Source organism: Roseibium album, assembly GCF_965233825.1.
In the GTDB taxonomy this organism is placed as follows: Bacteria; Pseudomonadota; Alphaproteobacteria; order Rhizobiales; family Stappiaceae; genus Roseibium; species Roseibium album.
Genome location: NZ_OZ247583.1, coordinates 5,263,684 through 5,321,354, shown reverse-complemented (window position 1 = coordinate 5,321,354; position 57,671 = coordinate 5,263,684). Strand labels below are relative to the sequence as shown.

Sequence of the window (57,671 nt, the reverse complement as noted above, 5' to 3'; positions counted from 1 at the left end):
CAACAGCCTTTCTCCGGTGACAGTCATGTGTTTGCCAATGTCGGCGACGGAACGTATTTCCATTCCGGAATCCTGGCGATCCGACAGGCACTCGCGTCCAATGTGCCGATAACCTACAAGATCCTTTACAATGATGCCGTTGCGATGACCGGCGGACAGAAAGTCGACGGTCAGTTGAGCGTTCCGCAGATCACCCGGCAGCTGGAAGCCGAAGGCGTTGAACGGATCGCAGTGGTTTCCGAGAACCCGGAGGCATTCGGCACCTGGACACCCGTTGCACCTGGAACGAAAATCCACCACCGGGACGAACTGATGGATGTCCAGCAGGATTTTCAGTCGTTCAAAGGTGTGTCGGTCATCGTCTACGACCAGACCTGCGCTGCGGAGAAGCGTCGCCGGCGCAAGCGCGGCCAGTTTCCGGATCCCGATAAACGGCTTTTCATAAACGACCGGGTTTGCGAAGGGTGCGGAGACTGTTCGGTTCAGTCGAATTGTCTGTCTGTTGAACCACTGCCGACGCCTTTCGGCGAAAAGCGGGTGATCAACCAGTCAAGCTGCAACAAGGACTTTTCCTGCATCAAGGGGTTCTGTCCGTCCTTTGTGGAAATCGATGGCGCAGCCCTTAGAAAGCCAAAGAAGGCCGATATCGATATCGATGTTCTGGCCGCTGAGTTGCCTCAGCCGGTGCTTGCCTCTCTGAAGGAAACCCGGAATGCGCTGGTTGCGGGTATCGGCGGGATGGGCGTGACCACGATCAGTGCGGTTCTGGCCATGGCTGCTCACGTTGATGGCAAGCAGGCGTCGACGCTGGATATGACCGGGCTTGCACAAAAGGGCGGGCCGGTAACATCACATGTCCGCTTTGCCGCCAGCGACAAATCAATCGAGGGCCCCCGCGTGCCGACGGCAAGCCTGGATCTTCTGATTGCCAGCGATATGGTGGTTGCCACCAACGCGGATCAACTGGCTCTGGCGCGCCGGGGCCACACACTGACAGTTGCCAACACCAAAGTGGCACCGACCGCAGAGTTCGTTCTCAAGCAAACGCTATCCTTCGACGAAAAGCGCATGGACACGGCTCTGCGTGAAGCCTCTGGCAGTTATCTGGCGATGAATGCGGCGGAAATCGCCGAAAAGCTTTTGGGCGATGCGATCTACGCCAATATGCTGCTCGTCGGCATGGCTTACCAGAGCGGTGCGTTACCGATTTCCGGTCATGCAATTGAAACTGCTCTTGAGCTGAACGGCGCGGCTGTTGCCAACAACATCAAGGCTTTCCGGGCCGGACGAGTGCTTGCGGCGGCGCCGGATAAACTGCTGAATGCACTGCCATCGGAGGCTAAACAGCAGGCTCTCACTTTGAGCGAGAAAATCGCGCTGAATGAAAGGGAACTCGTATCCTACCAGGACGCGGCGTATGCAGACGGTTATCGTGATCTTGTTGAGAAAGTGAAGGCCGCCGACGAAGAACACGGATCTGGAACCTTGCGGTTGACGCAAACCGTTGCCGACATGCTCTACAAGGTTCTTGCCTACAAGGATGAGTATGAAGTCGCCCGGCTTTATTCCGATCCGTCCTTCAAGCAGAAGGTCGCACAGCGTTTCGAGGATCCGAGAAAGATCAGGGTTCATCTTGCACCGCCCATGCTGGCGCACCGCAAGGATCCGAAAACCGGCCGCCCGGAGAAGATTGCCTTTGGTCCCTGGATTCTCACAGCCTTCGGTCTACTTGCGAAATTCAAGACAGCGCGGGGCAAGTGGTATGACCCCTTTGGCCGGACGGCCGAGCGCAAGGCTGAACGTGACCTGATTTCTCAATACAGGTCCGATATCGCGGAAATCCTGAACCGACTGCCGGATGGAAACTACGGTCTGCTGGTCGAGCTGGCACGTGTTCCGGACCTTGTCCGGGGATTCGGGCCTGTGAAGGAAGCCAATCTCAAGAAGGCCGCTGAGAAGCGGCGCGTTCTACTGGATCAGCTGAATTCGAGCGGAAGCGGTGGCGGCGATCGCAGTGAAGCTGGGAACGAGTTTCTGGAAGCGGCTGAGTAACTGACGCGACCGGATCGCGTATCCGAACCGGCGCTTCGGCGCCGGTTTCTTGCGGTGTCAAATCGATTGCTTATCCAGGGTCAAGCCGGTGACTGTTTCAAAACCAGGTTCGGGTTTCACTGCGTGCCGGCACGCGGCGAATTTTTTCCCGCTCTCTGGCGTCTTCGTCCGCAACGATGTCGTCCAGCAACTCTTCCGGGATGAGGCGCAGGGATCTGCGGTGCCGGCGGAACGCGAACCATGCAAACAACATTTCGAATACAGAGGTCACGGGCCTGTTTGCGTGAATGGATTTGCCACGATGTGACGTTGAAAAGGGAACTACCTTGGGCATTGTCTCCTCCATAAAAAAACAGTTCTCTTATTTTATTGGGGAGTATGCGCTGATTTTCAATAAAGAAAGAAAAATATTTTTAAATTAAGTTGTCATTCTTGAAATCCGTCGATTCGATCATTGGGAAAATGAAGGTGCGAGCACGACAAGGCGTGTCGAGGGATTCAAAGGCTAAAATACCGCGGAATGCAGAAATTACGCAAAATGCAAATCCAAAAGGGTTTACGAAGTCATGAAAAAGCTTTCTGGATTCGGGGCAAATTCGCAGATGCAACAAACTTTTTTCGAACGAATTTACAATTTTTTTCCTTTGTATGCATCGCTGCGGCTATGGGAGTTTCGCGCTAAATTCTTTATATTTTTCAGATTCTTAATATCACTGGCAGCCAACAAATTATAATTTTCAGTAAATTTTTCACAAAGACAATTACATTTCAGACAAAGGTTTTGGGGGCTTCTTTAATTCTCCTCGCCATTTTCGATACCGACGCCCAAGGACAAATTTGAGAATTGGTATCAAAGCATGAGTGAAGCGTTGAAAACAGAACTGGTGAACTTTTCGGAGCTTACCGGGGAAGCTGGAAACGCCCGCAAGGCGGAACTGGCCCGGCATGTTGCAGCCCTTTTTGCGTTGACGTCAGAGCGTTGCTCCGATGAACAGGTCGGAATTTATGACTCGGTCCTGTTTCGCCTCGTGGACATGGTGGAGGCGGAGGTTCGGCGATATGTTGCCGACCAGATGTCCGGTCTCAGACGCGGACCCCTGGATACCATTCGCAGGCTTGCCGATGACGATATCGAGGTCGCCGAGCCGATCCTGGTCCGCTCGACCATTTTGAGCGACGAAGACCTGATCAAGATCGCCGAAAAGCGCGGGAACTCTCACTGCTACGCGATTGCGCAACGCGAGGCTCTCTCGGAAAATGTGACCGATGTCCTGGTGCAACAGGGAGACCTGAATGTGAAGCGCAAGGTCGCCAGCAACGATGGTGCAAACCTTTCGGACAATTCCATTCACTGTCTGATCAGCGATGCCGCTTCAGACGCCACACTTCAAAACTTTCTGAGCGACCGCGGCGACCTTGCAGAAGCGCACATAGCAAGTTTGGTCACGATCGCCAGCGAAGAAGTCCGCAGAAAACTGCACCAATCCGGTCGCACCGAAGAAGCCGAACTTGTTGATGAGGCTGCCGACATAGCAGCGCAGCACATGTCCAACAACTACTGGCTTGGCCGGTATGATTTTGAAGCTGCCAAGTCCCGGGTTTTGTTGCTTGCAAAACGTGGAATGGTCAACGAGGCGGCATTGCGCCGCTTTGCGTCCGAAGATCGTTTTGCCGAGGCCGTCGCCACAATCGCGCTGATGGTGCGTGGTGATGTGGAGGAAATCAGCCATTGCATGGTGAGCCCCAATCCCGAGCCGTTCATTGTTCTTGCCAAGGCTTGCGGTTTCTCCGCAATATCTGTTGGCGCACTCCTTGCCATCGGGCCATGGCGCCACCGCCTTACGCCTGAAGTCCGCAGTGCTGCAGTGGCGCAATTCGGCCGACTGACGGTCGCGGAGGCAAAACGCAAGATGGCGCACTGGAACCAGAACGTCCTGAGCTGATCTTTATTCTTTCCCCATGAGGACGAAACAAAGGCCCGGTTTGCCACCGGGCCTTTGTTTCGTCTGCCCGATCGATGCAGATGACCAGCTTTCTTTTAAATTCTCCGGAACCGTGCTTAACAGGGGCAAGGCAAAAAACGCGACTCGCATGGGGCTGAAATGCAAGCACAACTTAACCATTCCCGACACTGGCTGTTTCGGCTTTCCGTGGGGCGCCTTTGCGTCAGCGCAGCGATGGTGCTGTTTCTCCTGGTGTCGGGGGCAGGTTTCGGTCAGCCCACGGTGCAGGCACAGGGATTGACCAGCGTCATCACCGGCATGGCTGCGGGCGACGATGCGGATAAATCCGATGCGGACGGGTCAAAGACAGCCTCGGAAGAGACGCCGGCTGAGCAAAGCGCCTTGGCGGACGAGGGTGAAGGTGCTGGGTTCGTTCAGGACGTCGACGTGTTTGTCGACCAGGCCATTTCAGCGCGTGACGTCTTCAAGGACATCCTGAAGGAAATTCCCGTCATTCACGAAACGATGCTCACGACGCTCAAGGCAGAAGGGGAAGACAGGGGCCTGGGGTGGATTCCGGTTGCCCTTATCGACATTGCGGCAGGGGTCATCTTCGGTGTTCTTGCCATGACACTTCTTGCGCGCTGGGGTCGCCGTCAGTTTGCCAGCATGTACAAGGCCGATGTCTACAGTCGATCCGACAAGATCACCTATCTGCTGTTGCGCGCGCTGTTGATGATCGTTGGTGTCGTGCTGTTTTTTGCAGTCGCCGTCGTCGTTTACCTGACGGTTGGAACAGGCCTGCAGGCGGCCAACCAGACCGCCCTTGTGATATTCAGCGTGATTGCAGCGTTCCTGGTTTTTCGGATAATTTTTCTGAATTTGCTTGCCCCGGATGCTGACAGTCACCGTTTGATCAACCTGTCCAGCGAAGAAGCCGGCAGCTTGTACCGGGCTCTTCTGGCAGGCAGTGCCGTTTCACTGTTTTCCGTCGGGTTCTGCCTGTGGATGGAACGGCTTGGGCTGTCGCTGGATGCGCACAAGATTGCGCTTATCGGCGCATCGGCCCTGTCCATGATTATTCTGATCGGAATTTCGGTCGCCTACAGAAAGACGATCGCCGGTCTCATCCGCGGCGAGGCGGAAAGTGACCCACCAATCTGGCGCAAGGTCCTGGCAAATGTCTGGCACTTCATCGCCATCATCTACTTCGCGATTGCCTGGGGCATTTCCGCGGTCCGCATACTTCTGGATCTGCCGGATGCAACCGGGCTTGTCGGCGCTCCGCTCCAGGTCATGCTGCTTGCGGCGATCGTCTACGGAATTCTGATCCTGATCATCGACAAGGTGCTGCTGCCGCGCCTGGATACTGCCGATGCGCAGTCAAAGATCGCGGAAGACATCAAGCGTTCGGAAGAAAGCGAAGGCGGTAAGGAAGATCCCGAAAGCGCGATGGCCCAGGCACGCGCGGAGGCAGCCGACAGGGAAGCGCTCAGATCTCCGTTCCGGGACCTTTTCGACCGCGGCGCCGCGATTATCGTGCTTTTCGGATCGTTGGATCTGCTGGCGTCGATGTGGGGTGTTCCCCTTGCGGGCAGCAGTTCACTCATCGGGTCGTTCGTGGAAGTTCTGCTGGTCATGTTCCTTGGTTACATGGCTTACGAGGCGGTCAAGATCGTTATCGACCGCCAGATTGCCAAGGAGGCACCTGCCGATCAGGACGAAGAGGTTGAGGTCGGTGGAACCGGGGAAAGCCGAATTGCAACGCTTCTGCCGATCTTCCGGAATTTCCTGCTGATAACGATCGTGGTGATTGCAGCGATGGTGGTACTGTCAGAACTCGGCGTGAATATTGCGCCGCTCTTCGCAGGTGCCGGTGTCGTCGGTCTTGCGATCGGTTTTGGAGCCCAGACGCTCATCCGCGATATTTTCTCCGGCGCATTCTATCTGCTGGACGACGCTTTCAGGAAGGGGGAATACATCGACATCGGCAGCGCCAAAGGTGTTGTGGAGAAGATTTCGATCCGGTCGATGCAATTGCGCCACCATCGTGGCGCCTTGACGACGATCCCTTTCGGGGAAATCCAGCAAGTCGAGAACTTCTCGCGGGACTGGGCTGTCATGAAGCTGGCGTTCCGGGTCACCTACGACACGGACGTCGAGAAGATGCGCAAAATCATCAAGAATTTCGGCAAAGAGCTGCTGGATGACGAGTACTACGGGCCGATGTTCCTGGCTCCCCTGAAATCTCAAGGGATCATGTCCATGGAAGACTCGGCCATGATCGCGCGCGTGAAATTCACGACTAAGCCGGGCAAGCAGTTCGAACTTCGCAAGATCGTCTACGCGGGTCTGCAGGATCTTTTTGAAAAGAACGGCATCAAATTCGCGCACCGCCAGGTGACCGTGCGCGTTGCGGGTCAGGATGAAGGGGCAGACAGCCAGGGAGCGCCGTCGGCATCACAATCCGCCCTCCAGGCCACGGCTCGTGCTGCGGCAGCCGGCGGTGCGGCCGGCATATTCGATCCCGACGATGCGAACGGAGACGCAAACACCGATCAACTCTAGATCTGCAAGTCGAAAAAGGCGCATATTCTGGTGCGCTTTGTTCAGCCGGATGCAAATCCATGGACCTTGCGGCTGAAATCCGATATCGGTCCGGCCAAAGATTACAAGCAGGACCGGAATGCGGATCGGATTTCAGGCAGGAGCCATAAACGAGCGCGGGATGAGCGTTGCGCTCTTTGACTATGCCCTCGGTGTTCAGGAGATATTAGGTCATGAGGCCATCGTTTTTTACAGCGATAGCCACAGCGATCCGGCGGTCGTCGAAAAATTCCGCAAATCATTGCAACTGGTGCCGGTCCCGCTGGAACAGGATGGGCGTAAAGTCAGCGACCCATTCAAGCTGGATTTTTGCTACTTCATTCGTGACGGGCGCAACCGGCCCCTGAATATCAGCGCCGACCGGATCGGTGTCCACGCGGTTTTCCGGCATTTCGAACCTCATGGCGATGTCTATGCCTATGTCTCAGACTGGCTTTCGAACTGGATGACAGCCGGTCGAGCTCCGGCCGTGCCTCATATCGTGGACTTGCCGGCGGCGAACGCGGACTTGCGCTCCGAACTCGGAATTCCGGACGATGCATTTGTTGTTGGACGTTATGGCGGGTATGACCAGTTCAATATTCCATTTGTTCACGAGGCCGTCGCCGAGGCGCTCGACCGCAGGTCAAATCTGCACTTCCTTTTCGTCAACACGGAAAAATTTCTTGATCATCCACGCGCCCTGTTTCTGCCACCGGTTGTCAATCCGATGGAAAAGTCCCGGTTCATCAACAGCTGTGACGTTGGCCTGAACGCAAAGAAAATTGGCGAGAGCTTTGGGCTGGCGATCGCCGAATTTCTGAACTTCGGCAAACCTGTCTTCAGCTGGGCAGGGGGGATGGACCAGAACCATGTCTTTCTCACTCCCGAGCATGATTGGAATTACCACACGCGCAGGGACCTTCTTCACCTTTTGACAGACTATGCCCCCAACCCGATGGATAGCGATCTTGCCAGCCGGTCAGTCGATCCCTACAGGCCGGAAGCAGTGATGAAGCGATTTGACAGCGCCTTTCTGTCCGGAACCTATTCGGCGGAAGACTTGCGGCTGCCGGCGAGTTTCAAGGCGAAACGATATCTGCAGGAAAAGATCCTGCGGGCAAAATTCAGGCTCTGGAAAAGCATGTAACGGGCGGAACTGGAACTTTAAAGATGATGCTTTATGACTGTTTTGTCTTTCACAACGAGTTTGATCTCCTGGAAATCCGCTTGCGCGAAATGGGCGACAGTGTTGACCGGTTTGTTCTCGTTGAGGCCGATCAGACACAGCGCGGATCACCGAAGCCGTTCTATTTTGATGAAAACAGAGACCGTTTCGCGCCGTGGGCCGACAAGATCATCGATCTGCAGGTTCGGTTCCCTGACCAGCTTCCACCTGCGCTCGGTGTCTACAAGAACCGCCGGAAAAAGGACTGGGAACGCGAGAACTACCAGCGAAACTGCATTTCACGTGCGCTGGAAAGCTGTGATCCCGACGATCTTGTCTTATTGTCGGATGTCGACGAAATCGTTCGTGCCCCGATCCTTGCGAAGGTCATGGCGGAGCGACTTTTCAGGGGCAGATTGCTGGTGTTCGAGCAAAGTCTGCACAAGCATCATCTTGATCGCATCGTTCCCGGCAAGACCTGGCTGCTTGGGTCGCGCATGATCGAGAAGAAGTATCTGACGACGCCTCAGCAATTGCGTCGAACAAAGGCACGGATGACCAAGAAGCCGTATGTTCCGGATTTCGCAACACAGCCATTTCTAAGAATACGGAACAACAATCTGTCGGGTATTGGCAGACCGGTGAAAATCATTCCCGATGCAGGATGGCATTTTTCCTCCATGGGCGGTCTTGAGGCCTTCAGGACCAAGCTGGCCTCGGTCGTCCACGGACAGACGGTCGATACCAGCGATATTCAAAAGCTTTACGAGCGTGAGCTCGTCGGGACGCAAATCATTCCTCATGCCAAGCTTCCTGCCTGCATTCAGGACGGTAATTTTGATCACATGCTTGCGCGGAGTTAGCGCGGCAGGGTTTGTTCCACTTGCTTCCGCCCGTGCCCGCTCACGACATGGTGTTTGCGAACTGCTCCGGTCGCCGTCTAACAACGTTCACATAGTATGAGACGGCGGTCAAAATGCGCAGGAACGCCTTTCCCAGATCTTCCTTCCAGGTCTCCGGAAGGCGGCTTCCCGTCGTGTCCTGAGCGGATTTTTCGGGGAAACGGAAGCCAAGCAGTCTGTCGACTTCAAGAATGTCGGCCTGCAGCTTCTGAAATTCCCAAGTCGGAAGATTGCTCGCCATTCCGCTGTGGACGTGTGAGAACTTCTCGGAAAGCTCGGTGAGTTCGCCGTTTTCGGGTGGCGGATCAAGGGGCAGATCGAGGATTTCAATGCGCAAAGAACGCAAGTTCGCGATTGCCCTGGCAAAATCCTCCCGGATCAGGTCCTCGGAGCTTTCCAGTGAAGAGGCTCCGATTTCAAGGTAGTCCGCCAGTGTCTCCGTCTTCACGAGGGGATTTCCGAGATTGGGTGCGCGAAGGTATTCTTCCAGGAGAGGTGGAAGTGCGGAAAAGGCAGGATCATAGCCCCTCAGTGCTTCACGCGCATCATTGGCGTCCGACAGGTAGTGATCCAGCGCGAGCCTGAACATGTCTCGACTGCCCCGGAAGGCGTCATAAACGAATTGCCACTCCGGTATCGTGGCCAGGGTCTGGAGTGTCAGAAAAACATTGCTGTCGAATGCCTTGGCAGGGTCGCGCGTCTTTGACGCCATTGTAAAATTGTTGATGTAGCGTTTCACGTCTCGCGGGTTGATCCCGCCGCCTTCCGAAACGAGATAGCGCAGATGAGGGAGAATATCGTCGATGAGGACGTCTTTTTGTGTTTGCGGCAGCCTCGCCTCAAGGGCCATGGAATTCACGAGATCTTCAACATTGTCGCTGCTGACCGGTCGCAATTCGAAAGGGACCTGGAAAATCTTCTTTATGTAGTCGGCACCTTCTATGGGACGGGCGAGCGGAGCGTCCGTGTCACCTTCACGGGCCGCGGTCTTGTAGATGCTGTCGATGCTCCAGGCGATAACGTCCTTGTCGAGTCCGACAATAAAAACGAAACCGTCGAGATCGAAAAACAGTTTCATGGATTCCAGGACAGAGAGCGCGCCTTTCGGCAGGCAGCGGTCCAGATCGTCTATGAACACAACGATCCGCCGTGCAGGGTCGTCCTTCGCGAAGGTTTCAAATGCCAGACTCAAGGCGCGAAAACTGGCGAAATATGACGATTTCGGAACGCTTGCCTTTTCTTCCTCTTCCTTGATGTTCTTTGCCGACATCAACATCTTGTTGGCATCGACGGAAACTGAAAGAGCATCTCCCAGCCCAGCCTTGAAGGAAAGGCCGGCCGTGATTGAGTAGGCGACCTGGCCGATCGTTTTGATCAGAGATTCGATCTTTTCATCATTTCCCCCCTGATCTTCGAGCCATTTGTCGAGAGCGGCCTGAATTGAATCGAGCAAGGGAATGATCAGGTGGTCTTCCTTTTCATAGCGCCACGCGCTGAAGTCCACCTTGACGATATTCTTGTTCGGTTTCAGCTTGTGTCGTATGCGCTCCATCAGGGTGGTCTTTCCAGACCCCCATCCACCGAAAATGCCGATTGCAAACCGGGGTGGACTGTTGTGCACGATGTCGGCAAATGCGTTTGCGTACCGGTCAAAACCAAGCTGAGGAGACTTCGCAGGCTGGTCGAGGATGATCTGCCAATCACTGTGGTCCATTGGTCTGCTTTCATTCGAGGATGCCGCGTGCAGGCGGCCGGTCTTGCTTGCAGTGAATTGTAAGTCTGGCATCACAAGGCGGATCGAACTCGCGGTAAAAACCCGGGCGGCCTGCAAGCACGCAATTCCGATCAAACGACACGCTGAATGGCGCTCGCCAGAGGGCCTGCAGCCTTGTGGCGTTGCCGGTTTCAAGCGCATTTAAAAGCCATGATTGACCGCATCACGGACTTAAGTCAAAGGGTTGAGAGACGTCGCGGACGTCATCGGGTGCCGTAATGTCACCAATTCGCGTCGTATTTGTTTCTGCAGCTTGCATCTGCTTTCAAGTTCATATAAAGATATCTTTATATCGACATTGATGCTGACAAGGCATAAGCTACTACGCATGACCGACGAACCAACGCTTTCCGTGGAAGACACGCTTGCCGCCCTCAGGGCCGTCGGCGAAGCCACACGTTTGCGTCTTATCGCATTGCTGGCCGAAAGCGAGCTGACCGTGAAAGATGCGACAGCGATCCTCGGACAGAGCCAGCCGCGCATCTCACGCCATTTGAAACTTCTTGCCGAAGCGGATCTGATACAGCGATTTCCTGAAGGGTCGTGGGTGTACTATCGCCTGGCTGATGGCCCTGAAGGTGAACTGGCGAGGGGACTGGTTGAACGTATTTCCAGGGAAGATCCCGTTCTTGCTGCTGATCAGGAACGTTTCCGGGCCATTCGAAAGGCCAAGGCGGAGGAGGCTGCTTCCTACTTCGCCGCACGTGCGCTCACCTGGGACAGGGAACGTTCCCTGCACGTTTCGGAAGATGACGTGGAAACAGCCATGCAATCGGCGCTTGGGGATAAGCCGTTCCAGTCGTTTCTGGATCTGGGAACGGGTACTGGCCGGCTGCTGGAAGTCTTTTCGGAGCAGTATTCCTCGGCACTTGGCATTGATGCGTCGCACGACATGCTGGCGGTGGCCCGCGCAAATCTGGCAAAATCAAAACTTGGCAACGCACAGGTACGCCATGGTGACGTCTATGCCCTGAATGTACCACCGCGGTCTTTCGACGTTGTCGCGATCCATCAGGTTCTGCACTTTCTCGATGAACCGGCGCGGGCACTTGCCGAAGCTGCACGTGCCCTGCGGCCCGGCGGCCGCCTCATGATCATCGACTTCGCACCGCATGAACTGGAGTTTCTGCGCGACAACCATGCCCACCGCCGGCTCGGCTTTGCCCATGACCAGATGGAGCGCTGGCTGGAGGCTCTTGAACTCGATCTGGAACAGGTCACCGACCTGGTTCCGGGAGACGACACAGAAAACAACCTAACCGTTACGCTTTGGCTTGCCCGGGATCGACGCATCGTCACCGATTGGCCCGCGCGCGACACGTCCCGAGAGGTCGCCTGACATGTCTGAATTTTCCAACCGCCGCTCACACCAGGCCGCTCTATCGCCAATTACGGCGTCCTTTGAGTTCTTTCCTCCGAAGTCCGACAAGATGGCTGAAACGCTCTGGGGCACGGTCAAGCGGCTGGAAGCGCTCAGCCCGTCCTTTGTTTCCGTAACCTACGGCGCAGGTGGTTCGACGCGGGAGCGGACCCACAAGACAGTCGAGCGCATCCTGGGGGAAACTGACCTCAGCCCTGCTGCCCATCTCACCTGCGTCGGCGCGTCTCGCAAAGAAGTCGATGCCATCATCGAAGACTACTGGAAACTGGGTGTGCGCAATCTGGTTGCACTGCGCGGGGATCCGCTGGAAGGCATCGGCAGTCGCTATGTGCCACGGGAGGATGGCTATGCCTATGCTTCCGATCTTGTGGCCGGGATCAAGAAAATTGCCGATTTCGATATTTCCGTTTCCGGATATCCTGAAAAACACCCTGAAAGCGGCAGCTGGCAGAGTGAAATAGACAACTTGAAACGCAAGGTTGATGCGGGTGCGGACCGGATCATTACCCAGTATTTCTTCGACAATGACATGTTCGATGATTATCTGGATCGGATCGCAGCGGCCGGGATCAACGTCCCGGTGATTCCCGGCATTCTGCCGATCCACAATTTCGAACAGACCATGGTGTTCTCGGCCAAATGCGGAACCAGCATTCCGTCATGGCTCGCCCGCAGGTTTGCCGGCCTTCACAACGACCCGGAAACACGGAAACTCGTTGGCGTGGCGATTGCCTGTGAACAGGTCATGGATCTGGTCGACCGAGGTATCAACGACTTCCATTTCTACACCATGAACAGGGCTGATCTGACCTACGCGATCTGCCACATGCTCGGCATGGGACAGCAGGCACCGGAGAACATGGCAGCCTGACGATCCAGAAAGACCCTCAACCTGACCCTCGACAACAAGGGGCTCGGCTTCCGAACACGGCAACTCTGACAGACAGGCGTTGCACGGGAACCGGGGGCAACTGGCCAAGGCCGTGAAAATCTCCCTTCTGCTTGTGGGGAAGGGGCCCGCGTAGGGCACTCGGTCAAACCGAATACTGCAAGAAAAGCTGTTCCTGAAACAGGAAGGGACAGCTCGCCCGGCAATTCAAGAGGCACTTTCACGTTGAGTGCCGATCCAAAATCAACTCGACTGTCCGGAAGGAAATACCCGTGATCAAGTCCGACGCCCTAGTGCGACTTCGCGACCTCGCCAAGACCCGTATCCTCGTGCTTGACGGTGCAATGGGAACCGAAATCCAGGACCTGAAACTGGACGAGGCCGGTTATCGCGGCCAACGCTTTGCCGACTGGCCGAGTGACGTCAAAGGCAATAACGACCTTTTGAGCCTGACCCAGCCCGATGCGATCCGGAAGATCCATGTCGACTATCTGGAGGCCGGGGCGGACATCATCGAAACCAACACGTTCTCCTCCACGACGATTGCCCAGGCCGATTACGGCATGGAGGAACTTGCCTACGAACTTAACCTGGAGAGCGCCAGACTTGCGCGCGAAGCCTGCGATATCGTCACGAAGAAGGACCCTGCGCGTCCCCGTTTTGTTGCTGGAGCGCTGGGGCCGACCAATCGGACGGCATCGATCTCGCCGGATGTCAATGATCCCGGATATCGGGCTGTTTCCTTCGACGATCTCAGGATTTCCTATGCGGAGGCAGCGCGTGGCCTGATCGCCGGAGGCGCGGATATTCTTCTGGTCGAGACCATTTTCGACACGCTCAACGCCAAAGCCGCCCTGTTTGCCATCGACGAGGTTTTTGAGGAAATCGGCAGGATCCTGCCGGTGATGATCTCAGGCACGATAACCGATCTGTCCGGCCGCACGCTCTCCGGGCAAACGCCGGAAGCCTTCTGGAACTCGGTCCGCCATGCGGAGCCGTTCACCGTCGGTCTCAACTGCGCTCTTGGAGCGAAGGAAATGCGCGCCCATGTCGACGAGCTCGGCCGGGTTGCCGATACGCTTGTCTGTGCCTACCCGAATGCGGGATTGCCGAACGAATTCGGCGAGTATGACGAGAGTCCCGAACATATGGCCGGGTTGCTTGAGGAATTCGCGTCAGCTGGCCTCGTCAACGTTGTTGGCGGGTGTTGCGGCACGACGCCGGCCCATGTCAGGGCAATTGCCGATGCCGTTGCCGACAAGACACCGCGTCCGATTCCGGAAGTCGCACGGCATATGCGCTTGTCCGGCCTCGAACCGTTTGTGCTGACCAAGGAAACCAATTTCGTCAATATCGGTGAACGGACCAACGTCACGGGTTCGGCCCGTTTCCGGCGCCTCATCAAGGAAGGCGATTATGCGACGGCACTCGATGTGGCCCGGCAACAGGTCGAAAATGGCGCCCAGATCATCGATGTGAATATGGATGAGGGGCTTCTGGATTCAGAAGATGCCATGGTCACGTTTCTCAACCTTGTTGCCGCCGAGCCGGATATTGCTCGGGTGCCGGTCATGATCGACAGTTCCAAGTGGAGCGTCATCGAAGCAGGGCTGAAATGCATCCAGGGCAAGGGTGTCGTCAATTCGATCTCCATGAAAGAGGGCGAAGACGCGTTCATCGAACAGGCCCGTTTGATCCGCCGGTATGGCGCCGCCGTTGTCGTCATGGCTTTTGACGAGAAGGGGCAGGCGGATACCTTCGAAAGAAAGACCGAAATCTGTGCCCGTTCTTATGAACTTTTGACCGATGTCGTCGGGTTCCCACCGGAAGACATTATCTTCGATCCCAATATTTTCGCCGTTGCAACAGGGATCGAGGAGCACAACAACTACGGTGTCGATTTCATCGAGGCGACCGGCTGGATACGCGAAAATCTGCCCCATGCCCATGTTTCGGGCGGTGTATCGAACCTGTCGTTCTCATTTCGCGGCAATGAGGCGGTGCGCGAAGCAATGCACTCCGTATTCCTGTACCACGCCATTCAGCGTGGCATGGATATGGCAATCGTCAACGCAGGCCAGCTTGCAGTCTACAATGACCTCAGTGCCGATCTTCGCGACCATTGCGAAGACGTCGTGCTGAACCGCCGTGACGATGCGACGGACAGGATGCTTGATGCGGCCGAACGCTGGAAAGGCGAAGGCGGCAAGAAAAGGGAAGCCGATCTCACTTGGCGCACCTGGGGTGTTGCCAAGCGCCTGGAGCACGCTCTTGTTCATGGCATTGATGACTACGTTGTCGAGGACACGGAGGAAGCCCGCCAGGCATTCGATCGTCCATTGCATGTGATCGAAGGTCCGCTGATGGATGGAATGAACGTGGTCGGCGACCTGTTCGGCTCCGGCCAGATGTTCCTGCCACAGGTGGTGAAGTCCGCGCGCGTGATGAAAAAGGCCGTCGCGTATCTGATGCCTTTCATGGAAAAGGAGAAGGCGGAACTTGGTCTGACCGGACATTCGTCTGCAGGCAAGATCCTGATGGCGACCGTGAAAGGTGATGTACATGACATCGGCAAGAACATCGTCGGCGTCGTGCTCCAGTGCAACAATTTCGAGGTCATCGATCTCGGCGTGATGGTACCGGCAGCAAAAATCCTGGAAACGGCAAAAGAGGAAAAGGTGGACATGATCGGCTTGAGCGGCCTGATCACTCCTTCGCTCGATGAAATGTGCCATGTCGCGGCCGAGCTGGAGCGTGAAAACATGGAACTGCCGCTGTTGATTGGCGGTGCAACGACATCGAAAATCCACACCGCCGTGAAGATTCACCCGAACTACGCGCGCGGACAGGCGATCTACGTAACCGATGCCGGGCGGGCCGTCGGCGTTGCGACCAAACTGATGAGCGAAGGCGCGCGCGAACCTTATTTTGCCAATGTACGCACGGAGTATGCCGACGTTGCCGAAAAACATGCAGCCAGCCGGGGGACGCAGAAGCGCGCTTCTATCGTGACGGCCCGGAAAAATGCCTTCAAGTGCGACTTTGAAGGCAAGCCACCGATTGCGCCCAGAAAGCCCGGACGTACCGTGTTTGACGACTTTCCGCTGGAAGAGCTCGTGCCGGTGATTGACTGGACGCCGTTCTTTGCGACCTGGGAGATCAAGGGGCGGTATCCGGGCGTCCTCACGGACAACCGATACGGACCGGCAGCCAAGGCGCTTTACGACGATGCCCGCCGGATGCTGGATGAGATCGTTGAAAAGAAGCTTTTGACGGCACGCGGTGTTGCCAGTATCTGGCCGGCCAACGCGGTCGGGGACGACATACGCCTTTTTACCGATGAAAGCAGGTCTGCAGAACTGGCCACGTTCCATACGTTGCGGCAGCAAATGTCCCGCAACGCGGGCGGGCGGGCCAATGTTGCACTCAGCGATTTTGTAGCGCCTCAGGAGAGCGGTGTTGATGACTGGCTCGGCGGGTTCGCGGTAACGGCAGGTCACGGCGAAGACGAGCTCGCGGCCCGGTATGCCCGCGAAAGCGACGACTACAACAAGATCCTGTCCCAGGCGCTCGCGGACCGGCTCGCGGAAGCCTTTGCGGAAAAACTGCACCAGATCGTTCGCAAGGACGTGTGGGGTTACGCCACAGATGAAACTCTTTCGGCCGAGGAAATCATTGCCGAGAATTATCAGGGCATTCGTCCGGCGGCTGGATATCCGGCCCAGCCGGACCACACCGAAAAGGATACCCTGTTCCGTCTTCTGGATGCGGAAAGGCTCACCGGAATCCAGCTGACGGAAAGCCGTGCGATGCTTCCAGGGTCGTCGGTTTCCGGACTTTATCTTGCCCACGCGGACAGCCACTATTTTGGCGTCGGCAAGATCGAAAGAGACCAGGTCGAAGACTATGCTGCACGAAAGGGCTGGGATCTCGGCCTGGCAGAACGCTGGTTGGCGCCGATACTGAACTACGATCCGGCGCGCATGGAAGCTGCAGAGTAGTCCTGCCCGCCTTGATATTACCTGTCGATGAGAAGCCTCCCGGGGAAAGACCACGGGAGGCTTTCTTGTTTTTTGTGAGCAAACAGAACGGTCTGGGAGTTCAAACAGGTGTTTCCTCGATCAATGACAAGGTGCGTTCTTGTAAAGTGCACGCAGTGCGCTAGAATGAGACTCATCAGGTGGACGGGGATTTCGATTCGCGGACCACAAATGACAGAAAAAGACTGTGCACACGACCAGAGTTCTTCTGGTTCAGCACCGCCAGACAGCTAACCGCGGCCGCTTCGCAGAGTTGCCAGCTAGGCTGCTTCGATCCTGGCGGGAAGCAATCCCAAGGTTTCGGGAGACGTTTGGCGTCTCCCGAAATCTGGTTGCTCTGTATCAGGTTCCTAACCAAGCAGAGAAATTTTCTGATGATTTGTCGCTCCCGGTTTCAAACCAGACCAACGACACTTCTTTCTGCATTAACTCCCTAAATCAGCAAACTGATCACCAGGTACCCTGCCATCCCATACAGGGAAAGCAGGCTGAGGCTCATGAACAATCCGCGCGCACCGCTCCTGCCTGTCAAAAAGCTGAATGTGTGGCCAAGCCGTCCAAGTGCAAATCCGATCAGCCAGAAGCCTGCCGCCATGGCAGATGGAGACACCAGCGAAAATACGAAAGCCAACAGGACAAACAACGTGGTGTTCTCCGTTGCATTTCTGTGGGCATTGTGATGCCGTTCCAATTCGGCGAACCCGTCTTGCGTGACATCTTCCCTGGTGAAGCCGCTGGTTTTCCATTCTTCAGGCGTTGCGCGAATGTTGAACTTAAGCCTCGTCAACTCGGTGCTTGTCATCAACCAGGTGTGGTTCAAGACAAGCATCAGTCCTGCAATGACAAGTGAAACGAGGATTTCGTGCGAAGGCAAGGCAATCGACGTGGTGGTGATCCCGAAGACCGCCAGATTCAGCGCGAGGCTGATCAAAATGAGCGCAACCGGATAGGCTTTGATGACGAGGGCAACCCGTTTCTTGTTGTCGACCTGGTGAGGCACGTTAGAATTGAATCCCAAGTGAGTTACAGAATTGACTGAAACCGGTCCCGTGTAGTTCGTGGAGCCGGATGGATTCTAGTCCAGGCTTGAAGGAAAAAGCCTGTTTAGGTTTTCGTGGCCGTGTGAAGAAATGTGGACCACACGGCTGTCTTTTTCGCGCCGAAGCCAGCCTTCTTCCTGGAACCGGACCAGGAGCGCTGCTCCGAGTGATCCTGCTAGGTGGTTACGCCGTTCGCTCCAGTCAAGGCAGGCCCGGCAGATCGGGCGGCGCGACAACCTGAGACCCGCGAGATCGACACCGAAACCGGTGACAAAATCTTCGCCGCTGGCTGTAAGACCCAAACCTCCCTTGTCCTGTGTGATTTTCAAAAAATCGCGTGACTGCAAACTGTCGAAGATCCTGACCGCCATGTCGCCGGCAAGGTGATCATAACAGACGCGGGACGTTCGCATGGCCGGATCGCGAGGCCCGGTGCGCGTGCGCAAATGCCCCTTGCGGGCCGCAAGTCCCATGAGGGCTTCGAGCGTCGTGCCGACATCGGGACCTGAAAGCGTGAAATAGCGGTGACGGCCCTGCTTGGCCTGAACAAGCAGCCCGCCTTCCTGCAGTTTTTTCAGGTGCGAACTGGCCGTCTGGCCGGTGATGCCGGCCTCGGCCGCCAATTCCGTTGCCGTCAGTGCCTTGCCGCTCATGAGGGCACTCAAGATGTTGGCGCGGGCCGGATCTCCGATCAGGGCGCCGATGCGAGCAATGTCTGGTCCGTCTTTCATGGTTCGATCCTCATCGAAGCATTCTCACCGCAGACCATGGCATAAACCGTCTTCAGGACCAACTGAAAAGGACCGGATGATGATCACATGTTTTATCCGCTATCACATCGACCCCACAAAAAGGGCTGCCTTTGAGGAATATGCCCGAAACTGGGGGCAGGCGATTCCTCGCTGTGGCGCAAACCTGATCGGCTACTTTGCGCCACACGAGGGATCAACCACACGTGCCTATGGCGTTTATTCCATTGAAAATCTGGCCGCCTATGAAGCCTATCGCGCGCGACTTGCCGCCGATCCTCTCGGACAAATGAACTATGAATTCGCCATGAGAGAAAAATTCATCTTGCGGGAGGACCGCACGTTTCTGACACTGGCCTCCGCGCCGCATGGCGAAGGGGAGAGTGGAAATTGATTGCAGTGATTTTCGAAGTCATTCCGCATGCGGACAAAAAGCAGAACTATCTTGATACGGCGGCAGAGATACGCCCGCTTCTTGAAGAGATCGATGGCTTTGTCTCCGTTGAACGTTTCCAGAGCCTGAGCGACCCTGAAAAACTGCTCTCCGTCTCGTTTTTCCGCGACGAAGAAGCCCTGAATGAATGGCGCAGGCTGACCGCACACAGAAAAGCGCAGCAAATCGGCCGAACCAGCTATTTCAAGGACTACAGGTTGCGTGTCGCGCATGTTCTTCGGGACTACGGCATGGATGACCGCGAAGCTGCGCCTTCTGACAGTCTTGCAGTGCACGGCTGACGCTTCGGATCATGCAGAACCGGTCTTTCGAATACGCACTGCTGGGGTGTCTCGCCCTGTTGTGGGGCTCGTCCTACATGTGGATCGGTCTTGCACTTGAGACGTTTCCGCCTGCAACCCTGATGGCCATACGCGTGGTGCTGGCTTCGGCCGTGCTCTTGCTGATCATGACGTTTCAGGGCATGGGTCTGCCGATGGACCGGCGAAGCTGGTGGCTCTTCTTCACCCAGTCGCTTTTAAACAGCACCGGTCCGTGGCTGCTTCTGGCCTGGGGACAGCAATATGCCGGAACGGCGGTTTCAAGCGTCCTCAATTCCACATCACCGCTTTGGGTCTTTGCACTATCCTATCTTGTGCTGCGACGTGGCCAGTTTCCGGGAGGCCGTCAATTGACCGGCGCGCTGCTCGGCTTCACCGGAGTTGTGCTGATTATCGGTGTAGGGGCACTGGACAGTCTCGGCCAGAACCTCGTTCCGCAACTCGCTGTCTTTTTCAGTGCCGCGCTTTACGGCATGGCGGCCCTTCGAGGGCAACTTTTCAAGGGTTTGCCACCGATCGTGCCTGCGACCGGCACCCTTGTCTGCTCCTCATTGGTGCTTGTGCCCCTGAGCCTTCTGACCGAGGAACCCTGGACCCTGTCACCGAATGCTGTCGGATGGACTTCTACGATCGTTCTCGGCCTGGCCTGCACGGCGCTGGCTTTCCTGATCTATTTCCGTTTGCTCTCGACACTTGGAGCCATGGGCACCGCAAGCCAGGCGTACTTGCGCGCAGGTGTCGGGGTTTTCCTGGGCGTGATGTTTTTGTCCGAAAGACTGGATTTGGAAACCATCTCCGGAATTTGCCTTGCCATTCTGGGGGTCATTCTGATCAACTGGCCAAAGAGCAGCAGCTCGGTGAAATCGACGACTGCTGTCAAGTAACTGGCGAGGGATCTTATGAGCTTTCTGACCGTTTACAAGGCCGGTTCCAGGCCGAGCAAACGCGCCAACCCGGATTATTTCACCGGAATTGTCTGGCAGGAACCGGTGATCGAAGCCCCCGCGCCCGCACGGGTGAGGGCCTTGAGAGTGTTTTTCGAACCGGCTGCCCGGACCCACTGGCATACGCATCCGCTGGGACAAACCCTTCATGTGCTTGATGGCGCTGGTTTCGTGCAGCTTTGGGGGCAGGACAAGCTGCCGATCCTGCCCGGTGACGTTGTCTGGATTCCACCCGGAATGAAACACTGGCACGGTGCCGGTCCGCAGACCTCCCTGGTACATCTCGCGATCCAGGAGGAAAGCGATGGGGCCGTTGCCGACTGGCTCGAAGCGGTCGACGAGGCGACCTATGCAAAGACCTGAAAATCGGGAAATCAGGAAACGGCAAGTGAAACTGGGTCTTCCGTGCCCTGCGCGGTCCGTTTCGCATTCCTGAATGTGTTTCCTGATTTCGAAAACAGAGAGGAACTTGAGGACCGGAGGATGCTGAAAAGCAACCCAAGTATGTTGTAAGCATCGTTGCTTCGAATGGCTCTTGCCCGTTTGTCATAGAACGCAAGGTCAATCGATCCATCGTTCAGCGTGCGGTAGTCAGTTGAGTGTCCGGTCATGATCTTTCCCCTTGAACTGATGCAAGCAGAATGGACGCCCATGACGGTTCCCGCTTGAAGGGAATCTTTAGAACAGCTTGTGTTTTCCTTGATTTTCCACCTGCCAAATTGCGTTGAATGTGCTCTTCAAGTACGCTGATCCCGTTGAATATTGCCGTTGGGGGTCGCGTGCGCTACGAATTTGCAGATTGCGTCCTGGACACGGAAAGCTATCAACTTCAACGGTTTGGAACGGCTGTTCCGGTTGAGCCGCAGGTGTTCGAGCTTCTTTCTCTGCTTGTTGAAAATGCCGGCAAACTCGTTTCGAAAGACAAGATCATCGAGCGTGTCTGGGATGGGAGGATCGTGTCGGAGGCAACGATCAGTGCCCGGATCAATGCCGCCAGGACCGCTGTCGGAGACAACGGCAAATCCCAGGCTGTTATCCGGACCGTGCAGCGCCGGGGACTTGAACTGGTCGCCCCGGTAGAGACTGATTGCAACGAGACGTCGCCCGCCGGGACGGCGAAACGCATGCAAACCATTCATTTCGTCCGTTCGGAGGACGGAACCTCGATCGCCTACGCACGATCAGGTGATGGCAGTCCCGTGGTGAGGGCCGGACATTTTCTCACACACCTGGAAAAGGACTGGTCGAGCCCGGTGTGGGGCCCTTACCTGAAGGAACTCAGTTCCCGCTACAGCCTCATCCGTTACGACCAGCGAGGGACAGGGCTTTCCGAGGCAGAGCTCAAGGGTACAAGGATCGAGGACTACGTCGCCGATCTCAAGGCGGTTGTAGACGCGGCGGGGTTGGAGACCTTTCCGCTGGTTGCTTCATCGCAAGGCGTGCCCATTTCTATCGTTTTCGCGGCGGCCTATCCCGAGCGGGTCAGCCGCCTTGTTCTTTATGGCGGTTTCGCACAGGGCCGCGCACGGCGTGATCATCAATATGCAAACGACGAGGCCAATGCGCTGATGGCGCTGATCCGGTCAGGCTGGGGGAAACCGGACAGCCCCTTCATGGTGGCCTTCACGTCCGTCTTCTGCCCGGGGGCCTCGAAAGAGGAAATGGACAACATGGTCGAGATTCAGCTCGCCTCGACCTCTGCGGAGAACGCTGCAACAATCAGGGCGGCATTCGATCAGTTCGACGTTTCCGCCTGTTTACCGCAGGTGAGGGTGCCAACACTGATCATTCACGCAAATGCCGACGCAGTTCATCCCGTTACACAAGGACGATGGCTGGCGTCGGAGATTCCAGGCGCCGAGTTTCTTCAGGTCGAGAGCAACAACCACGTCTATCTGCCTTCGGATCCGGCGTGGCGGCAAATCGTCGACGCGCAGTTGGAGTTTCTGTCGAGGGAGCCGGGCAGATAGCCACGATTACCGTGTCGGCAATCTTACTTCGGCGGTCAGGCCGGATGCGGTTCCGTTCTTCAGCGTAATCGTTCCACCGTGGGCATGGATAATTGAACGCGCTATGGCGAGGCCAAGTCCGATGCCGCCGGTTTCCTCGTTGCGCGATTCTTCCAGTCTGACAAAAGGTTCAAAGACATCCTTGAGCCGGTCTTCCGGTATGCCGGGCCCCTTGTCCGACACACGAATGATGACCTCTCCGTTCGTTGTTGCCGCAAAAATCGAGACACCGCCGCCATAGCGGATGCCGTTTTCAATCAGGTTGCGCAAGGCGCGCTTGAGTGCGATCGGACGGCAGGTGAGTGTGACATCCTTTTCAAGGTTCAAACCGCAGTCGTGTCCGAGATCCTTCTGGTCACCTGCAAGACCTTCCAGCATTGCGCCCAGATCGGTTTCTTCAGCCCCTTCCGCATGTGCTTCATCCCTGGCGAAACGGAGCGTTGCCTCGGTCATGGTCGCCATCTCGTCGAGCGTTTCGATCATCTTTTCGCGGTTTTCTTCATCGTCGATGAATTCCGCCCTGATCCTGAGCGACGTGATCGGCGTGCGCAGGTCGTGGCTGATCGCCGCGAGCATGCGCGTGCGATCCTTCACGAACCGGGTGAGGCGGTCCTGCATGTTGTTGAAGGAAGACGTCAACGCCTGAACTTCCCTTGGTCCGCTCAATTGCAGCGGTTCCTGTTCTTCGCCGCGGCCGAACTTCTCCGCGGACACAGACAGGGTTTTCAATGGGCGCGTGACCCTTCGCACGGCAAATCCGATGATAAGAACGGTCAGGACCGCGGTGAGCCCGAGTTGGACGAGCAGCGGAATGTAGGCACCCGGCGGTGGGCGGTAGCTTGTCGCAACATTCAGCCAGCGTCCGTCGGTCATCCGGATGGACAGCGACAAGTCCTCCGGCTTGTTCATTATCTTGCGCAGGTTAGGTGGGCGCTCGTTCTTCGGAACATAGCGCCAGCTGTAGGAGCCATCACCATTGTTGTCCTTGGTTCGCTGAACCTTGGGGCCGCGTTTTTCGTCCGCATGTATGTTGACGTGAACAGTCTGGTCGTGCTGCAGCCGCTTTGACAGGATCCCCTGAAGACGTTGTTCGAACCTGGATTGTCCGGGGTCGCGGGCAAGCGGTGTTTCTCCGAGCCAGAAGACGGCGAAACGGCTGCTGCTGGCCTCCAGGATACGGCTCTGAAGCGGCAGCGACGTATCTTCGAGCAACTCGGCAATGGATACCGCGCGTGCGAGCAGGTTATCGCGCGCGGCCGCAACGAGAGCGATGCGGCGTTCGTCGTGAAAGATCCAGATGCTCAAGGCCTGGGCGAAGAAAATGGCGGCCAACAGCAGAACGATCAGCTGGGATGCAAGTGACCTTGGCCACAAATACCCGAAGATCCTGCGCATATGATCAACAGCCGTCATTCAATTCGGTCTTTCACATCGGCAGTAAACATGTAACCGCCGCCCCACACGGTCTTGATCATCTTGGGGTCCTTGGGATCGATCTCGATCTTGCGGCGCAGGCGCGAGACCTGGTTGTCGATGGACCTGTCAAAGACGGCGGGCGTTCTTCCCGTGGTCAGGTCGAGAAGCTGATCCCGGTTCAGAACCATTTTCGGACGTTTCAGGAAGGCGCACAGCAACTGGTACTCTCCGCTCGAAAGGGCAATGGCGTTGCCCTCCGGGTCCGTCAGTTCGCGGCGCGACACGTTGAGTGACCAGTCGTCGAATTGCAGCCGTTCCTGTTCGATGGGATCGCGTTCCTTGGGAACGAGTGCGGTTCTGCGCAGCACGGCGCGAATTCTGGCCAGCAGTTCCCGCGGGTTGAACGGTTTCGTCACGTAGTCGTCGGCGCCGATCTCGAGGCCGATCACCCTGTCGGTGTCGTCTGCCATGGCAGTCAGAAGGATGACCGGCATCGATCCGGTTTCCACGAGATGACGGCAGAGCGACAACCCGTCTTCGCCCGGCATCATGATATCGAGCACGACAAGATCGATCGACGCCGCTTTCAGGGCCTTGCGCGCATGCGCGGCGTTTTCAGCTGCCGTTGCGCGCAGGCCGTTCTTGATTAGATAGCGCGCGAGGGTTTCTCGAATATCGCGGTGATCGTCCACCACCAGAATGTGCGGGCTCGGGTCGCTCACATGTTTCTCCCGTTTTCCGGACTCATTATGCTGCCTTGCTGAATTCCGCAATCGGAACCGGTACGGCAGCAATGCTCTTGTTTCTAAGGCGAAAATAATAACAGGCGGTCGATGTTTCGAATTGAACTTGTAACAAAGTGTGTCGCCCGCGCCCAGCGGGACAGATCGCGACACTTATGGCCCATTCGAAGGGTATTCCTGCGACAATTGCCACCTACCTTGTGCTCATCAACGAACCAAGGAGTTGTTGGAATGAAACCGTTCAAGAAGATTGCAATTGCCGCTTTGGCTGCGAGCGTCGCGGGAACCGCGCTTACTGCCGGCCTGCCCGCCTTCGCTCAAAGCGGAACTGCGAGCGGGGACGGGGGGCAAAAGATTCAACAGGCCCAGGGCCAGCAGATGGCGCATAAAGGCGAGCGTCGGGGCTGGGGTCACGGCCGTGGCGGTCACGGGCAGCGCGCCGAGCGTTTGTTCGAACGCTTTGACACCGACAAGGATGGCGTGATCACCGAGGCCGAGATCGAGGACATTCGCGGTCAGGAATTTGCGGCTGCAGACACTGACGGCAATGGTGAAATCAGCCTCGAGGAATTCAAGGCCCAGTTCATGGAACGCTCCAGCGACCGCATGGTTCGCGCGTTCCAATTCATGGATACAGACGGCGACGGAACCGTGACACAGGCGGAAATCGACCTTGTTGCCAACCGGATGTTCAATCGGCTGGACCGTGATGGCAACGGTACCGTGGAAAGGGTTCGCGGCCAGCGAGGCCAGGGCGCCGAGAATGATGGTGAGCGCCAGCAACGTGCGGAGCGCGGCGAACGCAGAGGGCACGGTGGCAAGCATCATGGCCGAGGCGGACCCGCCCGGATGTTCATGGGTCTGTTCGACACCGACGGTAGCGGTTCCGTGACGCGAGAGGACTTCGATACACGGCGTGCGGAACTGTTTGCACTGGCCGACACCAACGGCAGCGGTTCTTTCGCTCTTGAGGATTTCGGTCCGCTGTGGCTTGCCGTCAATGATGGCCGGATAGTCGACATGTTCCAGCGTGCCGATGCCGATGGCAGCCTTGGTATCACCCAGGAAGAAGCCAACAAGCGTCTGGACAATTTGATGAAACGCGCCGACCGGAACAAGGATGGTGTCATCACCAAAGCCGATTTCAAAGGCGGAAAGAAAGGCAAAAAAGGCAAGAAACACCGCGGCTGAGCGCAGGAAACAGCCAGCCTGGTTTATCTTCCCGCACTAACATGCCCCCGGGTGCGGGAAACTAAAGGGAGCCGCTTTGCGGTTCCCTTTTTTGTTTGCGGAAACATGTGACGTTACGGGAATCTCAAGAAATTCTGGCGATACTCTCGGCATGAATTTTCAGGGGGATACCATGGCCAAGCCCGATTTGAATGCGTTTGCCACCGCAAGGATAGCGGAAGGGCAGGTGAGTGAAGCCGATGTCATCACGCTCCGCCGGTTTATCTACGGCGACATGGCCGTTTCACTCGAGGAGGGAGCAGCCCTCTTCAGGTTGAACGATGCCGATCTGACATATGCAGACACCTGGTATGAGCTTTTTCCTGAGGCGATCGGTGACATTCTTGTGCATCAGGCGCTGCCGCGAGGGTACGTTTCGGAAGACAACGCGGCCTGGCTGACCGGCCAGATCACGGCGGACGGCCATGTCTGCAGCCGAACTGAACTGGATACCGTCCTGCATGTTCTTGAAAAAGCCCGCGAAGCGCCGGAAAGTCTGGAGAAGTTTGCCCTGCAGGCCGTTGCGGACTCGGTCATCTCGGGCAAAGGTGCGACGCGGTCAGGGGCTGATCTGAAACCGGGTGTCATTTCCGATGGCGAAGTGGAGATCTTGCGCCGCGTGCTTTATGCGGGAGCCGGGTGCGGCGGTATCGCCATCTCCAGGGCGGAAGCTGAAATCCTGTTTGACCTGAACGATGCCACGGTCGAAGCGGAAAACGCGCCTGCCTGGTCGGAACTCTTTTCCAAGGCGATTGCCAATCATCTGATGGCCATGTCCGGCTTCACGCCGCCTGCGCGGGAAGACGCGCTCGCGCGTGAGGACTGGTTGAGGCAACCCGGAGGCTATGAAAGAGGTCTCGGCGGGTTCTTCAGAAAGATGATCAGTGGTGGTGTCAGCGGTATTCGCGAAGCCTATGCTGATGCTCCCAACCCACTGGCGGCAAGGGGAGCTGCGATGGAGGCGGAAATCGCCGCAAACGAAGTCGTGACCGAAGACGAGGCCTCCTGGCTGGCGGAGCGGATCGGCCGTGACGGCGTGCTTCACGAAAACGAAAGAGCGCTTCTGAAATTCATCCGGGAGGAAAGCCCGAACATCCACCCGGCACTTCAGCCGCTGATGGACAAGGCGATCTGAGGCAGGTCACTCCTCGATCCGCATCGCCTCCGTTTCGATGATCAGCTGGACTGCGTCGCCGACAAAACCGTTGTCGACGGCATAGGCCATGCCGTAGGCGCTGCGCTGAACGGTGCCGCGCGCGCTGATCCCGAGCGTGAACCTTCCGTGCCCGAAGGGATATTTTTCAGCCTTGTTGAGCGTGACGTCGAGCGTCAGCGGATGTGTTTGACCAAGCAATGTCAGATTGCCCTCAACAGTTCCGGTCGTCTCGTTTGCAGGCGCACCGCCGTCGGCTCTGAAGGTCATCACCGGAAAGGCTTCAACGTCCAGAAAATCCTTGCTGCGCACATGGTTGTCCCTGGCTTCATTGAAGCTTTCCACGCTCGCGGTCTTTACCGTGATCTCGACGTTGGAAAGTTCCCTGGTGTCCATGTCATAGGTAAAACCTCCCTCGAATTCGAGGAACGCCCCAAGCGTATCCGCATAGCCAAGGTGATCCACCAGAAAGGCGATCGTGGTGTGGGTCGGGTCGAGCTCATAGCGATGTGGCTCGGCAAGCGCGGGTGTGGCGGCGATTGCCATTGCGGCAGCCAGGATGGGTATGCGGATCATGTCTGGCCTCGAAACTGGAATATCAACCAATAGGGAACCAGTCATGAAGCTAGCGCATGACAGCATCGCGGCAATGGCAATTTCAGGCGAAGTTACCCGTCCATACGAAAATCAACGTGAATGTGATTGCCATCCGGATCCCAGACGTTGACCGCGACAAGGTTGATTTGCGGCAATTCTGACTTCTGGTATTTTTCGCCGCGTTCGCGCAATCGGTTCTCGAATTCTTCTGCGCCGGTGGCCGAAAAGGCGAAATGCTCGAGCTTGAGTTCAACTTCTGAGCCAGTGCCCTGGTCGCCGTCGATACCAACCAAATGCACGAATGCCGTATCACCTGCGTATAGCCAGGCGCCGGGGAAGGGAAAATCCGGTCGCGGCCCCAGAGTGAGACCGAGAACATCCTGATACCAGGAGATCATGGTCTCAAGCCGGGTCGTGCGCAGGTTGACGTGATTGAGTTGGTGGATCTGCATCTTGCTGATCTCCTATTTCCACTTGATGGAGCAACCGATTGACGGGACCTGATGATCAGGACCCTGACCGGTTTCGGCGATCTGTTTCATGGCCTCGAAGAGGTCGCGGCGCAAGTCTGAAGGAGACGTGCCCATCCGCGTCGCGTCAAGACGGCCGCGATACTGCAGTCCCAGATCCTTGTTGAAGCCGAAGAAATCCGGTGTACAGACCGCGTCATAGTTTCTGGCAACAATTTGATCCGCATCATGCAGGTAGGGGAAGGGGAATTCATGTTTTTCCGCCAGCAGCTGCATGTTTTCGAAACTGTCCGCAGGGTGGGAAACGTGGTCGTTGGAACAGATCGCGACAACACCGATCCCGTGTGCCTTCATGTCATGGGCATCGCGAATGATCTTGTCGAGTATGGCCAGCACAAAGGGACAGTGGTTGCAGATAAACATGACCAGCGTGCTTTTCTCACCGGCGAGATCGGTGAGGCTGTAGGTGTTGCCGTCTGTCCCGGGAAGGCTGAAATGCGGAGCCTGCCAGTCGAAGTCGCAGACGGGCGGTTGAAGAGCTGCCATTTGTATACCTTCAGGTTGTGGAAGACTGTCGCGCGGGAAAATGCAGCCGGTTACCCGGCTGCTCCAGGTGTCAGAACCCTTCTACTACTATCTTGCCCTTTGCAGTGCCGGTTTCAATAAGGGCGTGTGCCTTGCGCATGTTTTCCGCATTGATCGGTGAGAGCACGGTATCGACCGTCGTCCGAATCCGCCCTGCGTCGATTTCGCGGGCGACATAGGTCAGCAGCTTGTGTTGCCCGATCATGTCCGGTGTCTGGAACATTGCCCTTGCGAACATGAACTCCCAGTGGAGACTTGCTGCCTTGAGTTTCATCTTGTCCATCGGCATGGGCAGGTTGGTGTCGTCGATGGTGACGATAGCGCCCTGCGGCCGGATCAGCTCGACAGCTGTTTCCCAGTGCCGCATGTCGTTGAAGATGGCGATATGGTCGACATATTGATGACCAATTGCGCGGACCTGGGCGACCATGTCCTCCCGGTGATTGACCACTTCGTCCGCTCCAAGTTCCCGAACCCAGGCGGATGTCTCGGGACGTGATGCGGTTGCAATGATCCTGAGGCCGGCCGCCTTTGCCAGCTGAATTCCGATGGAGCCGACACCACCCCCCGCGCCGATGATCAGAATGCTCTCGCCCCTGTTGCCACCGTCCCGATCAATGCCCAGCCTGTCAAAGAAGGATTCGTAAGCTGTCAGCGTCGTCAGCGGGAGAGCGGCTGCCTCTGCAAAACTCAGGGTGCGTGGCTTGAGACCGACAATGCGTTCGTCGATCAGCTGGAATTGCGCGTTTGATCCTGAGCGAGTGATATCACCTGCATAGTAGACTTCGTCACCCGGCTTGAAAAGCGTGACACCGGAGCCAACGGCCTCGACGGTGCCGGCGGCATCCCACCCGAGCACGCGCGGAGTTTCCTCGATCGTGTCTTTGGGGGCACGCACCTTGGTGTCAACCGGATTGACGGAGACAGCCTTCACCGAAACGAGCAGGTCGTGTCCCTCCGGCACGGGTTTCGGCAGATCGACATCCAGAAACGATTTTGGATCGTCAATCGGCAAATAGTGAGTCAGGGCAACGGCTTTCATGGTTTTTTTCTCAGATCGATTCAATTGGGAGGGCTGATGGATCGCAAGGGCGCAAGGGATGGAACGGCATCACCGTCAGCCGATAACGGTCATTTCGTTCAGCGAAAACTCGGCAACAGCGCCTTCGGTCGCCGTCATGTAGTCCGCAAGATGAGGCGCATTCATATGCGTTTGCCAGAGGTCCCGTGTTTCCCAGTTTTCATAGAACATGAAATGAGCCGGGTTTTCATTGTCCTGGTGTAGGTCGTAGTTGATGCAGCCGTTTTCCGCGCGGGTCGCTTCGATCAGCTTCAGCAGCTCAGATCTGACGAGTTCGATCTTGTCCGGATTGGCCTTGATGTTGGCGACGATGGTGAGTTGGGTCATGGGTCTGTTTCCTTGTGTGGTGTTGAAGCTCATTTAATTGCTTGACGGTCTCGGATAAACGGGCAAGATGCGGAGTGATAATCCGGAATTTCCGTATAATGCTCCTTGACAACATTTCCTTGTTCCTGCTGATCGTGGAAAAAGGCAGCCTGGCTGCAGCCGCGCGCGAGGCAGGCCTTGCGCCGACGACTGTATCGGAAAGACTGGTGGCACTTGAAGCCCACTATGGCGTTGTTCTTCTCAACCGAACCACGCGATCCATCAGCCTGACGGAAGAGGGGCGGGCACTTGTTGATGGTGCGCGCACGGTTCTGAGTGATGTTGAGGAACTCGACAGCAGGATCCGGACCGGTGCAAAGACGCTGACAGGACTGATCCGTATCAGCGCACCCGAAGATATCGGACGAAACATCATCTCCGGTGCGATTGCAGAGTTTCAGATGGCGCATCCCTCCATCACGATCGACCTGCATCTGTCGGATGGTTACGTTGATATTGTGGGGCTCGGCATTGATCTTGCGGTTCGCTTCGGATCGATCAGCGACAGCTCGCTCAGGGTCAGGCATGTGGCATCCCGCAAACGTATCCTGTGCGCTTCACCTGGCTACCTGAAGCTCAAAAAAGAACCCGAGACACCGGCGGATCTGAAGGATCACAATTGCCTGCTGATGCGTTTCGGTCAGAACATCGACAACACCTGGGAATTCAGGCAGGGCGATGTGAAACACATCGTCACCGTAACCGGCAACCTGATCGCCAATGACGGAGCCCTCGTACGCGAATGGGCACTGGAGGGGCGCGGTCTCGCGCTCAAGTCGGAATTCGATTCCGCCGGTGATATTCGGAACGGGCGGTTGATTGCGCTGCTGCCCGACTTCGAACCACCGAGTTCACCTCTGCAGATCCTGTTTCCACCCGGCCGGGCACAGCCCCGCAGGGTCCGTGCCTTTGCCGATCATCTGGCCAGGGTGTTCCGTGATGTCGCATGACCGTACGTTTTTTCAGGGTTGCAGCGAAGCGTCCAACAATTTGCTTTCTCAATGGAAAGACCAATTGCTAAGGCATTTTGTTCGAAAGAGACCTCACCAATTTGCGTATGCAATTTCGTTTACGCTTCCTACAGGCAAAACTCGCCCATCAGTTCCTGATTCCATTTAATTCTTCAAACATTGATCACAAGCCATACGGAAAAGCACCCTCAAGTGGGGCGAGACTTGCGATATACACAATTTTCGAGCTGGCAGGGGAGCGGATGTTTGTTGCGACACGCACGAATGTCCGGAACGGGGCCGCGAGGGGACTGTCGGTTTTTTTGGTTGTCGGGTTAGAAAAGCAGGCATTACGACGGCGAATTGATGCTGGCACTTTCGGCCCATTGCCGACATTCGTTGGCTACGTTCGACGCTGCGGTGCGGTCCGCAAAAGCCGACTTTCGCTGCATCTGCTAAGCTTGAGGTGCACAGAAGGTCCGCTCTGCGGGACTTAGCGACTTAGTATGCCAAGGGCTGAGGTTCAGGCGACGACAATACCTGCAATGTCAAAATGCGCAACAAGCAGCCATCACTTCGTAAAACGTTCTTCGCCGCTGCTCATTGCGATACCGCATTTGGCCATCGGATCAAGGGCCAACCCACTTGCTTCAATCATCTTGCGCGATGGTATGTTTGATGCGGCCACGAGCTCATAAATAAAATCGGCATCGAAACGGGAGAAACACTCAGACACCATCTTGGCGTTTACGATTTTTCCCAACCCCATTCCTCGATGTGACGGAGATACGGCAACAAGACCACCCCATGCCCATCGATTGTATCGGCTATACTTGTTGTGTGGGAAATATGCGTGCGCCACTGCCACAAGACTGTTACTTTCATCCTCAATCGCGATGGTGACAGCGGGGCCATCAAGGCCAGCTAACTTTGTTCCCGAAAATGGCGCAATCCCATTTTCTGCCATGAACGCCTGAACTTCCAACATCTGTTGATCTGCGGCTTGATGTGGTTCTGGACGATAGCTATACCCCTTCGGCAATCCCAAGGAGATAACTTCTAACGCGGCCACTGTCGCATCTTTGCGGTTGGCCACAAAGACATCCCAAAAATCAATTCTGCACTCATTTTCCTGTAGCTTGCGGGAAATTTCGGCCGTGTCTGCTGCCTGGATCAGCCGAAATCCGAAAGCACCATCACGCTTCACAATCTCGATTATCGTGTCCCAACCAAAGGCGTCCGGATTATCCGTTCCCAAAAACCGTCCGGGGTCACAAGCCCCGGGCGTGCTCATCGTCCATTCATGTGCATCTTCTGCGACGGCTTGCAATGCCATCTGCTGCGCTGTTCCGAAAAATCCCGCCATTAGTCACTCGTGGATCAATCTATAGAAGAACATTATATGCAGTTAGATCTGAATGTCGCCTTTGAGCCAAATTTTCCGAGCACTGACGATTAAAAATGATCTGCAGGCACAAGGTCAAAAACGGCAAGATGGGCTCAAAGCGGTCATGCGGCGGTGCAATGTGAAACTCAATTTCAGGCTTGCCTGAATGTCGGCTTCAAACATCGTGACACGGCTGGCTCGCACTTGCCGCGAATTCAGACTTCCCGCCCCTCTTTACTTTCGCACCTCGCGCAACGAACAGCAGCTTTGAAGATCGGTGCTAGATACTGTGAACGTCCAGGATGGGGGCGCAATGCTGCTATCCGATTTAGTTGCAGTAAAGGTCAGCCTTGAGCCCAATGCGGTCAACGACTTCTGCGGAGCAGCGTCTATTTTCCTATCTTCACAATCTTCGTATGTCGACAGCCCGACGAAGCGCGAGAACCGCTGTTGCGTAATCTCCCAGTGAAATGCCTCTGAAAGCAAAGGCTGCCGGTTTTTGGTGTGCACGGTCATCGACTTCCCCTGAGACAAGTTCCGTCAAATCGCCGGTTATCTGCTCGTATGGCAGCATCGGCTTGTCACTTTCAATTTCCTGTGTTCGGTCATCAACAATAACAGTTTCGAATGCGGTCATGCTGTTTGGGGACCACGGAATGCAGGCATCTGTAATCGCAGCAAAGGCAGTTGGCTTAAGCCATCGGGCATCTATGAACGGTTCAATCGAGTAGTCCAATGTAATTGATGTCACCACCAGATCGGCATCTCGCAAAACATCCTTGGCATTGGCGGCTGTTTCAGCTTGGAGGCCCATGTCGCGAGCACAACCACAGAGCTTTTCAGTATTCGCTTTGCCACGCCCAAACACGCGAATTCTTTTCAGGGGAAATAACTCTGAAAATGCAAGTAAATGGGAGTGAGCTTGCACGCCTGCGCCTACAAAAGCGACCGTCTCGGCACCAGGGTCTGCAAGTCTGCGCGCCGCCACCATTGACAGTGCTGCCGTTCTGATTGCGGTTATCCAGTTCGCCCCCAATACAGCTCTGAGAAGGCCGGTTTGCGCGTCCATAACCATGATTGCGCCGTTAATCGCGGGGAGCCCTCTCGCCGGATTTTCAGGGCACACAGTCACCTGTTTCGTCACAATGAACCCATCATCTCCCACTGCCAAAGTTGACATTGCATACCGTCCATCCCCAGGCAAGATGGCTGTCTTGGGAGACGTATGAAGCTTTCCGTTCGCCTTGGCGATCAGGGCAGATTCAATGGCTTCCGTAACTTCGGAAGGCTGGATGCCTAAAGCTTCCAAATCCTTGTCGGAAAGATAAACCGGTTTGCTTTCGGAAGTCATGTTGTCATCTCTCGGCTTTGCAATCTGGCATTCTGACCGCGCACGATATCTTGGGCACCTTCTTCTTGTCGATTGATGTTCCCAGTATCAATAAAACTGAAGTAACAAATTCTTGGCTTCACTGCACGACAAGGAAATACTGCTCCGCTAACTTGGAATGGTTATCCAAACCGAATGACCGAAAAGTCCGCATCTCAGTCCTTTGTGAACGGCGCAATGAAATTCCGCTTTTGAGTTTTGAGCCCCAGCCGCTGAATGACCGGAATGGGGGCGCGTTGGGAAGTTCCCTGGGGCGAAACACCAGCGCCAGCCACGCGAAACCGAAACGTATTGGGAAGAGTGGATTACGGTCCGCAAGACCGTGGGAGCCATGGCCCGTTTCGCGCTCTGGCGGTTTGACGCGCTTTTGGATCCCTGAGCTTGAAAGGTGAGCAATTCGGCTGCAGCATCAAAAGAGAAGTTTCAATTGCTGCATGTCATGCAAATTCTGGGTGTTTTCAGTTTGGGAAGGTCAAGATGAACGTTCTGCCAGACAGGTTTTTGAGAGATCTTCTCACGCTCCGCTCCTTCGGCGCGAGTGGCGTGGGCAAGGGAGTGGTGCGTCCGGCGTTTTCTGAACCAGATGTGGCTGCCCGAAAGTGGCTGATCCAACAGTTTGAGGTAACGGGCCTGACCCCACATGTGGATCCTGCGGGCAACGTTTTCGGCCTGACCGATGCTCCATCCGTGCTTTTGGGGTCTCACACCGATACCCAACCCGAAGGGGGCTGGCTCGATGGGGCATTGGGTGTCATCGTCGCATTGGAGATCGCGCGTGCTGCGAAAGAGGCGGGTGGTCCGCCGGTGTCAGTCGTGAACTTCCAGGATGAAGAAGGGCGGTTTGGTGCGCTGACCGGATCCAGCATTTATTCAGGCAAGACCACACTTGCCGAGGCCGACGAATTCACGGACATGAACGGGCTCTCTTTCCGCGACGCGCGGTCTTCAATTGCGGATCTTGCGGGAGTGAGTGTGCCACATAAGCAGTTTTCGGGTTTCATCGAGCTACATATTGAACAGGGCAGCACACTGCACGACGCGGGCGAGGCAATTGGCGTTGTCACAGGTATTGTCGGATCCCGACAACTGCAGATTACGCTGACAGGCCAGCAAAACCACGCTGGAACCACGCTGATGCACCAGCGAAAAGATGCGTTTCAGGCGTTGTCGGCATTCAATGCCGCGTTAAACGACCGCCTTCGAAACATTGTAACACCGCGCACAGTCTGGACGATTGGCCGGATACAACTTAGGCCCAATGCACCCTCCATTGTGCCTGGTGAGGTGGTGTTCGACGTGCAATGGCGCGATGTCGATGACGATCGGCTGGCCCGGATGGAGTCTCTTGTTCGCGATCTTGTTGCCGAGATTGCCGGAGACCACGGAATGCAGGCTGAAATTGTGCCGATCAAGGCGCTGCAGCCGGTTCCAATGGACGCCAACTTGCGCGCGGCCTTGAGCGCCGCAGCCGAGGCACAGGCCCCGGGTAAATGGCGCGAGATGCCGTCGGGCGCCTTGCACGACGCTTCAAACATGGCGCGGTTGATGCCGTCAGCGATGTTGTTTGTTCCGTCGATAGACGGGATCAGCCACGATTTTGCCGAAGACACGCACGAGGCCGACTTGATAACCGGCCTGCGTGTGCTGGCGGACGCCGTCAGCCGACTAGACTGAAACAGTTGTCAAACCAGAGCCACCGTTGCTCAAACGCTTGTGCTCTCCGATAAACTTGCCGCCGGACAATAGACTTCCCGAGGCCGGCCTGGCTCTTCGAGATCAACTTGTTGCCGCAGAACCAACGGGAAGAGCTTCTCTAGCCGGCGGAGTAGCCAGGCAAATCGGCCACTCGATCTGACTGCAACGAATGGCCGCTGCCCACCCAACTCGTAAATTTGTTGCGTCTCAAACGACAACTCGGTGCCTTGAACTCCCCGGTACTTGAGTGTCGTGGATATGCGGCCGCATGCTCACGACGTGCCGAGTTTCGTGCGCATGCCAGGAAACGTGTGATCTGAACGTTGAATGTCGGGCGCTTTCAGGGTTGGGATACGCCGCCGTTTCACGAAATTCGGTATGCTCGGCGAAACATCATGTACGTCGCTAAATGTGTGCCGTTCGCTGCCAGCGGGTGCCGAATTCCGCCGAAAGATGATCGATGAGCGCGCGGATCCGCCGGGTCAGGTGTCGATTGGGCGGATAAAGGGCGTATACGCCAAAATCGTTCGACGGATAATCGGGAAGGACTTCTTCCAGATCGCCTTTTTCAAGCGCGTTTTCAACGATATAGAGCGGTGCACGGGTGACGCCGAGACCGCCGATGGCCATGCGGGCCAGAGCGCCGGGCGAGTTTGCCTGCACGGTCGCATTGATCCTGACAATCTGCTCGGAACCTTGCGCATGAAACCGCCAGATGTTCATCTCCGACTGGTTGGAATAGATCAGGCAGGCATGGGTTGTCAGGGCCTGCGGCGTTTGCGGACGCCCATGCCTGTCCAGGTAGTCGGGCGAGGCGCACAGGATCAACGGCATGTCGGAGAGTTTGCGGGCGATCAGCGCTGAATCCTTCAGATCACTGATGCGAATGGCAAGGTCGAGACCTTCCTCGACGACGGCCACACGGCTGTCGGTGAGTTTCAGGTCCATTTCGATATCCCGGTGTTGTCTCAGGAACGGCACAAGGGCTTCCGTCAGCCGGGTGCTGCCGAAAACCGTAGGGGCCGTCATGCGTATGGAACCCGCAAGGGAACCCTGCCGTTCCCTGACCAGTGAATCAAGATCGTCAATCTGCTCGAGGATGGACCGGCAGCGATCCAGATAGGCATTTCCGACGTCCGTCAGCGCAACACTCCGGGTCGTCCGGTTGAAAAGCTGCGTCTGCAGTCGGCTCTCCAGTTGCTGAACATATTTGCTGACCAGCTTTGTCGAGATACCTAGCCGCCGTCCGGCGCCAGTGAAGGATTGTTCCGCTGCAACCGCAACGAAGGCCCGCATGGTTTCGATCTTGTCCACGGCGTCAGATCCTCTCGCAGATATTATCCTCAAATCATACATAATCATTGAATGAATTGAAGTATTATCTTCGAATTGGAAGAGGTGCATATTGCGATCAGCGGACCGGGCAGGGTGTTCCGGGTGCCGCCGAAAGTCATCCAAATGGAGATCGCAATGTCCAATGCCATTCGCATTCACCGCCATCCGCTGTCCGGTCACGCGCACCGGGCGCAGCTTTTTGCCAGCCTGACCGGCATCAACCATGAGCTGGTCGATGTTGACCTGCTGTCGGGTGAACACAAGAAAGAACCGTTCCTGAGTCTCAATCCCGCCGGCAAGGTTCCGGTTCTGGAAGACGGGGAAGTCGTCGTCGCCGATTCCAATGCGATTCTTGTCTATCTTGCCCGTAAATATGCGCCGGACTGGATGCCGAAAGACACGGTCGGAGAGGCCGAGGTGCAGCGTTTCCTTTCGTTGGCTGCAAACGAAATCGCCAATGGACCGGCGGCAGCCCGCCTGATTACCGTCTTCGGCGCGCCGCTTGATGCGGACCGGGCAAAGACGATCGCGGCCGGTGTCTTTGGCCAGCTGGAGGCTCATCTTGATGGTCGTGACTGGCTGGTCGGAAACCGGCCGTCGGTCGCCGATGTCGCCATCTACAGCTACACGGCGCACGCGCCAGAGGGCAATGTCGGGCTCGACGGCTATCCGAATATCCGCGCGCTCCTGGCCCGTATCGAAGCGCTGCCGGGCTTTGTGCCGATGCAGGCCACAAAGGCCGGATTGGCGGCCTGATCCGGAGATACGGGCACAATCGAGGAAGAGGCGGTCATGCGCCTCTTTCCCGAAGATTGCATTTCGACAATCCAAACCAGTGGCGGACAAAATGACCAATACAGCCAGGAAACCGGCTTCCAGCGTGGACGTCAGGATCGTGAACGCTTTTGTCAGAGATGGAGAAGGCGGCAATCCGGCAGGCGTTGTGCTTGACGCCGATCATCTCAGCGAAGCAGACATGCAGGCAATCGCAGCCGGAACGGGTCTTTCAGAAACGGCTTTCGTATCCGGATCTGACATTGCGGACTTCAAACTGGATTTCTTTACGCCTACCCGGCGGATTGCCCATTGCGGCCATGCGACAGTCGGTACGTTTTCCCTGCTTGCCTCACTCGGCAGGGTAGGTGAAGGCGCAAGTTCGAAGGAAACGGTTGATGGGCCGCGTGCGATCGAGATCAGGCACGGTGCCGCCTTCATGGAGCAACTTGCCCCCGCGTATTTCGGAGAACTGGAGTGGGGCGGTGATGCTGTTCGCGAACAGGATGTGCTGACGGCTCTGGGACTGACGCAAGACGACCTGTTGCCGGGTGGAAATCCCGTTGTTGTCGATACCGGGAACCGTTTCCTGCTGGTCGGTGTGAAAGACCCGCACGTGTTGGAACGGATTGCCGAGAACCAGGACCTGATCGAGGCCATCAGCGAAGATCTCGATCTGATCGGCTTTTATCCCTTTGCGTTGCCGGGGGAGGGAGAGATCACCGCAACAACGAGGATGTTCGCACCGCGCTACGGCATTCGCGAGGAAGCTGCCACGGGTATGGCGGCAGGACCGCTCGCCTGTTTGCTTCATGACCGGTTCGGGGTCAGCGCGTCTTGCATCCTGATCGAGCAAGGCAGGTACATGACGCCGGCTTCTGTCAGTCTGCTGGATGTTCGGCTTTCCCTCCAAAAAGGTGCGATTTCCGGCCTGATGGCTGGCGGTTACGGCAAGGTCGTGCGGGAGCAGACAGTCAGCTACTGACGACGCCGGTTCAGACCAAGGCCAATCCCGGGCAACAGGTTCGTGGCAAGACAAAAGGAATGATCCAATGAAAGCGATAGATTTGCCTGGCGTCAGAGAACAGGACGCCACTCCGTTTCATGAAGGTGAAATCGCCATTCAGGAGCGCATGGGAGAGCGCGACATCGAGACCTGGGCAAAAAAGGCAATCCGGCCGTTCATGCCGGACCAGCATCGGACTTTCTTTGCCGCGCAGCCATTCCTGATTGTTTCCGCACGAGACCGGTCAGGTCGCCCCTGGGCAACATTGCTTGAAGGTGAGGCCGGCTTCATTTCTTCCCCGGATCCGGAGAGCCTGGAAATCAACGCGAAACCGGTCACCGGGGATGCATTGGAACATGCATTCGATGTTGCAGCCGATATCGGTATCCTCGGCATCGAGATGGCGACCCGCCGCCGGAACCGTGTGAATGGACGGGTCGGTGGAAGCGGCGCGTCAGGGATCAGGTTTGAAGTGGGACAATCCTTCGGCAATTGCCCGCAATACATCCGCGAGCGGGACTACTGGTTCACCTCCGAACCTGTGGCCGGGACCGCCAAACGCGGCAGGCAACTCACCGAAAGCCAGATTGAGTGGATCAGGGCGGCAGATACTTTTTTCATCGCGTCCGGACACAATGGCGCACGCGACCATGTCGCGAACGGTATGGACGTTTCGCACCGAGGCGGCGACCGGGGTTTCGTGGAGGTGCTGAGCGACACGCAAATCCGGTTTCCGGATTATGCGGGCAACCGCCACTACAACACACTGGGCAATATCCTGCTCGATGGCCGGGCCGGATTTCTGTTCCTTGATTTTTCGACCGGAAGCCTGTTGCAGATAACGGGCAGGGCGACGATCGATTTCGGTTCAGAAGAAGTCGTCCGATTTCCCGGCGCGCGTCAGCTGGTGTCGCTGGAGATCGATGAAATTGTCGAGTTGTCATCAGCACTCAGACTGCGCTGGCAGGAGGATGCAGGGTCTGCACGATCCTTGCGCCTCGTTGAGAAAACGGCAGAAAGCGCCGACGTGTCGTCCTTTGTGTTCGAAGCGCGCGACGGCGGACCGTTGGCTTCCTTCAAGGCTGGACAGCATTTGCCGATCGAATTGAGGGTTTCTGATGCTGATACAAAGGTCCAGAGAACGTACTCGCTTTCCGGTTCACCGCTGGAGGATCGATACAGGATCTCCGTCAAACGGGAAGCGCGTGGACTGGCATCCGGTTTTCTGCACGACCGGCTGGAGGTCGGTACGATCCTGGAAAGCCGGAAACCGGCCGGAGACTTCGTGCTGTCGGATGGTGATGGTCCGCTCGTTCTTGTCAGCGCCGGGATCGGGGTCACACCGATGTTGAGCATGTTGCATCAACTGGCCGCTGAAAAGAGCGAACGAGACGTCCTGTTCGTGCATGGCGCCCGGGATGGGGACCACCATCCGTTCCGCGACGAGGCTGCGCGACTGGCCGAAGCAGCAGCAAATATCAAAACCCGCATTCTTTACAGTCGACCGTCTCCTAACGATGAACAAGGCAGGGATTACGATGAAACCGGCAGGATCTCGGCAGATTTTCTGATCCGGCTCATGCCTGACCTGGATGCAGATTATTACCTTTGCGGTCCCGCGGGTTTTCTCGCTGAGCTGAAGGACAGTCTGGAAAACAAAGGTGTCGCGGAAGGAAAAATTCATTTCGAAACGTTTTGAGCATGATTGGCCGGTGCATGGTTCGGACGGCTGTCAACCGGAAACATCCGGGCCCGCCACCAGGGGCCGAATTGGCCGAACCCGGCCGTCATTCAGCCCTGATGAAAAAATCTTCATAAACGGTCAATTTCCGCTTGCGCGAAACACCAAACTACCGCATATAGCGCCTGCCCAAATTCGCACGTGCCCGAGGTCGTTCATGGGATGCTACAAAGACATCTCTTAAGGGGCCGCTGCCACTAAAACCGCCAAGGGGCGGGCAGCAGATCCGTACGGCTTAAAGCAACGACGTAAGAGGGCTTTTTTGGTCTCTGCCGGGGTATCCAACCTCCGGCGTCACTGAAGAGGCACTTGTTACATCCTTGCCCGACGTGCGGCTCGGTATCTCCGATCCAATCAACGGCATTCCCGACGCGGGAAAGCATCGCGTGCATGTCAAATGCCGTGATCGCCCAACCGTCGCTGCGGTCAACCCGGCCTCCGGTTCCATCCCGGGGGAGGCCCGGTGCGTATTGCAGCACCCTGCGACGTGAACTGCAGCACGCCAAACGGAGTTTGCGTGTCTGCGGCCTGATTTGAAAGGGGAGATCCCCATGAGCGAGCGCATCCGCGACTTCCTGCGCCGACGCGACGACGACGGACCCTGCGTTGTTGTCGATCTCGATATCGTGAGCGACAACTTCCAGGCTTTTGCAAGGTCATTGCCGGACACTTCGGTCTATTACGCCGTGAAAGCGAACCCTGCACCGGAAATCCTCTCCCTGCTTGAGAGCCTTGGTTCCTCCTTCGATTGTGCCTCCGTCGGTGAAATCGAACTGGTGTTGGCGACCGGTGCGTCGGCCGACCGTATTTCCTATGGCAACACCATCAAGAAGGAGAGGGACATTGCGCGTGCCTTTGAACATGGCGTCCGGCTCTTCGCAGTCGACTGCATTGAAGAAGTCGAAAAGATCGCCCGGGTTGCTCCCGGGTCGAAAATCTTCTGCCGGGTCCTTTGTGACGGTGTCGGTGCCGAGTGGCCACTCTCCCGCAAATTCGGTTGTGATCCCGAAATGGCGACCGACGTCCTGGAATACGCGCACAGGCTCGGCCTTACTGCATACGGGGTTTCCTTCCACGTTGGTTCCCAGCAAGCAAATCTCGAAGCCTGGGATTTCGCTCTCGCCATGGCGGCAGGTGTCTTCCGCGAAATGGCGCTGCGCGGTATCGAGCTGAAAATGGTCAACATGGGTGGTGGTTTCCCGACCCGCTACCTGAAAGACGTCCCGGGTGTGCCGCGCTATGGCGACGCAATTTTCCAGGCGCTGTGCCGGCATTTTGGCAACCAGCTTCCGTCGACGATTATCGAACCGGGCCGGGGCATGGTCGGCAACGCCGGCATGATCGAAGCCGAAGTGGTGCTGATTTCCAGGAAGTCCGCTCAGGACGACATGCGCTGGGTCTATCTCGACATCGGCAAGTTCAACGGTCTTGCCGAGACCATGGACGAGGCTATCCGCTACCCGATCCGCACGCCTCGCGACGGCGACAGGACGACACCGTGTGTTCTGGCTGGACCGACCTGCGACAGTGTTGACGTTCTTTATGAAAAGACGCCGTACCAATTGCCGGTCAGTCTTTCCATCGGCGACAAGGTGCTGATCGAAGCCTGTGGTGCCTACACGACAACCTATTCGTCGGTTGGCTTCAATGGATTTGCGCCATTGGCGTCTCACGTCATCTAGGACGAACCGAAATGATCACCATTGTTGACGAGGCGCTGGAACACTTCAGCGCCCGCGAGGCTTTGCTTGACCTCGGTTTCGGAGAGGATCGTCACCTGAAAACGTGCGAACGGCTTCGCGCGGGCAGGATACCGGTGTTTGCGTATGTCGCACTTGATGAAGAAGGCAAGCTCGCTGGAACCGTGCGTCTCTGGTCCGTGCAGGACGAGGGTGGTCAATCAAGCCTGCTGCTCGGACCACTGGCCGTTGCGTCAGAATTCAGAGGCAGAGGGGTCGGTGACCGGTTGATGCGCCACGCGCTCAACCAGGCGTCAACGCATGGTCACGGGTCGGTGGTTCTTGTCGGCGATCCTGCATATTACGAGCGGTTCGGTTTTTCGTCGGGCAAGCTGGCTCGGGTCATTTTGCCCGGGCCCTTTGAGCAGCATCGGTTTTTGTGTTTGGATCTTCGTCCTGGACATATTCGAGGCTTGCAAGGTGCACTGGTTGCTGCCGGGACGGTTGATGTGAAACAATCCTTAGGGCCAGAAAAGTCTTTCCCCTTTGTTGCAAAAACCACTTGATCAGGTATGGAAATTTTGTGCCTTGGTTTTATAGACGTTGAAGTATGCAATTCGTTGTCTGGTCGGTATTAATTTACGCAAGTAACCATGGGGCTTCCTTCAAAAATCTCATTTATCTAAGGACAGACGATTATGAGTGCTTTCATAGAATATTTGAGTAAAATTGAAAAAATTGGACGCTATAGTAATAATTTGCTCTTGGATAAGAAAAAAATTGTCGAAATCAACAATAAGTTTCCCGGCATATCAAGTCAATATTTGGTCTTTCTCGAGAGATTTGGTGTAATTGAAGATCCAGACATTCTTGACTACCACCTTCCATATCTCCTCATAGAGGAGTTATTTGATGCTGGATACTATCCATATGATGAAACCACCAAATTTGACTTTGGTGATGACCCGCGTGGTTGGCGGCATCCCCCGGAATCGGCCATAGTTTTCGCTCATTCAGGTGCAAGCTGGCTTTATTGTTTTTTGGGTGATGGGTCGGATGGGGTCTATACTTTTGACTATGCTGGAAACATTTTCGAAACCAATAACAAAGACTTCTTTGCCCATTTGTTTGGTTTGATTGATAGAAGTTCTCATAACTTTGACGAGGACGCTGAAATAGAGTTTGCGTCGAAACACTAATCAAAAGATTTCGCATTCGACAGTGAAATTGAGAATTTCGCTGCGAGGCGAAAAATATGCCCCATTGTAAGATGGGGTTACGTAAGAGATTGGAGACCAGATAATGACCGACGAGATAAACGGCGGCGCGCCGAAGGATGCAGCAACGAATGCGCGAGCAACGCGCAAAAATGCGGCAAAACGCGGGGTAACGAAGTCTTCAGGGGCCAGAGCGTCTTCCTCCAGGACGTCTACATCGAAAGCTGTCGCAGCAAAGCCCATTGCGTCCAAAGCAGAGCCGAAGAGCATAGCATCGAAGCCTGAAGCGGCTAAAACTTCCGTCGCCAAGTCAGCTGCAACCAAGGCTGCATCGAAGACAAGTGCGAGAGGGAAACCGGCGGCAGCAAAGCCGGCTGCCACAAGAGGTGGCGCTGCCAAGTCGACCGGTGCCAAATCCGCACAATCCAAAACAACTCCCGCAAAATCAAAACCAGCAGATTCCAAACCGGCCGCTTCAAGATCAGCCTCTTCACGGACAAAGACCGCAGCGAAGCCTGCAGCGGCCAAACCGTCGACGAAGGCGGCTGCAGCCAAGCCAGCGTCCAAACCTGCAGCGGGAAAACAGTCGGCGGCAAAAACTCCAGCGAAATCAAGCACTGCGAAATCGGCAACTTCCAAGCCGACGGCCAAGCCTGCGGCTGCCAAGTCACCAAAGACCACGACGAAACCGGCGGCAAGAAAACCGGCGGCTGCAAAACCTGCCGCAAAACCCGCGGCAGCAAAATCGGCAACGCCGAAAGCCTCCGTGAAACCGGCCTCCAAAGCATCTGCCGGAAGACCCGCGGCAAAGTCCGCAGCACCGAAGCCTGCACCAAAAGCTCCCGCGACCAAAGCTGCTGCAAAGCCTTCGGCAGGAAAAACCACGACAGCCAAATCCGCTGCATCGCGTGCAGCAAAAAAGCCGACGGCAGCCAAGCCAGCTTCGAGGGCAAGCGCCACAAAACCTGCAGCTGCCAAGCCGGCTTCAAAATCCTCAGCTGCAAAGACAGCCGCGCCAAAGGCAACCGCACCAAGAGCATCGTCTTCCAAGACAAAGGCGCCTTCAAAGAGCGCTGCAAAGCCTGCAGAAACCAAACCTTCAACGGCGAAAACAGCTGCAGCGAAACCATCAGCATCAAAACCGGTTGCAGCCAAGCCGGCTGCTTCCAGGTCTGCGGCGTCAAAACCTTCAACAGCAGCGAAGGCGGCCACCAAACCTTCCGAGAAGAAACCTGTGGCTGCTGCCAAGACACCGGCCAGAAAGGAAGCACCCAAATCCGTAGCGACTTCTGCGAAGTACCCGGTTCACGGAACGATTACCGGACCTGTGGTCATGATCGGGCTCGGTTCCATCGGCAAGGGGACGCTGCCGCTGATCGAGCGTCATTTCAAATTCGACAAGTCACGCTTTTCGGTGATTGATCCTGTCGACACGGATGCAAAACTGGTGACGGATCGGGGCTACAAATTCCATAAAGTTGCTCTGACACCGGACAACTTCAAGGACATCCTGACGCCTCTGGTCACCGAGGGGGAGGGGCAGGGCTTCGTTGTGAACCTGTCGGTCGACACCTCTTCGCTTGATCTAATGAAACTGTGCCGGAAACTCGGTGTCCTCTACATCGACACCGTCGTTGAGCCCTGGCTCGGATTCTACTTTGATGAAAATGCTCCGGCCGCCGATCGCACGAACTACGCATTGCGCGAAACCGTCCGCAAGGAAAAGAAGAAGAAGCCTGGCGGCACGACGGCTGTCTCCTGCTGCGGCGCAAATCCGGGCATGGTGTCCTGGTTCGTCAAGAAAGCGCTTGTCGACGTGGCCACTGAAACCGGCATCAAGTTCAAGGAGCCAGCCGACCGCAAGGGTTGGGCGAAGCTGATGAAGAAGGTCGGCGTCAAGGGCATCCACATTGCCGAGCGCGATACGCAACGGGCCAAGGAGCCGAAGCCGCCGAACGTGTTCTGGAACACCTGGTCCGTCGAAGGCTTTCTGTCCGAAGGCTTCCAGCCCTCCGAGCTTGGCTGGGGTACGCACGAGAAGTGGAAACCGGCAAACGCCAAGAGCCACAAGAAGGGCTGCAATGCGGCGATCTATCTCGAGCAGCCAGGGGCCAACACGCGGGTGCGCACATGGTGCCCGACACCCGGGGCGCAGTTCGGTTTCCTCGTGACCCACAACGAGGCCATTTCGATTGCCGATTTCTTTACGCTGGAGGACGGCAAGAAGGTCACCTACAGGCCGACCTGCCACTATGCCTATCACCCGGCCAACGACGCGGTCCTTTCCCTGCATGAGCTTTTCGGTGCAGCAGGCAAGGTACAGGACAAGCTTCATGTTCTGGAGGAAGATGAAATCCGCGACGGTATCGATGAGCTCGGCGTTCTTCTCTATGGTCACAAGAAAAACGCCTACTGGTACGGCTCCCAGCTCTCCGTCGAGGAAACCCGCAAACTGGCACCCTATCAGAATGCGACCGGTCTACAGGTAACGTCGGCGGTCATTGCGGGAATGGTCTGGGCGCTGGAGAACCCGGAAGCCGGCATCGTTGAGACCGACGAGATGGACTACAGGCGCTGCCTTGAAATCCAGATGCCTTATCTCGGGCCGGTCAAGGGCTATTATACCGACTGGACACCCTTGGAAGGGCGGCCGGGTTTCTTCAAGGAAGACCTGGACCAGAAGGATCCATGGCAGTTCAGGAACATCCTGGTGCGGTAAGAAGTAACAGAAAGCGTGCCGTCCCGGACCTGATCCGGGACCTTTTCCGACAATTGGCAGCGGCTCGAGGCCGAGGCGGCTGAGATAAGTTGCGGCAGCTTCAGGTCCTTTTGACCAAGGTCTTAATTTGGATAGTTTCATCGACAGCATCGGTCTGAACAATCTGCTGCTCGCAGCTCATGTCGCCGCACTTTTGTTTGCCATGCTTACCTGGTCCATTTTGCCACCAAAGCGCAAACGTTGGCCGAATTCGCCGATCACGGGCGGTATATCCATTCTTGTCGCAGTATACTTTGTCTTTCGAATGCTGGCAGTCCCGCAAGGACCAACAGCGAATGGTTCCTTTGCGGACTGGTACCTGATTTTTAGTGTTGTTTCAGTCGGCATGCTGCCCGCTGCCACCCTGTTTTGCTTCTTTGTCTCCGGTATCGTCATTGGCAGCCTGATAGCCAATAATCTTGTCAAACGTTGATGCGGGCGCCGCGCGCGGCCATCCGTGTTCCAAATTGGTTCGCATGCCCGACTTCCCTTCAGCCATGTGCCCCGGCTCGGGGCCGGGGCGGCCAGGTAATCAGAGACGCCTCAGTTGCCGAGCTTTGCCACCCCAAGCGGCACATTGAACTTTCGGCACCAGATATAAACCTCGTCATAGTCGGAAGCGTTGATCCCGCTGCCGATCTGGTAGCTCTGCTTGCCGGTCAGTTTCTTCAGTGCTCCGAGATCGGCGTTCGGGTCGAACTTGCCATTTTTTCCAAGACCGACCCGTGGATCGGGTGCGCCATCGAGGCTGAAATCGCTTTCGAGGACGACGCTGTTACTGCTGAGTTCGGTCTTGCCCGTCGTGACATGGTCGCTGCGGCCCGAGAAGTTGCCGGATCTCGTCTTGCTTCCCGCAAATGCGGGTATGGTGGCTGATGCAACGGTTGTGGCTACGAAGCCGGAAGTGAGTGCGAGAAACTGTCTGCGGTTCGTCATTTTCTGTTTTCCTTGGGTGCCCGTAAATTTGTTGAGTGCATTTCTGATGAGGGCCGTCCGGCCACACGTTTCAGATCGGGTTGACTGCGTTTTTTTTGAAGGCACATTCAGCTCTCGCGTCGTCACATGTTGGCGAAATCCGCGTTACCGGATGATGACATCACCCTCGGCTGCTTCGTCTGCACCTGGTCAATCGACTGCGCATCAGCTGAATATTACAAATTGTCCAGATGTCTGGACTGGGACTAGCACGCTTCCTAAGTAAGCGGGCGCAGCGGAATGATGCTGCAGAAACCAGGCATCCCGACTGTGACAGGCAAGTGCTGCTGCGCCGGGTACCTTCCGACAGATCAATCAATCGAAACCAATCGGGCCAAGAACCATGTCTGTGTTATTCGATGCAGGTCTGCTGCTTGCAGCGGTGCTTGTCTTTTTTGCAAGCGTTTTGGGTTACTTTCTGCTTTCAAGTGTCTTCCAGTCCAAAAGACGGCGTGGGCTGCTTTCAAAGGACGGGTTCACCTTCCTGATTGCCGGCGGTCTCTTTCTCACCTTCACGGCCAGCTATATGGAAATCTTCGCTTTCGCATTCCGTTTGCCATATCCGGTCTTTGTCGATCTCGGGATCGGATTGCTGGCAGTATTCGGCACATCAGTCATTGCCTACAAGTTCGCAACACGGCTGGTAGAGAACAGATCAAGACATCGAAAAAGATTGCCTGCCTGACGAGCGACCTAAAAACAGCCACGTTCCCTTTTCGACCGTGAAAGCGTCGCAGCCTGGCATTCACCCAACGTTATCTCGTAAAATTTACCGAAGGAAGATTGCGCTTCTACAACCTGACTGTTATTTGAGGTAGTAAGTTTTTTTATGCACACATCAATTTATTCATTGGGTGATAAATGTCTGAAGTTAAGGAAGTAGTCAGATCGGTCATTGCGAAGAACCTGAATTTGGCGTGGTGGACAATCACGCCAAATTCAACCTTAAGTAGGTTGGGCGCGGACAGTCTGGATGCGATTGGTCTCATCATGGCTGTCGAGCTGGAACTCGGGTGCTGCCTGCCGCAGGAAACCTTCAATTCGATTGAATTTCAGGACAACGAATGGACATTTGGTGCCTTCGTCGAGGCGATCGAAAAATCGGTCAATCATGTGCCGGTCCGTCTGCAAGCCCTAGCCGAGTGAGCGCGCAATCGGGTTCAGCGGGGACCGGCCTGTTCAGCCTGGCAACAGCCGGACCACGTCAATCGGTTCGGCCTTGCCCTTGACCATCTGCGGACCGATCTGTTGTTGAAGGATGTCCGGGTTCAGCCTATTGGCGATCTCGCCGGAAACCAGAACAATGACCTCTGCCGTGCGATCAATTTCCTTGCCTAGGCTTTCAAGGCGCGCGGCTATGTTCACGGTATCGCCGATTACGGTGTAGTTGACGCGTCCGGGTGCGCCGATATCTCCGACGATCAGCGGACCCATGTGAATACCGATACGTACGCGCACCGGTGGTTCGTTGCGTGCTGCACGATCCCGGTTGTCCCTGACGATCGCCTCGACCATTGCAAGTGCTGCACCGGCAGCGGGCTCAGCCGGATTGTCCAGGTGATCCGGCGCGCCCCAGAACGCCATGACGCTGTCGCCGATATACTTGTCGATCGTGCCACCGTGGTTGGTAATTTCCGCGCCTAGTATTGACAGGTGATGATTGACGAAAGCTGCGGTATCGCTCGCAGACATGCCTTCAGACGCAGATGTAAAGCCGACGATATCGGTAAAGAGAACGGCGACTTCGCGTTCCTCAGGCGGTGCTTCTGTGCGGCCTTCACTCAGGAGCTTCTGCACGAGGGTGCGCGGTACATACCTGTTGAAGGCATTGAGCCCTCCGACCATCGCGTTGAAGCCACTCGACAAATCGTCAAGCTCCCGGATGACGGACGGGGGGAGCGGTTCAAATGCTTCCAGGTTCAGTCCGGCGACGTCCTTGGCCGAACCGGCCGCCCGGCGAATTGGCTTGGCTATGCGGCGTGCAAGGGCGATGGCGCCGAGCAGAGACAGCAGCAGCAATCCCAGTCCAACCAGGATGGCGACAAGCAGCTGGCGCAACGGCTGATCCAGGAACTCGCCGGGAAAATGCACACCGATACGCGCAGGGAGCCCTTTCAGGTTGTCGTTTTTCTTTTCCAGAATGATGAAACGCTTGTTTCCCTCCCGGTCATATCCCGTTCGCAGTTCGAGGTTGTCTGCAATTTTGTAATCCTCGTTTGCCACGACCTGCATTTCCGAGAAACTGGTGAGAAAATGATCGGAAATCTGACTGACATGGAGAAGCGGCGCAGTCTCGCTCAACTGCTCAAACCGTTGGTGCAGCAATGGGTGCGCGATGACCTCTTCAGACTTTTCCTTCATCAGAAACACGATGATGTCTTCGGTTGAAATGGACCACGTGATGTCTGAAATGCGCTCCAGTGACATGCCGATCATGAAGCTGCCGTGGTACTTGTCCCTATCATAGAGGGGAGTTGTGTAGATGAAATACGTGTGCTCCCGGCTCGGCATATAAAGCGGTTCGCTCCAGAACGGGGTCGATTGCCGCGACGCTTTCCCCGTTAACCGGGTCAGGCTTGGAATTTCTGACGCCAGATCAGTCCGGCCACCTTCCAGCTTTCCGTCAGCATCTCCCCGGTCGACATCGACGCCGCGGCCGTTTTCATCGACCATCACCATGAATGAGACACGATCCTGGGGTGCAAGTGCGCCGTAGATATACGCGATCATCAGCTCGGGTTCGTCAAACGACAATTCGCCAAGCGCCCAGCTCGCATGGGTATAGTCCGCCGTCTCGGTCACTGCATGCAACTGCTCGACAAACGCTGCTTCAGTGGAATCCATTCCAAGATCAACGAGCCCTCCGCCAAGCTGGCGGATAACGCGTTCGGAGGTTACTGCCTGGATGATCAGGATCGCGGCAGCTGTGATGACCACGAATGTCCCGATAACAGTGGCCAGGGTCGGTGTGATGAAGAGCTTGTTGCGTAAATGCACAGTGATATCCCAAAACACAGCCAAGTATGTTGCCGGACCGGTAGCGCTGACTGATTGCCGTTTCGCCAATTCGGTGCTTTGCGGACATTAACCGAACTTTCCCGACAAAAGAAAAGGCCCCGAAAGCAGTCCGCTTCCGAAGCCTTTCGTCAGAAAACAGGAAATGTGACGTCAGGAAGCCTTTTCAGGTTCGTTGAACCTGTGTCCGTAGTCGACCGCAACTTCGTAGTCGGGATCTTCAAGAACGGAAACTTCAACGAGATTGCCCGCCTTGCTCAGCAGTTTCTGGCAATCCGGAGACAGATGGCGCAAGTGAAGACGCTTGCCGGCGGCCACATATTTCGACGCCAGGGCGTCGATCGCTTCAAGACCCGAGTGGTCGACGACGCGGCTGTCAATGAAGTCGACAACCACATCGTCCGGGTCGTTCTGGGGGTTGAACAGATCGACAAATCCTGTTGTCGAGCCGAAGAAAAGCGGTCCGGACAAACGATATACCTTCCAGCCCTCCTTGCTCGTGCCAACGCGTGCGCTGATGCGGCTGGCCGCATTCCAAGCATAGGCGAGCGCCGAAATGATGACACCGACAACCACCGCGACGGCAAGGTCCGCATAGACAGTTACACAGGTGACGATCACCATGACGAGCGCATCGGTCAGCGGGATCTTGTGGACGATCTTCAGACTGGCCCATGCAAATGTGCCGATAACGACCATGAACATCACGCCGACAAGAGCCGCGACCGGGATCTGTTCAATCAGGGGCGAGGCAATGACAATGAAGGACAGCAGGAACAGGGCAGCGGCAATGCCGGATATCCGCGTTCGAGCCCCTGATTTCACGTTGATCATCGATTGGCCGATCATGGCGCAGCCACCCATGCCGCCGAAGAAACCGGTGACAATGTTCGCGGTGCCCTGAGCAACGCATTCCTTCGAGGCGCCACCTTTGGTGTTTGTCAGGTCCGCGACGAGATTGAGCGTCAAAAGGGATTCGATCAGGCCGATTGCAGCCAGGATAACCGCGTAGGGAAAGATGATCTGCAGTGTTTCAAGGGTGAGTGGGACCATCGGGATGTGGAAGTCAGGCAGGCCGCCAGAAATCGAAGCCAGATCCCCGACCGACCGGGTATCGAGATTGAAGCCGAGAACCAGGCCCCAAACCACCAGAATACCCGCAAGCGGGGCAGGAAACGAGGTGGTGATCTTTGGAAGCAGCCAGGTCACCGCCATGGTAAGGGCAACGAGCCCGAGCATCAGGTAGAGCTCCCATCCTCCCATCCAGGTCAGGCCGCCGGATGCATCCGGCACCTTGAACTGGCCAAGCTGAGCCAGGAAAATCACGATGGCAAGGCCATTCACGAAACCAAGCATCACCGGGTGTGGCACCATCCGGATGAACTTGCCCCACTTCAGAATGCCGACGGCAATCTGCATGATGCCCATCAGGACAACGGTCGCGAACAGATATTCAACGCCGTGCTGTGCGACAAGAGACACCATGACAACCGCAAGCGCGCCGGTTGCGCCCGAAATCATGCCCGGACGCCCTCCGATGCAGGCTGTGATCAGCCCGACGAAAAAGGCGGCGTAGAGCCCGACGAGAGGATTGACGCCTGCGACAAAGGCGAAGGCAACGGCTTCGGGAACCAGGGCCAGCGCAACAGTCAAACCTGCCAGCAGTTCCGTTTTGATGCGCGAGGCATCCAGTTTGGTCGATTGTACAGGCGCAACGGCCTCGGCACGTGCAGTCAAGACGGGCTCCAGACTATTCATGTTTTGTTGAAACGGTCGCCCAGGAACACCGGACATACACATTGACCTAGATCAATTGACGACCTTTTAGTCTATTTATTGCGCCGCAGCAAGATTCGCCGCGAATACCAGCCATGCATCGTGAAACAAGTGCAGCATTATAGAACGCTGTCATATGTGTTGTCGTCCGATTTGGTCTCGACGCTGCGTTGCCGATGCAACTAAACGGTTGCATCTGCGGAAGTGTTATCCGAATTAAATTCAGGTGATCTCAGTTGAGGCGGTCTTCATCTGAGTTCCTGCACTCTGAAAACACTCGACGGACGTCTTTCTGACGATTAGAACCAATGAAATCACTTCCGGGAGACGTTATGAAGCCGACAAATCCGGTGTTCACCGGCATCGAAACCACTGTTTTTGAAACCATGTCCCGGCTGGCGAAGGCTCACAATGCCGTCAACCTCGGGCAGGGTTTTCCCGATGTGGACGGACCTGACGACATTCGTGAAGTAGCCGCCAGGACCTTGATGGACGGCCCGAACCAGTATCCGCCGATGCTGGGTCTGCCCGACCTACGCGAGGCGGTTGCCGAGAGCAACAGGCGATTCTACGGACTTGAGATCGACGCACAGAGCGAGGTTCTGGTGACGTCCGGAGCTACCGAGGCGCTTGCGGACTGCATCATGGCGCTCGTGTCACCGGGAGATGAAGTGGTTCTGGTCGAGCCGCTCTATGACTGTTATCTGCCCTTGGTGAGGCGGGCAGGTGGAATTCCCGTGCGTGTTCGGGTCAGCCCGCCGGAATGGCAGCTCGATACGCAAAAGCTTCGTGCCGCCTTCTCTGAAAGAACCAAGGCAATCCTGATCAACAATCCCATGAACCCGACGGCAAAGATATTTTCCGCTGCGGAATTGCAGTGCATTGCCGACTTGTGCCGCGAATTTGACGCTTATGCGATCTGTGACGAAGTTTACGAACACCTTGTTTTCGACGGGGCAGCACACCGGCCCCTGATGGCACTGGACGGAATGCGGGAGAGGACGGTCCGTATCGGTTCAGCAGGCAAAACCTTTTCGCTGACGGGCTGGAAGGTCGGCTATGTCACGGGTCCTGCCCGGTTGATCGATCCGGTTGCCAAGGCGCACCAGTGGGTCACATTCACCACACCGCCAAACCTGCAACAGGCAGTTGCTTATGGTTTGAGGAAAGACGACAGCTACTATCAGGACCTGGCCCGGGACCTGGAGGCGAAGCGCGACCGGATGGCGAGGGGGCTCCAGGCACTTGGATTTTCTGTTCTTCCTTGCTCCGCGACTTACTTTCTGACCTGCGGTTTCGAAGAACTTGGTCTGGGTGATAATGATGTCGATGTCTGCGAGGTCCTCGTGAAGCAGGCCGGCGTTGCAGCTGTCCCGGTCTCCGCCTTTTATGGTGCGGATGCGCCAACCGGTTACATCCGGTTCTGCTTCTGCAAAAAAGACTGGGTGATCGACGAAGCCCTGGCGCGGCTCTCTGCATTTTTAACTGCGGCAGGCGGCGAATCCGCATAGCCTCAAACAACCGATTTGATCAGGATGAGAAACTTCATGGACAATCCGGCTCTGGTCGATGTGACGCGCGGAAACCTGACGGAGAGCCTGCATCGTGGCAGCGTGGCAGTCGTTGATACCGGCGGGATTCTTGTTTTCGGGATCGGCGATGTCGACGCCAGAGTATATCCCCGTTCTGCGATCAAGGCTCTACAAGCGCTGCCGCTGGTGGAATCGGGCGCCGCAGAAGCCCTTGATCTGACCGATGCCGAACTGTCGCTTGCCTGTGCGTCCCACAATGGCGAGGAAATTCACGCAAACGCCGCCCGGGTGATGCTGCTCAAAGCCGGGCTGAACGAGGATGATCTGGAATGCGGTCCGCAATGGCCGCAGCGAATGGAAGATGCCGCCAAGCTGATCCTCGCGGACGAAGTACCCTGCGGCCTGCACAACAACTGTTCCGGTAAACACGCAGGATTTCTGGGGCTGGCCAAGACGATGGGGGTTGATACGCGCGGCTACATCGAACCGGACCATCCGGTGCAGCGCGAAGTCCGCCTCGCGATGGAACAGATGACGGGCGACACGCTGACTGAAGATGTGTGCGGAACCGATGGTTGTTCCATACCGACCTATGCCTCACCACTACGAAGCTTCGCGCGGGCCTTTGCTTCGTTTGGAACTGGAGAGGGGCTTGAACCTCTTCGTGCCGACGCGGCCCGGCAGATCTACGACGCCTGCATCAACGAGCCCTACATGGTGGCCGGTGCGGATCGCTTCTGCACCCGGGTCATGGAAACTTTCCGCGGTCGGGTCTTTGTCAAAACCGGCGCGGAAGGTGTTTTCTGTGCCGCGATACCCGAACTCGGATTTGGTGTGTCGCTCAAATGCGACGACGGCGCAACGCGCGCTGCGGAAGTCATGATGGCGACTGTTCTGGAAATTGCCCTGGAGCTGAATGAAGACGAGGCTGTTCTTATGGACAATCTCGTCAATCCGCCTGTGTTGACCCGGCGGGGTGTTCAGGCTGGCCATATCAGACCCGGCGAAGAGTTTCTGTCCGCTTTGAAGACCGCCCTGAAACAAGCCAAATGAAAAAGGCTACAAATCCTTTTTCATCATGATCTTGTTTCCGGTTCTTAATGTTTCACGCCAACCCAGGTGACTGTAGAGAGACACATTCTCGGGCAGGTTTACATGAGTTGCGAGCTGAATTGCTGTCGCTCCGCTCTTACAGGCGAATTCCTCAGCCTTCTCCATCAGTTTCCTGCCCAGACCCAGACCCTTGAAGTCGGGATCGACGGCGACGTTCACCAGTTGGGCCATAACGCCATCGAGATTCAAGATGATACATCCGGAAGTCTTGCCGCCTGTCTCGGCAACGAGTACCGTTTTTGCCGCGATGTCTTCTTCCAGACCGGCTGAAACGTCCGGCAGGTCGCTCAACCGTGCTTTTACCGGTGCATAGGCCCGTTCGATGCAACGTTTGAGAACGGCAACGTCTTGCAATTTCGCCTTGCGGATGGATGTTTCTTTGCTCGTCGATTTCACTGGAGTTTCCCTATGACGCCCCGCCCAGGTCTGTCTTTCCGTTTTACCCATGCAATCACGCGTACGCCGTCTGACAGCGTTGCGAGCGGGATCCGGGCTGTCGACAGCGGTGATCCGAGCGGCGCAAGATTTCGGGAGGAACATGAGCAATATGTCCGCGCACTGCAAGAGGCGGGTCTTGAGGTTGACGTATTGCCTCCGCTTGAAAACTATCCTGACAGCTGTTTTGTCGAGGATCCGGCATTCTGCCTGCCCTCAGGTGCAGTCCAGCTTCGGCCTGGGACAGCCAGCCGTGAAGGAGAGGGCAGGGAAATCCGGCGTGCTCTCGAAGCCCGTTTCGCCGAGGTGGTCGAATTGCCAGGTGATGGCTTTGTCGACGGTGGCGACGTATTGATGCTCGATGATGTTGTCCTGATCGGCCTGTCGGCTCGAACAAACCGCACGGGAGCAGAGGCCTTCGCCGGCGTTCTGGCGGATTGGGGCTATGATGCCCGGGTTTGCGAGACGCCGGACGGAGTACTGCATTTCAAAACCGCCTGCTCCACACTTGGCGACGACGTCATCCTGACAACGAAAGTCATGGCGGCAAGCGGCTTTTTCGGAGAGCGGAAGGTCGTTGTCGTTCCGGACGGTGAGGAATATGCCGCCAATGTCATCCGGGTGAACGACGTCGTCCTGGTTCCGGAGGGTTTTCCGAAGACACTTGAAGCGATTCAGCAGGAAGGCTTCAAAACCGTGGTTCTGCCGACCCATGAGGCGCGCAAGGTCGACGGTGGGCTCTCCTGTCTGTCCCTGCGTTTTGCCTTGCCTGAAACCTGATGCTCAAGCGCTCACCTGGTTTCCCGTGATCGTCAGATTGGCATGACGGGCTGAATTGTTCAGTTCGCCTGTTGCAGGTTCCAGCCAGCGATAGCCCTTTATCGCACCACGTTCCGAGCCCTGGACGATGTTGTTCGTGATGGCCGCCGGGCCTGCTCCGTCAACGACAGTCACTGCTATGCCGGTTCCGCAGTCACGCAGAATGTTCTGGGATGCAACGATATTGCGCATGTAAGGCCCCCAACCCAGAAGCATGCCGAATTTGGGAGCTCCTTCAATGACGTTGCCGGTCAGTGTCGTGTCGGCCTCAGCGGCAATGCCAATGCCGAAACCTGAAACCTCCGGCGGGTATGGACCGTCTTCGGAGATGTTGCGGATGATGTTTCCGGAACAGACGGACATACGGCCGCCATCCATGAAATTGGCGATGGAAATACCGGTCGTGCCACCGTCGACGATGTTGTTCGCAATTACCGCGCCTTGAAAATTGAATTCCGAATAGATCGCACATTCGCCGGACCGTAGACAGGAATTGCCGAGGATTTGAACATTGGATCCCGTGTTTGAGCGTATGGCTGAAAATGCGCAGTCTGTGATGCGATTGTTGGAGATCATCACGCCGTGGGCCCTGAACACGTTGATGCCGTTGCCGAACTGGCCTGTGCCACCATAGCGGGCGCCAATGCGTTCAACCCGGTTGCCCGACACAATGGTGCCGTCTTCACCTTCACGCCAGCGGTGCACCCAGATGCCGCCATTGGCGCAATCGGTGATCGTATTGCCGGTTATCGCCAGTCCATCGGCTTCGTTCGAGCGCAGTCCGGCCTCGGCCGCACCGTAAATCCGGCAGTTTTCGACGCGTCCCGAACAACGATCCAGGACAACACCCATTTTCGAAGAGCCCGCGATATCACAGTTTTCGATCGCGAGATTGCGGACACCGACAAAGTGGAGCAGACCCTCTGTGAAATCGCCGATCGACCGGTTGGCGCCATCGAAGGTGACACCTTGAATGCCGATGTTGCTGACACCCTCCGCACGGATAAGCTGGCCGCCGCCGCCCTGATAGACAAGCCGGGTGCGGCCCGGAACGCCGACGATCAATGTGCCCGAGGGCAGACGCAGATTGGCAACCGGATAGGTGCCGGCCGGCAGGAAGAGGGCGCGACCGCGATCAACGGCCCGATTGACGGCGTTCTGGAACTGGGCAGTCTGGTCGTCGGAGGCATTGGGCAAAAGGCCAAGGTCGGCTGAATCGATCGAGCCTCTCAGATCCGCAACTTTCATTTGTGCCATCGCTGCTGTCCCGGAAAGAGACAGTGCTGTCCCGGCAAGAAACGACCGGCGGCTCAGTTTGGAAAAATCACGTCTCATTGGCAATGCCGTTTGCTGTGACCGTCCCAGGATGGGAAACAGTTCGGGTTTTCACCCTGAAATCAGCAAGGGATGTGCCGGAATGGCTGAGACTGTGGCGTTGGCCCGGACAATTCGCTCCTGAACAAGCATCGGGACGAGATTGACCCGGTCGACTGCGGATCTTGGCTCAAGGCCGTGCGGCGCGGTGATGCATTCCCACGTCGCAAGGAAAGACCTGGCCTGAAACGCAAGCGAAAACCGGCCGGGACGCGTCCCGGCCGGTGTTTAATCGATCCTTGGGGGCATTCAGACCGATTAAAGTTCGCTCGGATCGGTTTCTTCGATGCTGGTCCAGTTATCGTCAGCGGACTTGACGAAACCGGGGATATCCTTGTTCCAGCGTTCCTGAATGCTCTCGGACAGGTTCAGGTAAAGCTTGCCGTCAACGATTTTCCAGAGATCCGGGTCGCCGTCCACCTTGACGCCCATGGCCGTGCCGAAAGCGCAGAAGCCGCCATATGCCGGAAGGTACTTTTCCGGGTTCTGCTTGAAGAGATCCCGGTTGGCTTCTGAAACGAAACGGTAGGTTGCACCGTTATGGACCTCGGTGATGGAGAAATCGCCGTCCTGAGGAGCGCCGTTGGTGAAGTAGGTAACCGGGTCAACTCCACGCAGGGCAAGACCGGTGATTGTGGCGTTTACGTCGAACCCTGCACCGAAGGCGCTGGAAACGAGACCGGAGACAACGACAAGAGCAGCAACAGAGCCGCGGATCATGTTCTTAAGCATATAAAACTCTCCCAGGAGTCTGCCTGAAACAGGCGTTGAATTTTGGCCGGCACGGCAGGGTTTGCGCTGACAGGAG

The 57,671-nt window shown here is 56.3% G+C and carries 52 protein-coding genes (1 of these 52 running past the window's edge); 30 read left to right on the top strand and 22 right to left on the bottom strand.

Annotated elements, in window-relative coordinates:
• Window positions 1-2,052 carry the 3' portion of an indolepyruvate ferredoxin oxidoreductase family protein gene (locus tag ACO6TI_RS24435; protein ID WP_055116352.1) on the top strand. The gene continues 1,470 nt to the left of window position 1, outside the view, so the window shows 2,052 of its 3,522 coding nt (coding positions 1,471-3,522); the start codon falls outside the window, past its left edge; its stop codon occupies window positions 2,050-2,052.
• Window positions 2,053-2,149: 97 nt separating this feature from the next.
• On the opposite strand, the gene ACO6TI_RS24430 is transcribed toward ACO6TI_RS24435, so the two are convergent.
• Entirely contained in the window at window positions 2,150-2,386 is a 237-nt protein-coding gene (locus ACO6TI_RS24430; RefSeq protein ID WP_055404284.1) for a hypothetical protein, read from the bottom strand.
• 523 nt (window positions 2,387-2,909) lie between these two features.
• On the opposite strand from ACO6TI_RS24430, the gene ACO6TI_RS24425 reads away from it, so the two are divergent.
• The 4 genes from ACO6TI_RS24425 to ACO6TI_RS24410 all read left to right on the top strand — a co-directional run bounded on the left by ACO6TI_RS24425 (window position 2,910) and on the right by ACO6TI_RS24410 (window position 8,612).
• Window positions 2,910-3,995: a DUF2336 domain-containing protein gene (locus ACO6TI_RS24425; RefSeq protein WP_055116351.1), complete on the top strand. Its 1,086-nt coding sequence runs from the start codon at window positions 2,910-2,912 to the stop codon at window positions 3,993-3,995.
• Between the two features lie 159 nt (window positions 3,996-4,154).
• Window positions 4,155-6,563, top strand: coding sequence for a mechanosensitive ion channel family protein (locus ACO6TI_RS24420; protein WP_196896963.1), 2,409 nt, complete (start codon window positions 4,155-4,157; stop codon window positions 6,561-6,563).
• A 118-nt stretch (window positions 6,564-6,681) separates the two neighbouring features.
• Window positions 6,682-7,731 (top strand): hypothetical protein, encoded by a 1,050-nt coding sequence (locus ACO6TI_RS24415; protein WP_196896964.1) that lies wholly within the window; start codon window positions 6,682-6,684, stop codon window positions 7,729-7,731.
• Between the two features lie 23 nt (window positions 7,732-7,754).
• Complete coding sequence (locus ACO6TI_RS24410; protein ID WP_197000324.1) at window positions 7,755-8,612, top strand: hypothetical protein; 858 nt, start codon at window positions 7,755-7,757, stop codon at window positions 8,610-8,612.
• A gap of 40 nt (window positions 8,613-8,652) precedes the next feature.
• Here the strand turns inward: ACO6TI_RS24410 and ACO6TI_RS24405 are convergent, their stop codons facing one another.
• Window positions 8,653-10,365: a KAP family P-loop NTPase fold protein gene (locus ACO6TI_RS24405; protein ID WP_196900657.1), complete on the bottom strand. Its 1,713-nt coding sequence runs from the start codon at window positions 10,363-10,365 to the stop codon at window positions 8,653-8,655.
• A gap of 388 nt (window positions 10,366-10,753) precedes the next feature.
• Between ACO6TI_RS24405 and ACO6TI_RS24400 the strand changes: the two genes are divergently transcribed.
• From ACO6TI_RS24400 to metH, 3 genes are all read left to right on the top strand, one after another.
• Window positions 10,754-11,764 carry a metalloregulator ArsR/SmtB family transcription factor gene (locus tag ACO6TI_RS24400; protein ID WP_196914989.1) on the top strand — a complete coding sequence of 337 codons (1,011 nt, stop codon included), beginning with the start codon at window positions 10,754-10,756 and terminating at the stop codon, window positions 11,762-11,764.
• 1 nt (window position 11,765) lies between these two features.
• Complete coding sequence (gene metF, locus ACO6TI_RS24395) at window positions 11,766-12,677, top strand: methylenetetrahydrofolate reductase [NAD(P)H] (protein WP_422383547.1); 912 nt, start codon at window positions 11,766-11,768, stop codon at window positions 12,675-12,677.
• 290 nt (window positions 12,678-12,967) lie between these two features.
• The gene (metH, locus tag ACO6TI_RS24390) at window positions 12,968-16,696 is read left to right on the top strand and encodes a methionine synthase (protein WP_422383546.1); all 3,729 of its coding nucleotides are present in this window, start codon (window positions 12,968-12,970) and stop codon (window positions 16,694-16,696) included.
• Window positions 16,697-17,168: 472 nt separating this feature from the next.
• Here the strand turns inward: metH and ACO6TI_RS24385 are convergent, their stop codons facing one another.
• Both ACO6TI_RS24385 and ACO6TI_RS24380 read right to left on the bottom strand, forming a co-directional pair.
• Entirely contained in the window at window positions 17,169-17,735 is a 567-nt protein-coding gene (locus ACO6TI_RS24385) for an MAPEG family protein (RefSeq protein ID WP_422383545.1), read from the bottom strand.
• A gap of 75 nt (window positions 17,736-17,810) precedes the next feature.
• The gene (locus ACO6TI_RS24380) at window positions 17,811-18,506 is read right to left on the bottom strand and encodes an ArsR/SmtB family transcription factor (protein ID WP_108873890.1); all 696 of its coding nucleotides are present in this window, start codon (window positions 18,504-18,506) and stop codon (window positions 17,811-17,813) included.
• A 79-nt stretch (window positions 18,507-18,585) separates the two neighbouring features.
• Between ACO6TI_RS24380 and ACO6TI_RS24375 the strand changes: the two genes are divergently transcribed.
• The 4 genes from ACO6TI_RS24375 to ACO6TI_RS24360 are packed head-to-tail and all read left to right on the top strand — an operon-like array spanning window position 18,586 to window position 20,605.
• A complete protein-coding gene (locus tag ACO6TI_RS24375) occupies window positions 18,586-18,918 on the top strand; it encodes an NIPSNAP family protein (protein ID WP_104702375.1) in 333 nt (110 codons plus the stop codon).
• Window positions 18,915-19,259 carry an antibiotic biosynthesis monooxygenase family protein gene (locus tag ACO6TI_RS24370; protein ID WP_029064523.1) on the top strand — a complete coding sequence of 115 codons (345 nt, stop codon included), beginning with the start codon at window positions 18,915-18,917 and terminating at the stop codon, window positions 19,257-19,259. The genes ACO6TI_RS24375 and ACO6TI_RS24370 overlap by 4 nt, the downstream gene beginning before the upstream one ends.
• Before the next feature lie 11 nt (window positions 19,260-19,270).
• Window positions 19,271-20,182 (top strand): DMT family transporter, encoded by a 912-nt coding sequence (locus ACO6TI_RS24365; protein WP_422383544.1) that lies wholly within the window; start codon window positions 19,271-19,273, stop codon window positions 20,180-20,182.
• A 15-nt stretch (window positions 20,183-20,197) separates the two neighbouring features.
• Window positions 20,198-20,605: a (R)-mandelonitrile lyase gene (locus ACO6TI_RS24360; protein ID WP_082442421.1), complete on the top strand. Its 408-nt coding sequence runs from the start codon at window positions 20,198-20,200 to the stop codon at window positions 20,603-20,605.
• 11 nt (window positions 20,606-20,616) lie between these two features.
• Here the strand turns inward: ACO6TI_RS24360 and ACO6TI_RS24355 are convergent, their stop codons facing one another.
• Window positions 20,617-20,853: a hypothetical protein gene (locus ACO6TI_RS24355; RefSeq protein ID WP_196876856.1), complete on the bottom strand. Its 237-nt coding sequence runs from the start codon at window positions 20,851-20,853 to the stop codon at window positions 20,617-20,619.
• Window positions 20,854-21,021: 168 nt separating this feature from the next.
• Between ACO6TI_RS24355 and ACO6TI_RS24350 the strand changes: the two genes are divergently transcribed.
• Window positions 21,022-22,212: an alpha/beta fold hydrolase gene (locus ACO6TI_RS24350; protein WP_281928853.1), complete on the top strand. Its 1,191-nt coding sequence runs from the start codon at window positions 21,022-21,024 to the stop codon at window positions 22,210-22,212.
• Between the two features lie 6 nt (window positions 22,213-22,218).
• On the opposite strand, the gene ACO6TI_RS24345 is transcribed toward ACO6TI_RS24350, so the two are convergent.
• A complete protein-coding gene (locus ACO6TI_RS24345; RefSeq protein ID WP_422383543.1) occupies window positions 22,219-23,664 on the bottom strand; it encodes an ATP-binding protein in 1,446 nt (481 codons plus the stop codon).
• On the bottom strand, window positions 23,661-24,389 hold the full coding sequence (locus tag ACO6TI_RS24340) for a response regulator (protein WP_422383542.1): 729 nt from the start codon (window positions 24,387-24,389) through the stop codon (window positions 23,661-23,663). Before ACO6TI_RS24340 ends, ACO6TI_RS24345 begins: the two co-directional genes overlap by 4 nt.
• 252 nt (window positions 24,390-24,641) lie before the next feature.
• Between ACO6TI_RS24340 and ACO6TI_RS24335 the strand changes: the two genes are divergently transcribed.
• The gene (locus ACO6TI_RS24335; RefSeq protein ID WP_196914999.1) at window positions 24,642-25,601 is read left to right on the top strand and encodes an EF-hand domain-containing protein; all 960 of its coding nucleotides are present in this window, start codon (window positions 24,642-24,644) and stop codon (window positions 25,599-25,601) included.
• Between the two features lie 172 nt (window positions 25,602-25,773).
• Entirely contained in the window at window positions 25,774-26,775 is a 1,002-nt protein-coding gene (locus ACO6TI_RS24330) for a hypothetical protein (RefSeq protein WP_422383541.1), read from the top strand.
• Window positions 26,776-26,781: 6 nt separating this feature from the next.
• Here ACO6TI_RS24330 and ACO6TI_RS24325 read toward each other — a convergent pair whose 3' ends face one another.
• From ACO6TI_RS24325 to ACO6TI_RS24305, 5 genes are all read right to left on the bottom strand, one after another.
• Entirely contained in the window at window positions 26,782-27,369 is a 588-nt protein-coding gene (locus tag ACO6TI_RS24325) for a YceI family protein (protein WP_422383540.1), read from the bottom strand.
• A 92-nt stretch (window positions 27,370-27,461) separates the two neighbouring features.
• On the bottom strand, window positions 27,462-27,842 hold the full coding sequence (locus ACO6TI_RS24320) for a VOC family protein (protein ID WP_029064532.1): 381 nt from the start codon (window positions 27,840-27,842) through the stop codon (window positions 27,462-27,464).
• A gap of 12 nt (window positions 27,843-27,854) precedes the next feature.
• Window positions 27,855-28,406, bottom strand: coding sequence for a thioredoxin family protein (locus ACO6TI_RS24315; RefSeq protein WP_055116317.1), 552 nt, complete (start codon window positions 28,404-28,406; stop codon window positions 27,855-27,857).
• A 70-nt stretch (window positions 28,407-28,476) separates the two neighbouring features.
• The gene (locus tag ACO6TI_RS24310) at window positions 28,477-29,487 is read right to left on the bottom strand and encodes a zinc-binding alcohol dehydrogenase family protein (RefSeq protein WP_196896976.1); all 1,011 of its coding nucleotides are present in this window, start codon (window positions 29,485-29,487) and stop codon (window positions 28,477-28,479) included.
• A gap of 75 nt (window positions 29,488-29,562) precedes the next feature.
• A complete protein-coding gene (locus tag ACO6TI_RS24305; protein ID WP_055116927.1) occupies window positions 29,563-29,853 on the bottom strand; it encodes a putative quinol monooxygenase in 291 nt (96 codons plus the stop codon).
• Window positions 29,854-29,951: 98 nt separating this feature from the next.
• Between ACO6TI_RS24305 and ACO6TI_RS24300 the strand changes: the two genes are divergently transcribed.
• A complete protein-coding gene (locus ACO6TI_RS24300) occupies window positions 29,952-30,842 on the top strand; it encodes a LysR family transcriptional regulator (RefSeq protein ID WP_055116313.1) in 891 nt (296 codons plus the stop codon).
• Between the two features lie 571 nt (window positions 30,843-31,413).
• On the opposite strand, the gene ACO6TI_RS24295 is transcribed toward ACO6TI_RS24300, so the two are convergent.
• Both ACO6TI_RS24295 and ACO6TI_RS24290 read right to left on the bottom strand, forming a co-directional pair.
• Window positions 31,414-32,208, bottom strand: a complete 795-nt coding sequence (locus tag ACO6TI_RS24295) for a GNAT family N-acetyltransferase (RefSeq protein WP_422383539.1) — start codon at window positions 32,206-32,208, stop codon at window positions 31,414-31,416.
• Between the two features lie 424 nt (window positions 32,209-32,632).
• Entirely contained in the window at window positions 32,633-33,580 is a 948-nt protein-coding gene (locus ACO6TI_RS24290) for an ornithine cyclodeaminase family protein (protein ID WP_422383538.1), read from the bottom strand.
• Between the two features lie 516 nt (window positions 33,581-34,096).
• Between ACO6TI_RS24290 and ACO6TI_RS24285 the strand changes: the two genes are divergently transcribed.
• Window positions 34,097-35,293, top strand: a complete 1,197-nt coding sequence (locus tag ACO6TI_RS24285; RefSeq protein WP_422383537.1) for a hydantoinase/carbamoylase family amidase — start codon at window positions 34,097-34,099, stop codon at window positions 35,291-35,293.
• 426 nt (window positions 35,294-35,719) lie between these two features.
• On the opposite strand, the gene ACO6TI_RS24280 is transcribed toward ACO6TI_RS24285, so the two are convergent.
• Window positions 35,720-36,628 (bottom strand): LysR family transcriptional regulator, encoded by a 909-nt coding sequence (locus ACO6TI_RS24280; RefSeq protein WP_196915007.1) that lies wholly within the window; start codon window positions 36,626-36,628, stop codon window positions 35,720-35,722.
• A gap of 168 nt (window positions 36,629-36,796) precedes the next feature.
• On the opposite strand from ACO6TI_RS24280, the gene ACO6TI_RS24275 reads away from it, so the two are divergent.
• The 6 genes from ACO6TI_RS24275 (at window position 36,797) to ACO6TI_RS24250 (ending at window position 43,048) form a co-directional block, all read left to right on the top strand.
• Complete coding sequence (locus ACO6TI_RS24275) at window positions 36,797-37,405, top strand: glutathione S-transferase family protein (RefSeq protein ID WP_209000700.1); 609 nt, start codon at window positions 36,797-36,799, stop codon at window positions 37,403-37,405.
• A gap of 91 nt (window positions 37,406-37,496) precedes the next feature.
• Window positions 37,497-38,408, top strand: coding sequence for a PhzF family phenazine biosynthesis protein (locus ACO6TI_RS24270; protein ID WP_422383536.1), 912 nt, complete (start codon window positions 37,497-37,499; stop codon window positions 38,406-38,408).
• Window positions 38,409-38,475: 67 nt separating this feature from the next.
• Window positions 38,476-40,128, top strand: coding sequence for a pyridoxamine 5'-phosphate oxidase family protein (locus ACO6TI_RS24265; RefSeq protein WP_422383535.1), 1,653 nt, complete (start codon window positions 38,476-38,478; stop codon window positions 40,126-40,128).
• A 593-nt stretch (window positions 40,129-40,721) separates the two neighbouring features.
• On the top strand, window positions 40,722-41,852 hold the full coding sequence (locus ACO6TI_RS24260; RefSeq protein WP_422383534.1) for a type III PLP-dependent enzyme: 1,131 nt from the start codon (window positions 40,722-40,724) through the stop codon (window positions 41,850-41,852).
• Window positions 41,853-41,863: 11 nt separating this feature from the next.
• Window positions 41,864-42,415 (top strand): GNAT family N-acetyltransferase, encoded by a 552-nt coding sequence (locus ACO6TI_RS24255; protein ID WP_422383533.1) that lies wholly within the window; start codon window positions 41,864-41,866, stop codon window positions 42,413-42,415.
• 132 nt (window positions 42,416-42,547) lie between these two features.
• Window positions 42,548-43,048, top strand: a complete 501-nt coding sequence (locus tag ACO6TI_RS24250) for a hypothetical protein (protein ID WP_422383532.1) — start codon at window positions 42,548-42,550, stop codon at window positions 43,046-43,048.
• Here ACO6TI_RS24250 and ACO6TI_RS24245 read toward each other — a convergent pair whose 3' ends face one another.
• The gene (locus tag ACO6TI_RS24245; RefSeq protein ID WP_422383531.1) at window positions 43,049-44,278 is read right to left on the bottom strand and encodes a hypothetical protein; all 1,230 of its coding nucleotides are present in this window, start codon (window positions 44,276-44,278) and stop codon (window positions 43,049-43,051) included.
• A 121-nt stretch (window positions 44,279-44,399) separates the two neighbouring features.
• On the opposite strand from ACO6TI_RS24245, the gene ACO6TI_RS24240 reads away from it, so the two are divergent.
• Window positions 44,400-45,785: a homospermidine synthase gene (locus tag ACO6TI_RS24240; RefSeq protein WP_422385330.1), complete on the top strand. Its 1,386-nt coding sequence runs from the start codon at window positions 44,400-44,402 to the stop codon at window positions 45,783-45,785.
• 127 nt (window positions 45,786-45,912) lie between these two features.
• Window positions 45,913-46,257 carry a hypothetical protein gene (locus ACO6TI_RS24235; RefSeq protein WP_422383530.1) on the top strand — a complete coding sequence of 115 codons (345 nt, stop codon included), beginning with the start codon at window positions 45,913-45,915 and terminating at the stop codon, window positions 46,255-46,257.
• Window positions 46,258-46,367: 110 nt separating this feature from the next.
• Here ACO6TI_RS24235 and ACO6TI_RS24230 read toward each other — a convergent pair whose 3' ends face one another.
• Window positions 46,368-46,760: a DM13 domain-containing protein gene (locus tag ACO6TI_RS24230; protein ID WP_422383529.1), complete on the bottom strand. Its 393-nt coding sequence runs from the start codon at window positions 46,758-46,760 to the stop codon at window positions 46,368-46,370.
• A gap of 382 nt (window positions 46,761-47,142) precedes the next feature.
• On the opposite strand from ACO6TI_RS24230, the gene ACO6TI_RS24225 reads away from it, so the two are divergent.
• Together ACO6TI_RS24225 and ACO6TI_RS24220 are read left to right on the top strand one after the other, a co-directional pair.
• Complete coding sequence (locus ACO6TI_RS24225) at window positions 47,143-47,484, top strand: hypothetical protein (RefSeq protein WP_422383528.1); 342 nt, start codon at window positions 47,143-47,145, stop codon at window positions 47,482-47,484.
• Window positions 47,485-47,660: 176 nt separating this feature from the next.
• The gene (locus tag ACO6TI_RS24220; protein WP_197000308.1) at window positions 47,661-47,945 is read left to right on the top strand and encodes a phosphopantetheine-binding protein; all 285 of its coding nucleotides are present in this window, start codon (window positions 47,661-47,663) and stop codon (window positions 47,943-47,945) included.
• A gap of 33 nt (window positions 47,946-47,978) precedes the next feature.
• Here the strand turns inward: ACO6TI_RS24220 and ACO6TI_RS24215 are convergent, their stop codons facing one another.
• Both ACO6TI_RS24215 and ACO6TI_RS24210 read right to left on the bottom strand, forming a co-directional pair.
• The gene (locus ACO6TI_RS24215) at window positions 47,979-49,796 is read right to left on the bottom strand and encodes an adenylate/guanylate cyclase domain-containing protein (RefSeq protein ID WP_422383527.1); all 1,818 of its coding nucleotides are present in this window, start codon (window positions 49,794-49,796) and stop codon (window positions 47,979-47,981) included.
• Between the two features lie 171 nt (window positions 49,797-49,967).
• Window positions 49,968-51,572, bottom strand: a complete 1,605-nt coding sequence (locus ACO6TI_RS24210) for a SulP family inorganic anion transporter (protein WP_209014078.1) — start codon at window positions 51,570-51,572, stop codon at window positions 49,968-49,970.
• 350 nt (window positions 51,573-51,922) lie between these two features.
• Between ACO6TI_RS24210 and ACO6TI_RS24205 the strand changes: the two genes are divergently transcribed.
• Window positions 51,923-53,101, top strand: a complete 1,179-nt coding sequence (locus ACO6TI_RS24205; protein WP_422383526.1) for an aminotransferase — start codon at window positions 51,923-51,925, stop codon at window positions 53,099-53,101.
• A gap of 36 nt (window positions 53,102-53,137) precedes the next feature.
• On the top strand, window positions 53,138-54,175 hold the full coding sequence (locus tag ACO6TI_RS24200) for an asparaginase (protein ID WP_422383525.1): 1,038 nt from the start codon (window positions 53,138-53,140) through the stop codon (window positions 54,173-54,175).
• Between the two features lie 6 nt (window positions 54,176-54,181).
• Here the strand turns inward: ACO6TI_RS24200 and ACO6TI_RS24195 are convergent, their stop codons facing one another.
• A complete protein-coding gene (locus tag ACO6TI_RS24195; protein WP_422383524.1) occupies window positions 54,182-54,631 on the bottom strand; it encodes a GNAT family N-acetyltransferase in 450 nt (149 codons plus the stop codon).
• Window positions 54,632-54,643: 12 nt separating this feature from the next.
• Here ACO6TI_RS24195 and ACO6TI_RS24190 point away from each other — a divergent pair, with 12 nt between their 5' ends.
• Entirely contained in the window at window positions 54,644-55,450 is an 807-nt protein-coding gene (locus ACO6TI_RS24190; protein ID WP_422383523.1) for a dimethylarginine dimethylaminohydrolase family protein, read from the top strand.
• Between the two features lie 3 nt (window positions 55,451-55,453).
• Here the strand turns inward: ACO6TI_RS24190 and ACO6TI_RS24185 are convergent, their stop codons facing one another.
• The gene (locus ACO6TI_RS24185; protein ID WP_055116285.1) at window positions 55,454-56,824 is read right to left on the bottom strand and encodes a TIGR03808 family TAT-translocated repetitive protein; all 1,371 of its coding nucleotides are present in this window, start codon (window positions 56,822-56,824) and stop codon (window positions 55,454-55,456) included.
• A gap of 297 nt (window positions 56,825-57,121) precedes the next feature.
• The gene (locus ACO6TI_RS24180; protein WP_082442417.1) at window positions 57,122-57,595 is read right to left on the bottom strand and encodes a YHS domain-containing (seleno)protein; all 474 of its coding nucleotides are present in this window, start codon (window positions 57,593-57,595) and stop codon (window positions 57,122-57,124) included.
• Window positions 57,596-57,671: the final 76 nt, after the last annotated feature.

Bases quoted from the DNA above. Each gene is read 5' to 3' on its own strand.
- ACO6TI_RS24190 (WP_422383523.1), top strand. From the start codon at position 54,644: ATGACGCCCCGCCCAGGTCTGTCTTTCCGTTTTACCCATGCAATCACG.
- ACO6TI_RS24285 (WP_422383537.1), top strand. From the start codon at position 34,097: ATGAACGTTCTGCCAGACAGGTTTTTGAGAGATCTTCTCACGCTCCGC.
- ACO6TI_RS24270 (WP_422383536.1), top strand. From the start codon at position 37,497: ATGACCAATACAGCCAGGAAACCGGCTTCCAGCGTGGACGTCAGGATC.
- ACO6TI_RS24205 (WP_422383526.1), top strand. From the start codon at position 51,923: ATGAAGCCGACAAATCCGGTGTTCACCGGCATCGAAACCACTGTTTTT.
- ACO6TI_RS24255 (WP_422383533.1), top strand. From the start codon at position 41,864: ATGATCACCATTGTTGACGAGGCGCTGGAACACTTCAGCGCCCGCGAG.
- ACO6TI_RS24295 (WP_422383539.1), bottom strand. From the start codon at position 32,208: ATGGCGGGATTTTTCGGAACAGCGCAGCAGATGGCATTGCAAGCCGTC.
- ACO6TI_RS24400 (WP_196914989.1), top strand. From the start codon at position 10,754: ATGACCGACGAACCAACGCTTTCCGTGGAAGACACGCTTGCCGCCCTC.
- ACO6TI_RS24310 (WP_196896976.1), bottom strand. From the start codon at position 29,487: ATGAAAGCCGTTGCCCTGACTCACTATTTGCCGATTGACGATCCAAAA.
- ACO6TI_RS24225 (WP_422383528.1), top strand. From the start codon at position 47,143: ATGTCTGTGTTATTCGATGCAGGTCTGCTGCTTGCAGCGGTGCTTGTC.
- ACO6TI_RS24345 (WP_422383543.1), bottom strand. From the start codon at position 23,664: ATGACGGCTGTTGATCATATGCGCAGGATCTTCGGGTATTTGTGGCCA.
- ACO6TI_RS24415 (WP_196896964.1), top strand. From the start codon at position 6,682: ATGCGGATCGGATTTCAGGCAGGAGCCATAAACGAGCGCGGGATGAGC.
- ACO6TI_RS24335 (WP_196914999.1), top strand. From the start codon at position 24,642: ATGAAACCGTTCAAGAAGATTGCAATTGCCGCTTTGGCTGCGAGCGTC.
- ACO6TI_RS24185 (WP_055116285.1), bottom strand. From the start codon at position 56,824: ATGAGACGTGATTTTTCCAAACTGAGCCGCCGGTCGTTTCTTGCCGGG.
- ACO6TI_RS24240 (WP_422385330.1), top strand. From the start codon at position 44,400: ATGATCGGGCTCGGTTCCATCGGCAAGGGGACGCTGCCGCTGATCGAG.
- ACO6TI_RS24300 (WP_055116313.1), top strand. From the start codon at position 29,952: ATGCTCCTTGACAACATTTCCTTGTTCCTGCTGATCGTGGAAAAAGGC.
- ACO6TI_RS24200 (WP_422383525.1), top strand. From the start codon at position 53,138: ATGGACAATCCGGCTCTGGTCGATGTGACGCGCGGAAACCTGACGGAG.
- ACO6TI_RS24290 (WP_422383538.1), bottom strand. From the start codon at position 33,580: ATGACTTCCGAAAGCAAACCGGTTTATCTTTCCGACAAGGATTTGGAA.
- ACO6TI_RS24330 (WP_422383541.1), top strand. From the start codon at position 25,774: ATGGCCAAGCCCGATTTGAATGCGTTTGCCACCGCAAGGATAGCGGAA.
- ACO6TI_RS24360 (WP_082442421.1), top strand. From the start codon at position 20,198: ATGAGCTTTCTGACCGTTTACAAGGCCGGTTCCAGGCCGAGCAAACGC.
- ACO6TI_RS24220 (WP_197000308.1), top strand. From the start codon at position 47,661: ATGTCTGAAGTTAAGGAAGTAGTCAGATCGGTCATTGCGAAGAACCTG.
- ACO6TI_RS24250 (WP_422383532.1), top strand. From the start codon at position 42,548: ATGAGTGCTTTCATAGAATATTTGAGTAAAATTGAAAAAATTGGACGC.
- ACO6TI_RS24405 (WP_196900657.1), bottom strand. From the start codon at position 10,365: ATGGACCACAGTGATTGGCAGATCATCCTCGACCAGCCTGCGAAGTCT.
- ACO6TI_RS24320 (WP_029064532.1), bottom strand. From the start codon at position 27,842: ATGCAGATCCACCAACTCAATCACGTCAACCTGCGCACGACCCGGCTT.
- ACO6TI_RS24265 (WP_422383535.1), top strand. From the start codon at position 38,476: ATGAAAGCGATAGATTTGCCTGGCGTCAGAGAACAGGACGCCACTCCG.
- ACO6TI_RS24315 (WP_055116317.1), bottom strand. From the start codon at position 28,406: ATGGCAGCTCTTCAACCGCCCGTCTGCGACTTCGACTGGCAGGCTCCG.
- metF (WP_422383547.1), top strand. From the start codon at position 11,766: ATGTCTGAATTTTCCAACCGCCGCTCACACCAGGCCGCTCTATCGCCA.
- ACO6TI_RS24430 (WP_055404284.1), bottom strand. From the start codon at position 2,386: ATGCCCAAGGTAGTTCCCTTTTCAACGTCACATCGTGGCAAATCCATT.
- ACO6TI_RS24365 (WP_422383544.1), top strand. From the start codon at position 19,271: ATGCAGAACCGGTCTTTCGAATACGCACTGCTGGGGTGTCTCGCCCTG.
- ACO6TI_RS24375 (WP_104702375.1), top strand. From the start codon at position 18,586: ATGATCACATGTTTTATCCGCTATCACATCGACCCCACAAAAAGGGCT.
- ACO6TI_RS24325 (WP_422383540.1), bottom strand. From the start codon at position 27,369: ATGATCCGCATACCCATCCTGGCTGCCGCAATGGCAATCGCCGCCACA.
- ACO6TI_RS24230 (WP_422383529.1), bottom strand. From the start codon at position 46,760: ATGACGAACCGCAGACAGTTTCTCGCACTCACTTCCGGCTTCGTAGCC.
- ACO6TI_RS24410 (WP_197000324.1), top strand. From the start codon at position 7,755: ATGATGCTTTATGACTGTTTTGTCTTTCACAACGAGTTTGATCTCCTG.
- ACO6TI_RS24420 (WP_196896963.1), top strand. From the start codon at position 4,155: ATGCAAGCACAACTTAACCATTCCCGACACTGGCTGTTTCGGCTTTCC.
- ACO6TI_RS24180 (WP_082442417.1), bottom strand. From the start codon at position 57,595: ATGCTTAAGAACATGATCCGCGGCTCTGTTGCTGCTCTTGTCGTTGTC.
- ACO6TI_RS24380 (WP_108873890.1), bottom strand. From the start codon at position 18,506: ATGAAAGACGGACCAGACATTGCTCGCATCGGCGCCCTGATCGGAGAT.
- ACO6TI_RS24305 (WP_055116927.1), bottom strand. From the start codon at position 29,853: ATGACCCAACTCACCATCGTCGCCAACATCAAGGCCAATCCGGACAAG.
- ACO6TI_RS24355 (WP_196876856.1), bottom strand. From the start codon at position 20,853: ATGACCGGACACTCAACTGACTACCGCACGCTGAACGATGGATCGATT.
- ACO6TI_RS24210 (WP_209014078.1), bottom strand. From the start codon at position 51,572: ATGAATAGTCTGGAGCCCGTCTTGACTGCACGTGCCGAGGCCGTTGCG.
- ACO6TI_RS24260 (WP_422383534.1), top strand. From the start codon at position 40,722: ATGAGCGAGCGCATCCGCGACTTCCTGCGCCGACGCGACGACGACGGA.
- ACO6TI_RS24425 (WP_055116351.1), top strand. From the start codon at position 2,910: ATGAGTGAAGCGTTGAAAACAGAACTGGTGAACTTTTCGGAGCTTACC.